The organism is Paenibacillus sp. CF384, from assembly GCF_900106745.1.
Taxonomy (GTDB): Bacteria; Bacillota; Bacilli; order Paenibacillales; family Paenibacillaceae; genus Paenibacillus_Z.
The window spans coordinates 57,672-115,342 of sequence record NZ_FNNV01000008.1 but is presented as its reverse complement, the minus strand read 5'-3'; the positions used below and the strand labels follow the sequence as shown (position 1 = coordinate 115,342).

Below are 57,671 nucleotides of genomic sequence, written 5' to 3'. Positions count from 1 at the left end.
TGAAAACAATAAAATAATAAATTGCCCCGTTCTTCCCACTGACCATTCGTTATTTCTTGTTCCCCTATGAATTGATAGGCGCTTTGCTTATCAACGATTTCATATTGTTGGCGGAAATGTTCACTCGGTTTCGTCGCCCATTCCCCTAGAATATCATGTCCAAAACAAGAAACTATCGCTTTTGGTTTAATGTCCATAGTGCCTATTAACAAGCTTAGATATCCACCAGAGGCTTTACCGTTCCCTACTTGTCATTTTACCTATATAGAATTCATCCGTCATAAATGGTTTTATCTCATCACCTTTTGCTAGATAACTTTCAGGGAATTCTATTTTCGTGTAATCATCCACTTTATATTCAATTTCTTTGTATTTATTTGCAACTCGTATTGCTTTTTGTTCATCAGTTGTTTCATTGTTGCATCCCACTAGCTAGAACGGTTAACAGCAGAACAAACATAACTGTGATACATAAATACTTTTTTTTCATGGTTCGCCTCCGATAAACAGCAGATATTCCAGATAATGAAAATACGAAAGAAATAAAACAAAGTTGCGTTAACCTGCCCGTTGAATGCTAACTTTCCTTGCATTCGGCTTAAGTTAAGATAGCCTCCTTGTCTGGGCCATGGTAAATTAATCTTATGGCTGAGCCCCTGAGGGTCGGCGGAAGAAGCGAAAGAACGGAGTGAGCCCATGAAATCTGTAATTGGTTGGGGATTTATTGGAGCAGGTGGAATTACGAAGCGAGTTATGAACGACTTCAAGGAATTGAGCGATGCTAAATTGGTCGCTGTGTTTTCCCGTACGGAAGCTAATGCGGTGCAGTTAGCGCAGCCTTACGGTGCAAAGGCTTACACCGACTGCGAAGCCATGATCCGGAACCCGGAGGTGGATGCCATCTACATCGCCACGCCGCACCATCTCCATATGGAACATGCTTGTTTGGCACTTGAATTAGGCAAACCGGTGTTATGTGAGAAGCCATTTGCTCCGAATGCCGCGCAGGTTCGGAAGATGGTTGAGAAAGCGAGAGAAACCGGAACGTACCTTATGGAAGCGATGTGGACCCGATTCTTCCCGGTAACGCGCAAAGTCATGCAGTGGGTTTCGGACGGCACCATCGGAGACGTGCATTACTTAACGGCGGACTTCGGATTCTCTGCTGCGGAGAACCCTCAATCGCGCTTGTTCAATCCCGATATGGCCGGGGGCAGTCTGCTCGATGTCGGCGTTTACGCAGTCTCCTACGCCTCTATGGTTTTTGGCTCCAAGCCCGTCGAGGTTCTCAGTCGTTCCCGCTCTACTTCTACTGGAGTGGATGCCCGAATGGCATGCTTGCTAGAATATGAGAACGGACAGATGGCTTCGCTCTTCTCTTCCATCTCGACTTCGACGCCGCAAGAGGTTCGCATCATCGGAACCAAGGGCCATATTGAAGTTCCGCGGTTCTGGTCCCCTAGAGAAGCCAGATTGTTCATAGGGGATCGGCTTGAGGACACAATCAAGGATGAACGGACCGGAGAAGGATTCGGCTACGAATTTACAGCTGTACATGAAGATTTACGGTCTGGCCGGAAGGAGAACGCCTTGATCACGCTCGACGAATCGATCGCGGTCGCCGAGACGTTGGATACCTTAAGAGCCCAGTGGGGGCTTGTCTATCCGTTCGAGGGGTAAGCTGTCGTATTTGGGGACCCGTTGTATCGGTTATACTTAAATATGCTGCTTTCGTAAGTAGAGCAGGCTACCGAATAATAATTCGGCAGCCTGTTGTTGGACTATCGTTTTCTGCTATTTGAAAGAAGTATCGATTGATCTAAAATCCTTTCCCCCCGAGCGGCCGAACCTTTATAGCACTGACTCCTGCGATTAAATGCCGGCAACGCCCAATCAACTCCAGCACCTTTTCGTTCTTCAACGATGCGGCATGTGCCTCAGGGCTCTCCCACAACTCCGAGATCCAAAGATCGTTAGGATCGTCTTCAGCCGCATGCAGGATATAATAGATGCAGCCTTCCATATCGTTCAATGTCTCGCTGGATGCCAACATCATCTCCGCGAGTTCTTCCCGTTTTCCCTCATAGGCCGTTAATTTTCCGAACATGGCGTACTTGCTCATCCTTCATCTTCCTTTCTGCTTATGAGATTTGATCACGTTGTTTCGACATGCGCAAGCATTCACTTCGAAAGGCGCATCAATAATTTCGAGGTGCATCTAACCATCCATTTGCTAATGACAGATATTGCACATGATGAGTAATTCTATTGATTTTGATTGTATAATCTTCATTGCCGTAATGAAAATCTCTATATTCATACAATGAAGAGTAAACCAAACAAGATAGAATAATAATAACTACTATCGCTGCCAATCCAATAATTATGAGTGGTAAAACAAATCCCATGTCTCAGAATCAGAATCAGTTTTTTCTGTTAGGAAACAGAAGTAAGTCTGGGGCTATTCGAGTACCCGCATGTAGAACACGCATTTTAGTTACTGTTTTTTCAGGTAGAATAACTCCTCCGTTTAACACATCATCTTCTGTAAGCGAATCGACATAGAGCATGCCAGAAACCTCTTCTCCAATCAACGCCATATCAAATGGATATATTGAATACACTGTTTTTGAAATCTCAAAAAACACCGTTTCTAGCTCTCGCAGAAATGAATTATTCTCGGGGATGAGGGGGTACGAAACGGCATACTTCTTTTCTAGCATTCCTAAGGGGATGCAAAAGTCCAGCCAATCAGAACCCTCTTCCTCACGTACTGTTAATGATAAGCACCCGAGGAGAGTTGAGTCAGCCAATGCTAAAATACCATAAAGATGATTAGAGAACACTTCACCTGAAACTAAGCCGAAATCGTTAGATCCTTTACTCACATTCTCTTTCTCAATGTAAGGACCAAACAGGTGATTATTTGACCACAAGCCGTGAATACAGTCTGTAAGCACATCATCATTTAATTTATTTTTATATTGAATGGCTAATTCAAAGTAGCTGCCATACCAATCCTCGTCTATGAACTGTTCCAGATGTTTAACCCCCTTACAGATTATCGCCGATTGTTACTCTTTCCCGTAAACTTTCTTCAAGCCATCAAGCTCAACTTCAATGCCGATATCGTTCGACCAACCAGAGAAACCTGTTCCGTCTACCAACATGCCGTTAAATTCCGTACCGATATTAACCTTAGTATGAGGTGGACCTTGGATGTACGTCGTATTAGAAAAAGACGAATCGTTACATCCTTTTCCTTCCCGTAATTGAGCAACGTAACGGAGCAATTCGCTATTACTTTCGCTTCTTCCGATCTATAGTTGCAATGGCTGTTATTTCGGGAGAATGCGACGGAGGAAACGGATACTGAATTGTATTTCAGAAGAATCATCGCTTTTTCAGTCAAGAATGGAAACAGAAACACGAATGCTATACAGCTCAGTATGATTCGGCTTCGTACCTTAGGAAACCGTACTTGATAAAACTTCACCGCACCAAGGTAGCCAACAAGAATCACAATCAGCCCGACAATAACCGGGAAATGCACTCCCGATTCGTACTCGGCATTAGTCCAAGGTGCTAGTCCAATCGCTCTGAATATACTGTCACCGAAAGAATAACCGAGGTGGGATTTGGAAATGAGCAGCAGACCTATCAGTATGAGAACGAAAAACGGAAACTCTTTTCTACGCATTTCATCCCTAAATTTGCTTATGAGCCGTTCAAAATAGTCAATAATCGCATTTTCAGCTCCTCAATCAGCAGGAACATAACTTTCCTGTCCTTGCTTTCATCATACAGCATATTAAAATGCCCGCTAACCAAAAGGAAGGTAACGTACCTGTTGGCGGATTAAACTAACCAATACGTCTTCTTTTCCTTCTCCATATGATAATCAATGTTAAACATACACCCAAGAAACTGACAGCTGACAGTGTTATAACCTTACTGGTTGAAATGGTATCTTCGGTAACAGGAAGTGGTCCATTTGGGGACGCCTTGTAATATTTATCATCCACTTTCACTGCGATTTCATCATGAGTATCTACCCCTTTAATTTCAAACAAAAGGCTTCCGACAGGCGTGTCATTGGATTCTCCGTTCTTCTTTGGCATAGGTGTCCTTAGACGCTCGATCCTCCCAATCTGATTGCCAATGTCTTTAACATCGATCTCCTCAATGGAAAGTCCGTATACGAAATTATTCCAAGAAACAGCACTTGGGTAGCTAGTAGCCATTGCTCCTTGTGTAAACGAGAAAATACCTGTTATAACACTAACAAAGAGGATGAGGATTTTAATAGGCTTCATTAACCATGCCTCCTATTTGTTACATGCACTCATTTTACCACATGGATTATTATGGAAGCCAAGCGTAACGAAAAAATAGAACAGCTGCCGTATGCAAACTGTTCCAAGGTTTCTTAAACTAACGTCAATTTAAGCTTGTTTCAGGGCTTCAATGATTTTGATATATTGCAAATCTCCTAGTCCATAGTGAGGAAATAGATGAAATAACTGTTGCAATAGTTCATGCTGTGGTTTGCTTATATGCTTCTTAATAAACGCAGTGATTTCATTATCTTCCTTTAAATATTCTAAATATAATAGAATGCCTTGGTACATAACAGGCATTAACTTCGCATCGGGTAGACGATGCTGCATCAACACCTGTTGATAAATCTCACCGTAACCTCCTAACTGGATCTCCGTTTCTTCCACTTCATAAGTCGCTTCCTTAACCATATGGAAATACACTTTTCCTTCGTACCCCACTTGTTCTAGATATGCCACCACGGTCAGTAAATTGATTTGACAGAACATATCATCACCGAACCATAGAACGATGCATTTGTAATTGTTCTCAAATAGGGGTTTCAAAGGAGTCAAGGTAATCTTCTCATACTCCTGTAAAGACACCTGATGTCCGGATGCTCTTATTTGTATAAATTCATCGCTAAATAGGGTAGCGCTAGTATCGTTTGAACACATCGCTTCATTAAATGGGACATAGTCGCTTTTTTCCATTAATTGATGATGATAAAATTCTTCGTACATCATTTGTCCATTTAAGATATTCAGTATGTCTTGATCAAATTGATCCTGCATTTTATGTTGCAAAGCTCCAATTTTCAATTTTTGTGAGATGTCCATCATAAAGTCACCTTCTCTACGATTGATATTAAGTTTCACATAGGTTTGCAATGGTTGCGGTTTTTTTCTAAATGCATTCGGGCTTATACCAAATGTTCCTTTAAACGCTCTCGTAAAAGCTTCCTGAGATAAAAATCCATATTTGAATGCAAGCTCGATCGTCTTTTCATTGGTTTCTTTCAACTCGATAGAAGCCAGATAAATTTTTCTAAGAGACATATATCTTTTTATGCTGATTCCAGTCATTTGATGGAATTTGAACGAACAGTAATAGGGAGAATACCCCATATGCTGTCCTAAGCTTTCTAATGAAAAATCTTCAAAAAGATGATCCTCAATCCAGTCAATCATTTCCTGCATCATGTATTTCATTAGCACCTCCTTCTATATTGATTATAGAAGAAAAGTACATCTCTTTCTTGATCTAAGTTGTGTTTGCTTCTGCCTTGTGTAGGAGACAATTCAGCAATTTTATATAGCGATTTCCATATTAATGGACGGGTGATACTCATAATTCATCAATCTAAAATCATTAATAGTAAAATCATCTATATTCTTTATTTCCGGATTGATCCAAAGCTCAGGAGCTAGAAATGGAGTACGCTGAATTTGTTCTTTAAGAGAATCTATATGTCTTTCATAGATATGGACGTCATTTAGATTCAAAGTTAATGTTCCTAATTTGTATCCAGTTACTTGAGCTACCATTCTTTGCAATACATAATATTGAAAAACATTAAACGGATTTCCAAGACCAATATCATTGGACCTGGCATTTACCACTAGATGAAGAGTCCCCTGCTTTACAAGCCATTGATTGTTCCAAACGCAAGGGTAAAGTTCCATCTGATCTAGATCATCAATATTCCAAAGAGACACCACATGTCTTCTTGACGCAGGATTATTGATTAACTCTGCAACTAAATTATGAACTTGATTTGTAATTTGACCTTTCAACATAATTGGCTTGCCTAACTGATATCCGTAGGCTTTTCCTATATTATTTTGTCCATTTGTCCACTCTTTCCATATCTTCACATTGTTTTCATCAAGGTAGGAACAGTCACTTGTTCTTTTAACATAGAACCATAATAATTCGTGAATTGCAGACTTCCATGGGACTCTTTTTGTTGTAAGTATCGGAACTTCAGAGTTATCGAACTGCATTTGCTTTGATATTAAGCTTTTTGTGTAAGCTGGAGAACAGTCTGACCAAGTCGTTCGGACATTTTGATCTTTGTCCCAGATTCCTTCATCTAGAATTTCAGTCACTAGTTTACCGTATATCTCATCAGCCATTCCCATCCTTATAGCCTCCATAAAATCCTGGATATGTTTGTTCTTCCACGTTAACTCCCGTTAACTGAATAAAGGCCGCTGAACAATAAACTGTTCGACGGCCTTCATCTCCGTAAGTCAACAGACTGCCTATCCTATTCCTCATTGGCCTTCTAATATGTTGGCTATAGCTTCTAATCCATTCTTTGTTGCAATTTCTAAAGGGGTTCTTCCCCCTTTATCTTTAATATTACGATCTGCCCCATGTTTAATTAACAAATTTGTTATGTCTACATAGACTGAACTTCTGTTTGGGGAAAATGTAACTTCATACAGGGCCGTATACCCTAAGTTATTTATATGATTAACATCTACATCTGTTTCTTCTAATAATAGTTTTGCAACCTCATAATGCCCTTGCTCGCAAGCAGGAATCAATGGTGTTCCGCCATATACATTAAGAAGTTTCATATTGGGTTTATATTCAAGTAGAATTTTAACAATATCTACAAGCCCATAAGCAGAAGCATAATTTATAGGGTTACGATCTTCCTTATGGATTCCGAATGCATCTACATCAGCTTTGCACTCAAGCAACAGTTTCACGACTTCCGGATTATTGCTCATCACGGCAACCATTAATGCCGTTTGTTCATTTTCATCTTTTTCATTTACATCTATTCCGTTTTCGATAAAAGCTTTTATTTTGTCCAAATCTCCATTTGCCACTTCATTAAAGAAATCTTTCATTTTGTTCATATTAGACCAACTTTCTCATTGAGTATAGAATGTTAAACATTCGCCAATTGAATTCTACAAAAACAATGCAACTTCCTGCCTCGTAGGAATTCGCGCGTACAACACAAAAAGAAGTCCCTGCGTCTAAACTAGACACAGGGACTTTCCTTCCGAACTAATTGCATCCGCACATCAACTTCTAAGGTGCGATATAAGCGAAAGCTGCATTGTCAAAATTGCCAAGGTACTTGTAAGTCGCGGTTGTCGTACCCGTCAGCACAAGATAAATATCTTGAACGCCTGCTATCGGCTGCGACAAATTAGTCGTTACATTTGCATAGTTACCCCATCCATTTGCTGTAGGTGGTGTATTAAGCGTTCCTACAAGCGTGCCTGTCGGACTGCCCAAGCGAACCTCGACCGCTGCATTGGAAGGGCAGCTCGCGGTATTACCCGAATACTCAACGCTGAATTGATTTACGCCTTGGCTGCCGAAATCCATACGTTTGTATGCCAGCCATGCGCCATTGAATGTATTCGCTACTTGCTGAACGCTCTTGCCGTTCTCCGTCTTGAGCGGCGTGTTCCCGTTGAATGGATTCGTTGCCGTCGTCCATGCATCGTACTTCTCTAATTCAAGTTTGGCATAATCGGTACGAATGTTCTCATACAACGTGAATTTATCGAAGTTGCCCACGTAAGGCAGAGCACTGGTCGAAGTACCCAACAGCACGATATACACATCCTGCATGCCGGTTATCGTCGACGTCAATTTGGCCATAGGGGAGCTCTTATAATGCCCCCATCCTGTTCCCGTATTAGGCAGGCTGACCGTGCCTACAAGCGTGCCTGTGACACTCCCTAACCTGACTTCCGCTTTCACATCGTTAGGGGCTTTGTCGGTAGGGGCATCATAGACAATCGCGATGTTGTTTTTGCCCTTCGTACCGAAATTCACATCTTTGAAGGACAGCCACGCACCGCCGAACGTATTGCCGATGGTCCGTCCTCCATTGTTGTTCTCAATTTTCAACGTTCCGCCTTTGACGGGATTGGTTGTCGACGTCCACTCCGTCTTGTTCTCGAACTCCACTTCCAATTGCTCCGACTCAGGTACCTGCACCTTCATGGAAAAGCTCGCATTGTCGAAGTTACCGATGTACTTAAGCGTCCCGTTCGTCGTACCTTTCAACACAAGATAGACATCCTGCATACCTGTTACCGTCTGCGTCAATTTGGCCGTTGTCGTTGCATACGTGCCCCATGATCCGGCTGTCGGAGGCGTCGAAACCGTACCGATCAACGTACCGTTCACGCCTCCAAGCCGCACTTCGACGGCTGCGTCAGCAGGACAGCTTGTTGAGTTTCCTGAGTACTCAATCGCAATCTGATTTACGCCCAGAGTACCGAAATCCATCCGTTTGTAAGCAAGCCATGCGCCATTGAACGTATTCGCCACTTGCTGGCCACTCTTGCCGCCTTCTGTTTTGAGCGGCAATGTGTTCACTGGATTCAGATCCGTTGACCACTCATCGTAAGTTTCCAACTCCAGCTTGGCATAATCGCTTCGAATCGGCTCGTAACCGAATTTAAACCAATCGAAGTTCCCGATATACGGCTTGTCATTCGGCGTTCCTGCTATCATCACGACATACAGCTTCCTAGCGCCAGTCAGCGTCTTGTTCAATTGGGCTGTCGTTGCGATATACGAGCCCCACCCGCTAAGTTTGTCCTCGAGATTGACCGTTCCTACAAGTTCACCTGTAACGCTGTCCAATCTGAACTCCAGTTTGCTTCCAGCCGGTACCTTATCCGTAGGCGAATCATACTCAACGGTTACATTGTTCATACCCGTTGTGCCGAAATCGATGTTATAGGCCAGCCAAGCACCGTTAAACGTGTGCGAAACGACAGTTCCGCCGTTGTTCGCTTCCGTGCCCAAAGGCCCGCCGTTCGGATGCAGGTCCGTTGTCATCTCCGCGCGGTCTTCGAACTGAACCGTCAGGCCGATCTCCGGTACATCCGGTTCATCCGGCGTTTTCTCCGGAAGCGGCAGCGGATCCGGAATTGGATCTTCAACAACCGGCGGATCCGACGGATCCGGTAATGAACCGTCTTCCGCTTGCTCGATGAAAGGTTCAGCCAGCCATAGTGGTGATTCGAACACATCTCCGTTAAATTCACTGACCAAATAGACGTTAATCTTATATTTGCTCGCATTCACGTTATATAATTGCGTGAAATCGAAACTGCCCGTCTGAACCGGCACGGCGCTGGAAACAACTGCGTCCTTGCTGCCGTCCATCAACCGAACGACTACAACAGCGGAATCCCCGTATTCGCCGTTCAATGTTCCGGTAACATGAACAGCCTTGTTGCCAAGGGTAGCCTTACTACCGTCTTGGAATGTATCAACCTTCAGATTGTATACATCCCATTTCACGTCTGAGGTATAGACCGTATTTGAACGCAGCACTTGGCCCGCAGCAAGGTTCTTGGCTGCATTAGCCTTCACTCTTACTTGAATCACGCCTGCCGCATAATTAAGCGGACCCACCGTCTGCGGGTTGGAAGTAACCGGTCTCCACGACTTACCGTCATCCGTACTGAACTGATAGTCGGCCGCTTGATTAATCCCGCTTACAGGCGTCCAGCCGAATGTGTTCATTTTGTCATCCATAACCGGATTCGTCGGTGCATTCGGAATCGTCAGCTTTCTTACCGCTTCGAGACTGAATTCAAAAGCGATATCCGAGCTTGTCCCATTGGCTTGATGAATCTCGGCCGAAATGACGTTCTCGCCTTCAAGTAAATTCGACGGATCGATGATGAAGCCATTACGATCCCGTTCATCCGCCACGGTCACGTTCGCGAACGTACCGTAATTTACCGTACCCGATGGCATGTTCGTGCGAATCACTTCTTTGCCATTCAAGTACACCACAGCGCCGTCATCGCGAATCAAGCTGGCATCCAGCTCAAGAATGTCTTTGACGTTCTTCGCGGTAAAGGTTTTACGGAAATAAGTCGTCGTATATTTGTTGTTGGCATCGGGTCCGAAGCTGACTTTCGTCTTCACCTTGCCGAGGCTGTCATAGCCCAGCATCGCTTGGCCGGAAGCCCAGCTGCTGTCGTCGAAATTCAAGCTCATCCAACCATTGCCGGTAGCTTGACCTTTGTCCAGATACTTCCACTGGGATTGCTCTGCAATCATCGGTTCATGATTCAAGGTGTTGTTGACATCCGCCGTGTAATCGATTGAAGGCGGCGTTGCACTTTGTTTCGCACCCCAATTGGTATTTGGCGTATTGCCCATCTTGAATTCAAGTGTACCGCCAGCCATTAAATCTTCGTACTTGATCCAAGCCTGATTGAAATCTTTACCGTTCAGCATTGCCGATTGAATGAAGCGATTCTCGCTGGAAACGCCGTCCGCCTTGATCGTCAACGTTTTGCCGCTGCCCATTTGAAGCTCCATCTCAGAGAAAATCGGGGAGCCGATCAAGAAATCCGCTTCGCCGGGATTCCCCGGGAACAAGCCCATAGCACTGTAAACGAACCAGGAGGACATACCGCCCGCGTCATCGTCCATCGATGACAGATAGCCTTCCGGATCATCGCGGTACACGCGCGATTTCATCGGATATGCATAAGCGCCGTGATTGTGGTATTTCTGCGTAACGACTTCCGTCGTATACTCTCTTGCATAATATTGAGTCAGATACGGATAACCCAAGTAGTTGAACAAATACGGTGCGTTCAAATCTTCTTCATTGATCGCCATATATTCGCCGATATCGAAGAAATGCGACAACTGCTTCGCCATCTCTGTTTTGCCGCCCATAAGACCTGCCAATCCGTTAATGTCTTGAGGTGCCGACCAGCGGTACTGCCACAAGTTGCCTTGGTATGCATATCTATCGACGGCCAGAATATCGCCGCTTCCGACCGTTTGTCCATTCGGCGTAAAGAAGCCGCGCTTCTCGCCCTTCTCATCCACTTGATTCGCATTCCATAGGTTCTTGTAAGCTAACGCCATGGTTTTATACTTATCGAACGTCGCTTTATCACCGACCAATTGAGCCAGCTTCATCGGGAACGATGCACTGTTGGCTTTCTCCAGCTTGCCGGAAATTTCTCCGTCACTGACCGAGAAATTGTCGGCATCGACCGCCATACCTTTCAGAGCCTTGTACACGTCGAAGTCCTTGAAGCCCTTCGCATACGCGTCGAGGATAACCGCGCCGTTAAACTCGTTTCTTACGGTCGGGCTTGGCCAATAGCCATCTCCCCACTGCGTGTACGAGCCTCTCGTGCTGTACAAGTCGACCAACGACTTGACCATGTTGTCGTAACGCTTAGGCTCGAAGAGGGAAAACAGCGCATATTTGCGGAAATCATCCCACGTCGTCCAGCCGTTATAATATTGGAAGTCTTCGCCGAGTCCCGGTTCGGAGACATTGCGAATGGTGGTCTCGTCTCTGCCTGCTTTGAACGTACCCACCGAGCTAGTGACGTTCTTCGGATGCAGGTACGTGTGATACATCTGAGTATAGAATACTCGTTTGTTCTCTTCGTTCGAATCCGTGACCTTGACTTTTCCAAGCGCATCGCTCCATGCTTTTTTTGCCTTCGCATGCTGTGCGTCGAAATCCCAATTCGCCACGTCGTGGCTGCGCTCGTACTGCGCTTGTGCCACACTGATTGTCGAAAGACCTACTTTAGCTTTAACGACTTTGTTGCTTGTCGTATTGAAGTTTACCCATACGCCGCTATTGGAGCCGGTACGCTGAGCAACCGCGCCTACTGAATCCCCCAGCCAAGAGCTGTAGGAATCGAAATCATGATCGAATTGGATGGAGTAGTATATCGTGTAGTAACCATGCCCGCACACGTTCTGCGACTTGATCATACCCGTAATTTCATTGTTGCTCTCTACTTTCAGGCTGGCGTCGAGCATGCCTGCATAAGAGTTGGAGAGATCGACCAGTACGGAGCCCGCATTCGCCGCAGACGGGAACGTGTACCGGTGGAAACCAACGTTATTCGACGTCGTCAGCTCTACGCCGATTCCAGATGCCAGCGTTACGCCGTAATAGCCGGCAGAAGCTTGCTCGCTGCTCTTGTCATACTTCTGCTTGTACTCGTCTCTGTTCTTCGTAAATGCGCTCGTTTCCGGCATCATGAGAATATTGCCGCCAGCGCCGCTGCAGCCTACGCCGCTGAAACGAAGATGCGAGAAGCCGCGAATATATTTATTCTCATAGAGATAGCCGCTGAAGCCCCCGCCATCGCTGTCGGGACCAAGCGATACCAAACCAAACGGCGTCGACGGACCTGGATTTGTCTGGCCGTTGTCGCCCAGCGTATTGATGAATGGATCTACATAATCCACCGGCTCAAGGTTCGTATCCGGTTCAGCCGGTATTTGATCGGCATCTACGCCGTACAAACCAAGCTCATACAAGCGAACGGTGTTGCTGTCGTGAGCAGCCTTATCGATATAAAGACGCACATATCGCGTAGAGAATGCGGTCACATGGCGATCGACGATCGTCTGCACATTACTCTTCACTACATCTACATCCGTCCAAGTCGAGCCGTCTACGCTCTTCTGCAGACGGAAATCCTTGGTGTTCCAGAACGGGCTGTTCGACGACTCGTTAATAGCCGCATTTTGAACAATCCACTCGTTAATGTTATAAACTTTGCCCAAATCCAGCATGAGCCACTTCTTCGAGACCGCTGTATTGTCGCACCATTTCGTATCGGTCTTGCCGTCTACGGCATTGGCTGCGCCTTCGTTCGCATTACATTGACCCGAAGCAGTCACCGTCGCATTCAAAGCGACATTCTTTGTGAGCGTAACAGGCAACGCCGTACCAAGGTCATCCGCAGCAGCGACCGTACTGGAGGATAGCGGCAATATAAGGTGAGAAATGAACATGAGTGTCATCACAACCGCAAGAAGCTTTTTCAACATTGAAATGAGGTCCTCCTTTGTTCGATTTATAAAGAACCGTTAGGCAGTAGTCGATTGATCATCACGGCAACTTCAGCTCTTGTTAAAGGTTTCTTAGGGTTAAACTGTTTGCCGTCGCCTTCGATCAGGCCCAGCTTCCAAGCATCGTTCACGGCCGAAGCCGCCCATGCGGAAATTGATTTTGCATCCGAGAACGCAGGAGCTCCCTTACCCGTAGAAGCAAATTTGAAGTATTTGGTTGCATGTACAAGCGCGATGATCGCTTCTTCACGCGTGATCTTGTCGTTCGGTCTGAACATGCCATCATAACCGGATACTATACCGAGCGAAGCCGCTTGGGTTACCGCCTCGGTATAGTACTGGCCCACTGCCACGTCCTTGAACGAATTGGCTCCTGCCGCGGCCGAAGTGCTTCCCGTCCAATCAATTGCCCGCATGATCATCGTTGCATACTCTGCGCGCGTAATATTGCGGGTCGGCGCATAATGATGTTCGTCCACGCCGTTTACAATATGCTTTGCAGTTAGCGACTTCACGGATTTCTCAGCCCAATGTCCGGCCAAATCCGCAAACTGCTTGTTGAATTCCAAAATAGTATACAAGGAGAAATGATTCGCTTTGAACGTGAACATGCCATTACTTACTTTACCGCCGACATACTCAACCTTCGTGCCATTCACGTAATACACGCCGGCAAGATTCGAAGCGAGCAGCTTCTCCTGCTCCTTCGTCAATTCCATCGTGACCGATGCAGGCGAGTCCAAGTTATGCACATCGACGATGCTGCCAAAGGAGACCAATTGAATGGTAACGGAGAGAACGACTCCCGTGGAAACATAGTCCGGATTCGAAGCAAGTGTTCCTTTAATGATTGTTTGGGCTTCATCCGTCAGCAGCGTATTAACCACGATGCGAATATGCTCATCCTCCCCGTTCGACGCCGCGATGGACCCCGCCGGGAAACGAATCTTGCTGTTATCGGAGACAATGATAATATCCAAACCTTTATCCTTCAAAGCCTTCAGCGATTGCGCAGGGAACTCGAGCGACGTTCCGGGAGTGCCTGTGGATTTAGGCAATTCGATCGTAATGGCATCTTTGGCCTGATCAATGACCGAAGCCAGCGTATCGCTACCGACAATATAACTGCCGTTCTTCGTTACTTCCGGATGAATCACCGTACCCGATGAACTGCCGGCACCCGGAGGGATGGCGATGGGATCGGTCGGCTTGGTTACTGTTCCGCCGTCGCCGCCCCCGTTCTGTGGCGTATCGTCTCCGGCACCTAGTTTCTCCACGACCCTAAATATCGCGTTCAAGGTGTTGGATCCACTGCTCGCAACGACTTTATATGTCCCCCATGGAGCAGAATCCTCCGATTCCGGGATCGTAATGGTCATTGAATAATTCCCGCTGACGGGTTCGATAACATCCATATAAAATACCGATTCATTCGGGCGAACGATCTTAACGACGACATCCTTCGATGACGTACCCGAAAGCGTAATTTCATCGCCTCGCAGCACTTCCTTCGCACTCACATTGAGTACAAAGGAGGCAGCTGCGTAAACAGAAACCGGTGATAGTATGAAAAACAACGCCAAGATGGCAGCCAAATAAGTTTTCAACGTTTGCAGTCCTCTCTTTCTAGCCTTTATTTGAACAGAATCGGTCTAGCCAATTGGACAGGTGTTATAAGTTTGCTATTGAATTGATTCACGATGAATACTTTCACTTTGTACTCCTCGCCTATTTCGTTAAAGTACTGCGTCATCGTCAACTTCGTTTGTTTCAACGGTACGGCGCTGATGAGGACCGGCTCAGGGTTATTCCCTTTCAACAGCTGGAAGACGACAAATGCATCATCGCTATAGGCGATCAGCGGTTCGACGTTCACGTTGACTTTCAACTGGTCGCCTCTGCTGATTGATCCCGAAAGTAAGAATGTATCCCGTGTGTCGTTCTTGGTGAACGCCTTCGTTGAAACAAGTGCTTTACCCGCGGCGATTCCCAGGTCCTCATGTGCTTTAATGCGTACCTGTACGGTACCTGCATCATAATCTCCGTCCTCGATCGGCTGCGGATTTGCCGTTACCGGCAGCCACGTCTCGCCGTTATTCAGACTGTATTCGTAATCGCTCAGCACTGCGTAACCAGGCACGTTCGCCCAACCGAACGTATTATGCGCATCGTCCTCAACCGGCGCAGTAGGCGCAGCAGGTTGACTGCCTGCACTTGTTACCGTGCTCGCTGCCGAATTATCGCGTTTATTCACGGCTTTCACGATGAATGTATACGCTTGGTCAGGGTTGGTAGCCGGAGTCACATATTCATAGTTTTCCTGTCCTGCCGTCACTGGCATATAGACGCTCCAGTTCGAGCCAAGCTTACCGTTAGCCTCATAGATACGGAACCCGCGAATGGCATTCGTTGCATCGTCTTGTGGTTTCTTCCACGTCAATGTCCGTTTGCCATCTTCCGTCTTATCCGTCTTCAACTGCTCAACCGGGTTCGGCTTCACGTCATTCCGTACAATGGAATACGTATCGAACGGAGTCTCCTCACCCGACTTATACGAATCGATCGTGAAGCTGTTCTCCGTCATCTTGACGCCGGAGTAGATCGCAACCTTCGGCTGCTGATAGACTGCCGCATAGTAACGGTCAACGTTGTCTTTGACATCATAAAACTTCGTGGCTGCGGAGTTGTTGATCATATACAAGGTACCGTCCGGATTGAGGACGCGTCCGTCTCCGTCCTTCTCAACATCCTTGATCGCCTGGTTGTTATACATTTGGTACGATCGCATGAACGTATGGTCATGTCCTTGCAGCACGACGTCGATGCCGAGTTCGTCAAAGATCGGATACATCCTTTGGCGTAAAGCCAAGATGTCGCTGTCCAGTGCATGGTTACCTACGGAATAAATCGCTTTGTGGAAAGCGACGACCTTCCATTTCTTATCCGTTTCCGCGACTTCTCTCTTCAGCCAGTCCACTTCTTGATCAAAGGCTTTCTTCTGAGCGTCATCCCATCCGATATCCATCGTGTTAAGCACCATGATGTGCGCATCGCCGTAATCATACGCATACACGCTGCCGGGAGGCAAAGGATTCGCAATGGAATTGTTCGGATAGTTGAAATGGTAATAATAGTTGTCATTGTATGGACCTTCATGGTTGCCTACGGCGGCCATGATCGGCAAATTCATCAGCATATCCTGCGGTTTGCCAAAATAATCCAGCCATTGGGATTCCAAGGCGCCTGCATCGACCTGGTCACCGGTCATAAGCAGGAACTTCGGATCGGTCACATGCTGCGTCGCTTGACGCATCGTATTAGCCCAAACCTCATAATCCTGCGAGTTACCGCCCTGCGAGTCGGTCATGTACAAGAAGTTAAAATTCTTGACGTCTTCCGCTTCCGTTGTGAAGGAGCCGGTCTGACTCCAATTGCCATCGCTTCCCACGCGGTATTGATAAGCCGTGGCTGGCGTAAGGCCATCCACCAATACTTTATGGCTGATGAACGATCCGTTGACGTTGCTTGTAACCTTCAAGTTCAGAATCCGCGTTTCTTCCGGCTTGCCGACGAAACGTATCGTCGCATCCGATCCGAAAGCTTTACCGGCCGGCACAACCTCGACGATGCTGTCCGTGATATTAACAGGCGCACTTTGCGGTTTGTCATACTTGGTGTACCAAGCGAAAGAACGATTCGTCTTCGCGCTGCCATACAAAGACATCGCGATTGCGATCGGGCTATAGTCCGTGATCTCGGATAGATTGGCAGGCGTGAACATAAATCCCGTTACCGCCGTGCCGTCCTCATATTGCAGCGCCCCTAGTCCATCGTAGGCGATGCTTACGCGCTGTCCAGGCAGAATCGCTTTGGACAGATTCAATATGAAGTTTGCAGCGTTCGCCCCTGCTGTCACGCTTTGAACGGAAACAGGCTGATCATCGACCTTCAGAATCAAGTGCGCGTTCACATCGGCTGACACGGGTTTCAAACCCGACGTCATCGTCATCGAAACACTCTTGCCGTCCGCAGGTACGATACCCGCTGCTACTCCCGTATAATCCGCAGGGAGGGAAAACGCATTGCTTGGTACGATATCCTTCGTCAATGTCGGTGTCGACCAACGAAGGAATAGATTAGAGCCGCCGTTATGTTCGAAATACTCCACTTTAAAATCGTATTTATGATTGCCTTGCAGCGTAATCGGGCTGCTTGTTTGCTCCTTGTCCCAATCATCTACCCAGTGATCGATGGCAAGCTTATTGTCGATCCATAAACGGAATCCGTTGTCTCCCATCATATAGAATGTGTAATCGCCATCTGCCGGCGGCATGATTTGACCGGTCCAGCGTGCATTGACGAAATCCTCTGCGCCTGTCATGTTTTTAAGAATAGGCGTCAAATCCGTAAAATTAAGCTGCGGATCGATCGAGGTTCCTTTATAATCGCCGAAGCTGAAATCGCTGTTCCCCAAGTAATACTGGCCGAGCAGGCCCGGCGTGCTGTTTCCAGCTGTCGCTGCCACGTTCTCAGTCTCAGGCTGCTCTTCCGGCTCTTCGACAGTTCCGAAGGCTTGGAATTCATAGATATGCGCCGCAAACAATCCAGTCGAAGGATCTGCATCCCCAGGATTCGTAATGTTGAGCTTGAAATATCTTGCCGTTACCGGCTTGTCCAAATCATGCGTCGTCGTGCCAGCCGTATTGCCCGTCACCGTAACGACATTTTGCCAATTGGTATTGTCGCTGCTGGCCTCGATCGTAAAATCCTTCGTATTGTATTGTTCCTGTTCCCCGGCAGCGCCGGCATGGGCAAGAACGAATTGTTGTACATTAACTTCCGTGCCCGCATCGATTTTGAGCCAATACGGATTCTCCGGGGTCGGTAAATTGCTGCCACCTTCGTAAACCCATTTGCCTGCATTCAAATTTCCGTCAATCGTATGGGATGGTGCAAACTCTTCGGACACATACCCATTTGCGGTTGCAGTCACTCCAGTTGCTGCAAAAACGTTCGCAATGGAAGTTTTAGCACTCGCATGCTGCACGGCAAAATAACCTGCGGCGAATACTGAGGTCCAGATCATGACTACTACGAGCATACGGTTTGTCAGCTTGACACTTCGTTTCACTACTAAATTCCCTCCTACTTATACTCATTTCACTGCATAAATATAGACAACAAATAGATTTCATACAATTCATCTCGTGTTAAAATTAAATAAAAAATTTGTAAATAATCTCGTGGATTCACTTCGAATTTCATTACTTTTAGAATACTAGACTGTAATAAATGGTTATTTTCTTGTATTTGTAAAAATACCATTTAGGTAAAGGCCTTTAGTACCTAATTATCGAGAGAACGCTTCACTTCCCGCTAAACAAGTAATGGAAGCGGTTTACCAAATCCAAAAAATCGCCTTCTCGAACAAAAAAGCCTGCCAAAGTCACATTGGACTTCAGTAGGCTATTTTTGTTGCGCCTTTGTAAATTTTCGCTCTGCTTTACCACATGGATTAGCACCTGTTTGGCGCCTTTAAATTATTGAGAACGACCAAGGTACTACAAAAACTTAGTACTATAAACTGAACCGGGTATCCACGATAATGGATTTATAACACAAAATTATCCAGAAGGAGACTTCCTATATGAATTCCGTATATATCACTAGTATCGGAAAGTTCCTGCCCGGTTCACCCATTAATAACGAGGAGATGGAGGAATATCTCGGAAAAATAGGTGGTAAAAGCTCGAAATCGATGCGTCGTATTCTGGAGCAAAACCAAATTAAATATCGTCATTACGCTATAGATAAAAATCAAAAAAGCTTGTATTCAAATGAGGAAATGGCAACCTACGCGATTCGCGATGCACTTGAGAGAAATAACGAAGATTTGTATAACCACATCGACTTTTTGTCCGTCGGCACGACCCAAGGCGATCTATTGGTGCCTGGTTTTGCTAGCATGGTTCATGCCAGAACCGAATTGCCCGTTATGGAAATCGCTACACATCACGGCGTGTGCGGTAGCGGCATGCAGGCGATCAAGAATGCCTATCTGCAAGTATTGTCCGATGAGAAGAAGGCCGCCATCTCTTGTGCCAGCGAATTTCCAAGCCGCATATTCAAACATACTCGCTTTGAGGCGCAGGCCAAATTCATGGATCATTCGATTCCTTTCGATACCGATTTCCTTCGATTCATGTTGTCCGATGGCGCAGGCGCCGCCGTGCTTCAAAATAAGCCAAGCGATCATGGTTTGTCTCTCAAAATTGAATGGATCGATAATAAATCCTATGCCAATCTGTACGATACTTGTATGTATGCAGGCGTTAACAAAGAGAGCGCGCATCATAATTACACCGGTTGGCTTGATTACCCTTCCATCCACGAAGCGGCAGATGATGGAGCAATCAATTTGAAACAGGATATCCGCCTTGTCAACGAAATGCCGAAAGTCGGCGTGAAACGTTTCTTTGAACTCGTGGACGAAGGAAAAGTGAATCCGGACGGGATCGATTGGATGGTGTGCCACTACTCCTCCCATTATTTTCGCGATGAAATATTCCGTCTCATGCAGCTTGGTGGGGTAACAATCCCTGAGCACAGGTGGTTCACAAACTTATATACGAAAGGCAATACGGGAGCCGCCTCTATTTATATTATGCTGGAGGAACTATTAAACGAAGGACATCTGAAACCGGGAGAAAAAGTACTTTGCATGGTTCCGGAGAGCGGAAGATTTCAGACCTCTTATATGTTGTTGACCGTAGTTGGCACAGGCAGCAAGACCGTCCTCGATAACATGGAACGACAGCCGGAGGCGCCGCAACTGGACTTCGATCATTCCAATGCGGTTCAGTCTTATTTAGTACGGCAGTTGGTCAACGTATGGATTGATTTCGAACAAAAGCTAGCTCATGTCCCGATTATAAACAAACTATACAGAGGCAAATTCACGCTTGAGGATTATAAGCTGCTCATGGAGAACATTCGGCAGCAGGTCATTGACGGATCGCAGTGGATTGCTCGCGCAGCCTCTTATATTGCCATTGAGCATATCGATCTGCGCTCTTTGTTTATCGCCCATGCTCGAGATGAGCACCGTGATTTTCAACTATTAGAACGGAACTACGTGGCCGTCGGAGGAGATCTTACGGATATTCAATCCGGCGATAAAAACATCGGCAGCGAAGCGCTGTCCGCATACCTGTTTCAGCGGGCAAGCCGGGAAAATCCCTTTGATTTAATGGGAGCAATGTGGATTATCGAAGGCCTCGGATGTCGTATGGCGAGGCATTGGGGAGAAGCGATTCGTGATCAACTCGGCTTAACGGATGACCAAGTCTCATTCCTGCTCTATCATAGCGAATCGGACGAAAAGCACTTTGAACGATTAGAAGTTGGCATTCAACATCCGATGCTATCGATGGAACTCGCCGAGCAAATAGTGAAAACCGCTAAAACTACGGCACGACTGTATTTATTGCAATTAGAGGAGCTTGGGAACCTATGAGTCATGCGGATTATTTCAAGAACATGCAGCATGATAATAAAGACCCTAATCCGTTTCTAGCCTTCTATCTTGATCAAAGCATTCCGTTTAATGAAGATGCGAAAGCCTCTTATTTAAAGGACTGCTCCAGTAAATCCAGACAATTTTTGCTTCCAATTTTGAGACCGATTTCTCGGTTGATGATCATCCTTTTCCAGCTCTATAAAATCATTTTCCCGAAAGCATTTACCTCATCTAAGATACTGCATCGTTTCTTGTACTCGGGCATGCGAACGTTTGTGAGTCCGGACGCCAATCATATGATTCTTCGTCATTTCTATCTAGGTTCCGAAATCCTTCAGTTCATCCGTGACAACATTCCAGGCGTCCATATCGAGCTGAACCCTCTGAAACCGACAAATCTTGAACCGGTTAAGGACGATCTGTTTCTCATTCACGACCTCAATTTATACAATTTTATTATTAATTTAAATACGCAACTCCGTGAGAAAAACATTGAAGTGACCAAACAGGAACGGCTTAATTTTAATGCCATCACTACAAGCCCCCTCCCTATTGCAAAAATGCCTGACCGCTGGTCCAATTTTCTTGATCTCATGACGGCGATCGAGTGTTTCACTCCAGTTTATCAGTTCTTTCTTACAGACAACGATTTCTGGAGGGCTACGAATTCTTTGCAACTCGACGAAACGATCGGGATCCTAGCCTCCAAAGTGATCGGAAGCAATGACAGGCTGGCATTAATTAACAATAAGCACCCGATGGTGCCGCTCTCTACGCTACGCGCGGGATTCCGGTTAGTGCTTCACGGGCTCGCCACAGAACAGCTCCATGCGCTGTTAGTGGATTTAAAACACAAACAGGCTGCTTGACGGCAGCCTGTTTGTGTTTTAAAAGCGGTCTTTTCGTTGTATTCCTTTCAGTTCCCCATAATGATTTACGATTTGTTTTAGTCCATCGAGAGTCTCCACAAAATAAGGATTTCATTTAGCTTAACGTCTCTGCATTCGTGTTTAAAGCAAGAATTTCAATCACTTCGACTTGTCCCTGCCTTCTTGGGCCCGCCATGAAATAACCGATGACTCCTATTTTAATTCGATTTATATGTACTTGGCGTCTCATCTGGGGCAATAGTATCCACATTTTTGCAGTGCCTTGTATAGGAACAGGAAGATTTCTGTCAAGAATAATGTTTCCGTATTCATCTTCAAATTCAGGATGAATTGCAAATATGCCCGTCTCTTTGATGTCGTCTCCGTCATATGAAAAATCACAACGCAATCCCTGGAACACAGGATGCTTTCTTCCGCCTTCTTCTTCGGAATAAATCCGATACTTATTTCTAAAATCCGGAGGATGATTTCTAACTTTCTCATACGGAACCCACACTTCCATGATACAACACCCTCCTTATTAACCAAAAACTAACATATACAAAATTGTGACATTGTATCTTCAATTCATAATAATTTGCCGCATATAAGGTGTAATACAAATATAGTCTTCAAACTCTTCTTCCAATAACGACCAATATAAAATTGTATTCTTGTGCAAAACCATATCGCGAATCAAATGCTTTTTTATACTATCCCAGGTTCCATGCTGTTCTCTAGCTTCTCTAATGGCGTCATCAAAAGATGAGATGATCAAACTCATCAGAGCGAATTTTTCATCTTGGTCCAGTACAGCAGATTCATAGAATGAGATTAATTCGTTCACTCTACGTGAATCGGCAACTTCAAATTCCCAATCCTGATAATTTGGGTCTAATTTTGGAAGTCGTAACTTTTCACTAAGACTTTCAATAGCTTGTTTTGTAATGAAATTCAACTAAACTCCTCCAATAAATGAAACGCTGTAAGCTGGCTGGGCGATTGCCGCGGGAAACAATCGTGCTCTGTTAGTCCAAAGCCTTCTTTAAATCTGCCGAAGTTGAAGTATAGCCAATATCGGTTTCATACATTCTTAAGAAAACAAACCTCATCCAACCTCCTTCAGCAATACTACTATCTCTCGTGTCTGGGAATTCACTCGAATTCGTACAATCTCTCAACATTACAACACGATAATTATTATGACGCGCACCTATGCAGGTATGAAATAGACATGATTTTATGCTGAATCCTACAGCAATTATCGTATCTACATTCCATGTTTTCAGATAGTAATCGAGTAAAGTACCGTTAAATCCATCTTTATGTGATTTTGGAATAACTGCCTCATTATCGAGCGGTTGTATGAGCGGATTGAATGTAGGAATCAAAGGTTTCCAACTATTTTCAAGAAAGTCTATTCCATGAATTCTAGTTGTTACATCATTAGATCCCCCAACTCCATGAATAGCGTTGAACAAATAAACAACCTTCATACCCGACTCCCTGGCAATGCTAAGTGCCGTGTATATCTCGTTCTCAACTACATGTTGATCAGCCGATGATTCATCACAATCAACTAACAGAAATGCTGTTCTTTCTGGAACGATATTAATATGCAAATCTGATTCAGCATTATATTTTCTTACGGATAATCTTAATTCTGTTGCACTATTCCCCATAACTAGACACCACCAATCCTTTATATTAGGCAAAATGATTGTACAGGCTGACGTAGTAGAACAGACCGCCAATAGTCATCGGCAGCCTGTTCTTAGTCGTGCTATCGTACCCGTTTGTTAAAATCCCGAGTTTATTACGAAATAAGTTCTTTATTTACAACGCCTCCGCCAACGGTAATTTGATAGCCGTTAGGATCTCGGAATGTAAACTCGCTCCAATGATTGGTGTAATTCGGATCTCTAGTGATGGTTATATTTCTATCCATAACTTCTTGAGCTATCAAATCTACGGCATTCGTATAACAATATACATCAAAATATTGTTCCTCGTATCTGGAACTGATAGGGTTCACCTCATCTTCTTGTTTAGCTTCAACAAGGATGAGAGTCAGTTTTCCTCTCGAAACATGGTGGTGAAGCACCTTATCGCCGATCACTTCATAGTTGAAGCCTAGCTCGGAATAAAACTGAACCGTTTGCTCTAAACTCTTAATTAACAAGACAAATGAAGAACCATCGATAATAATATCCGTCATCATGAACACTCCCATATATTAGGCTTCATCTTTCCCTCTCATGCCTCCAAGAAAAATGCTGTATCCATCCAAGTCCACAATTTGCGCGTTTATAGAGTCCCATTCATCTCCGTGAAATTCAATCGGTTCCGACCCGATTATACCGCCTCTGGCTCTAACCTCTTCAACGATAAGCTTCACATCATCCCACGGCACATGAACAAAAGTATCCCAAGGTTCATCGGGACCTTCCCACAAACCTTCAACGCCTCTAACTTTAGCGGACAACGCATTCGGATGCACATCTTGCGGAGATACTGCCTGCTGCAAAATCACTTCCATTACAGGATACGGCACGTCTGGATCTCCCCGTCTGGCGTACCCGTAGTCATTCACCTCGTCGCATCCCAGTACGTTCTTGTACCAGTCCAATGACTTCTTCAAATCGGAAACGAGGCGAACTTGAATCGTCTTCATAAACTTATCTTCTGGCTGGTGCGAAGTCGATTCGTCCGTCTGCGACCGATTGGCGCTCAAAACGATGTTATATCCGTCATAATCGGCAATATGCGCTTTCTTATGAAACCATCCTTCGTGAGTGTATTCATAAGGCTCTACCGTTATTTTTCCGCCTCTGCTGCGTACTTCCTCGACTATGTATTCCAGGTTATCCCACGCGACCTCAATCAAGGAATCACAGCCATACTCCGAGCTTGCCGCTTCCGCCGGCTCATCCTTGTGCTTCTGTGCAACTGCGTTCGGGCGAATATGATCTGGCGAAGCGGCAGTGACGACAATAAGCCCCATGCCTCCCCCGTCTCCCCGAGTTGCATGTCCATAGCCGCTGATGTCGTGACATTGCAGCACATTGCGATACCATTCCTGAGACTTTCTAACATCGGATACTAGACGTACAGGGAATGTTAATCCAAATTCGCCTCTTCTATTCGATTCGTTTGAAGTCAAAATGACAGCTCCTTTTATAATCTGTTTGTGAGTTCACTCTAATAGATGCCGAGATGCCTATTGGTCCTGACGACCTTATTTGGGTATGGTTCCCTTTTAGTATAGAGAACACTTGTTCTGTTGTAAAGTTTTTCCTTATCTTAATCTACCCGTAAAATAATGTCCTTTAGTTCAATCAAAGCCTTGATGCGATAGCTGGCCCGTGAGAAGTCATGTGTTTTTGTAAATTCGTTATGGACGATAGCACAGTCAATACCAGCCGCCACGGCTGCGTTCAACCCTCTGTTTGAATCCTCTACAATCAGGGTTTCTTCTTTGGCAGCTCCGAAGCGCTTTAGGGCGGTCAAGTATGGTTCCGGGTGCGGCTTGGTGTGCTCGTAGTCTTCGCGAACAAGGACGAAATCCATGAATGGTCTGATCTGGCGCTTTTCATGAATAAGTTGAAAATCCGCACGTTTGGCAGTCGTCACGATGGCCATGCGGACATACTTTGACAGTTCTGCTAGCGTTTCAACTACGCCTTCAATCTCTATGGCTTCTGTTCTGAGATATTCCTGATAATAGACATTCCGGGCCTCACGCTGCTTGCTAATGGTCTGTTCATCAATACCTGCCGCTCGAGCTTGGGACCAAGTGCCCCATGTCTGGGTCATGTCATGTAGGTATTGTGCTTTATCCAAGGTAAATCCAATGTCAGCCAGCGCGCGTTCTCCCGCTTTGTAATACCAGAATTCCGTATCCACCAGAACACCATCATGATCGAAGAGTATGTACTTTTTCATGGTTTCGCTCCCCTTTGTCAGCTGTATGCTACTATTCTGGTTTTTTCTGGGATTTCCTTCTTGAAGCTTTTTCTAAAATAAAAAATGCTGAAATACCATTCGAGCGAATGGCATTTCAGCATTCCAGCATTTTCACGTCTTACCGTATCTAGCTGATCACGTTCTAAGAGAAATCAAACGGTTTCATATTAATACGGTCATCAAACATCCGATCATCCCGGACTAAAGCATTCGTCTCGACAACCTTCCAGTCCTGTTGGTGCAGTTCTTTCAAATAGAGAACAATATCATAGAACGAGTATTTGCGATTCGAATTCAGCAGGTACGTGTTGCTTTCATCATTCAGGGCGATGTCCACGACCGCTGCTGCGGTTTCCTCCAGAAAGCTGCAGGAAGGATACCATTGCGAGCTGGCCTCGATGCATCCCTTCTCCTGTTGGCCCCGGCATAGGAAATCAAACATATTGTTGGATCCGGTTTCGGAACCGATTTGCCAGCCTAGCCGAAGAATATAAGCTTCTGGATATAACTCCTTCAGCAGTTTCTCGCATTGAATCTTATAAACGCCGTAGCTATTTTCCGCGTCAGGAATGCTCTCAGGCGTATAAGGCCCCGTTTTGTCCTCCGAATACACCGAAACCGTGCTAGTGAACACAAGTTTTACACCCAGTTTCTTCGTGGCTTTAGCGATATACGTCAACCATTCAATAGGACCGGTTGCAATGTGGAAGAAAATATCCGGTTTCGTCTCTTCTATGAACCGATATACCTCTTCTTCGTTATCGATGCCTACTAATTCACGATTCCAGACCGTGACATCAATACCTTTAGACTTGAGCTCTCTGTTCACATACGGCGCCACTGCTCCGTTATTTCCTGTAATCATAGCTTTCATTGCATACATCTTCCTTTGCTAAGTTATTATTTACCCTTTATTAGCTCCTGCCTTCAAACCCTCCACCATGTACTTCTGAAGCATTAAGAAAATGATGGTGATGGGAACGGCAACGAGCACGGCTCCGGCCGCAAATGTAGAGAACTCCGTATTCGAGCGATCGCTAATCAATTCAAACAGACCAATTGCGAGAGTCTTGTTCTCGGGCGAGCGTATGACAAGTCTTGCAAATATAAAATCCATCCATGGACCAATGAAATTACTGACCGCTACGAATACGAGAATCGGTACCGACATCGGCAGCATGATCTTCGTAAACACTTTCGTGTTGGATGCCCCGTCGATCTTGGCTGCTTCCTCCAAACTGCGGGGCAAGCCGTCAAAATATCCTTTTACCAGCCAGGCGTTGAACGGAATAGAGCCCCCGGCATATACGAGAATCAGTCCCCATAGATTGTCCAATAAATTGATCTGCAGCAGCAGAATGTAGATGGCGATCATGCCCATAAAGCTAGGAAAGATTTGAAGCACAAGCATCGTCATTAATCCGTAACGGCGGCCGGGAAACCGAAACCTCGAAAACGCGTAGGCGGCGGTCACAATCAGCACCGTAGAAAGAATCATATTGAAGAAGGCAATCATCAATGTGTTCTTGAACCAGAGCCAATACGGCGTTTCCGTAAACAGATGTCTAAAGTGCTCCAATGTAATCCCCTTAGGAATGAACGTGCTAGCATATAAGCTGTCACCGGGATTCAAGGAACCGGATATAATCCAAGCGACAGGGTAAACAACCAGTATGACGGTAATGGCTAAAACAATGTAAATGGCCGACAGTGTTACGACTTCCATAAGCGACGTTTTTCTCGTCATCATGACAGCATATCCTCTTCCTTAAAGACTTTCGTTCTTCGGAAATTCCAAATCGACAGTACCGCAATTATGATGAAAACAATAATAGATACAGCTGAAGCTACATTAAACTTGCTATTGTCTAAGGTCAATTTGTAGATCCAACTGATCAAGATGTCAGTTGAGCCTGCGTAGCTGTACTTACTGTCTACCGGACCACCCGTATTAAGCAGGTAAATGATATTGAAATTATTAATATTTCCGGCGAAAGACATGATCAGCAGAGGCAGCGTTGAGAACATGACAAGCGGTAACGTAATGGATTTGAACTTGTTTAGCGTAGATGCTCCGTCTATTTCCGCAGCTTCATAGAGTTCCTTGTCAATCCCCGTCAACACGCCCGACATGAGAATGAGCCAGAACGGAAAACCAACCCAAATATTCGTAATGACGATGGCCGTTTTCGTCCATATCGGATCGGAAAGCCAAGGAATTGGACTGATAGACAACATCTTCAGATATTGGTTCAATGGACCGAATGCTCCGTTGAAGATATTACGGAAAATGAGCAACGAGATGAACGTTGGAATTGCCCACGGCAGAATCAGAATGCCCCGCCAAAATTTCTTGAATCTTATTTTCCGATAGTTAATCATCAGAGCATATAGCAATCCAACACCGAACGTTGTCACAGTTGAGATTACTGCCCATACAATCGTCCATGCAAATACGCCATAGAAGGTTTGGCTCCATGATTTCAGCGTAATCAAATCTCTGAAGGTATCCAGACCCGTCCAGCTCACAAGGTTTTTGGGAGGAAGATGATCGGGACCGGAGTAATTCGTAAACGCAATCAGAACGCCGAATAGTAAGGGCAATATGGTTAAGAAAGCCGTAAATAATATGGAAGGAATCAGCAACATGTATGGGAATCCTTTTTCCCTGATGTTCAGAACCATCTCTTTGAAAGAATTGACGTGCAAGCCAGCCTCTCGCCGTTTGCCAACTGCATGCGCGTCCCGGATATTCAGATAGTACACGAATAAGAACAGAGCAAGTGTAATGATACAAATGATCCCGGTAATGAGAAGAAAGATAGAATGATCCCCGATTGTAACAATACGCCCTCGGCTTCTAACCTGCGGCTGATCTCCAAGCGTGATTACGCCTATAATGCCTCTTATGATGGGGTGACTCATGATTAGGATGAAATAAATCTCAAGGAGAAAAAAAACGATTCCCTTTACAAATTGACGATTATACATTTGACCTAAACCCATGAATAGGGTTGAAAGAATGGTGCCCCAAACTGCTTGTACACGATGCTTTCCTGTTCCTGTTTCTATAGCCTCCATTGGTTGCAAGTTCGTAAATCACCTTCCCGTGTAGATTACGAACTACTGCAGAAATACCTACAGTAGTTCGCGCACGCTTCCTTTATTTTGCGGCTGCAAGGGAGTCCTTAAGATTGGCAACCGCCTGATCCAACGCCGTCTTGGGATCTGCATTCTTATTCCAAATGAGATTATACGCTTGCTGCATCGGCACCCACATCGAATTGTTCGCCGGAATGTTCGGCATCGGAATGGAATATTTGACCTGCTCCATGAATGGGGCTACGTTAGGATCGTTTTTGATTGCATCGCTATCCCATAGTTTTTTTATAGCGGGAATCTGACCAACCATTTCGAAACGCTTCAGCAGCATCTCCTCCGAAGTGGCAAACTGCGCCAGAAGAGAAGCAGCATCCGGATATTTGCTATAGGCACTCTGATAGATGGATTTTACATTGGAGAAGCTCTTCGGATGCTCACCCGTCTCAAGCAGAGGGAACGGTACGATGCCGAAATTCACACCTGCTTCTCGAATGCTCTTCAAGTCCGGCGGAGCACCAATCCGAAACATCAGCTTGCCTTCATTGAACATGGAACTGATAATATCAAACGTCATGTCCTCTACGCTTAATGGCAATATTTCTTTGTGTATGCGTTGCAGCAAGTTGCCGGCCTTTATCGCGCCATCGCTATTCAATCCCGATAGGTCGGTTGGGTCTGTATTGTTGCTGCCAAACACATAACCACCGTAACCCGCAAGGAAGGCATGGACATAATAGAAGTCATCCGCTTGCAGCATAAAACCGAATTTATTCTGCTTCACATCCGTGAATGACTTTGATTGTTCAATCAATTCATCCATCGTCTTAGGAACTTCCTTGACCAAGTCTTTATTGTATAACAGCGCATAAGTCTCAATACTTAACGGATAGCCATATAGAACATCTTTATAGGAAGTGCCGTCTATCGCTTCCTTAACAAACATTTCTTTATACTCATCCGTAAAATAATTTTCCATAAGTACACCCGATGCCGCTAGCGTTCCAGTGTTGTTATGGGCGGAGGTAAATAAATCCGGTCCCAACCCGGCTGGCCCATCGGTCTGAAGTTTTTGAAACGCATCCACCGTAGATTGATCTGTATATTCAATTGCCACGCCATATTGCTTGGTAAATGCATCGCCTACGAATTTCATCCATTCCAGATCTTCTTTATTTCCCCACCAGCGAATCGTTGCGCCTTCTTCTGGTTTCAAGCTTTTTTCATTCTCCGCCGACTCACCGGCGGCCGGTGCCGGCTCGCTGACAGCTGTGTCGCTGTTGTTTTTGGAAGCACTTTCATTATTGCCATTGCCACAAGCCGCCAAAGTAAGCATAACAACCATCGCAAGAATGAGACCTGATTTCTTCTTCATGTTAACCTCCACATATCGATTTTTTTCATTCAACCCACCTGATCATTTATCACGAAAACGACGGATACCGGCTAACTCCGCTCACCTCCTTGAACGTCAAATCGATCATCGCAGTGATCGATTTGAATCTTGGTCCATCATAACAACCGCCTATAATATTGTCAATTATTTATCGATAAATTATCGATAAATAATTGCGATCTATGTTCGCACCCATGCAAAAAAAAGCACAATGAAAGGATGAGACGCCTAGACCTTCAGGTGTCTCATCCTTCATTGTGCTGCTATAAATGCCATCGTCATTCACATGGGAAAAAGTCCGCCGAACCCGTTCGGCAGAAAAGTTGGAGCGATATCATATCCGTTGCTGTCATCATAAGGTGATAACTAGCCGCTCCGGCTATCCAGCCATTCAGCTCTGCTATTAACGGTTGACGTAGATTCCCTAACTTCCAGGTACGAAGGCTGTAGCGACATATCCAGTCGGTTGTCTTTCATCATCAGCTCCAGAACAATAAAGAGCTTCTCTCCCATTTGACTGAGATCCGTATGAACCGTGGTCAACTTCGGCGTGATGTAGCTTGATAATTTGATATCATCAAATCCGACTACGCTGATGTCTCCCGGAACGTTAAGCCCCATCCCCATTAATTCCTTAATCGCACCAATAGCGAGCATGTCGTTGCAGCACATAATCGCCGTCACGCCCATGCTGACTAAATGACGTGCTAAGGGAGCCGCCGATTCCTCCGTAAAGTTGCCATTGCATACAAGTTCAGGGTCGAATGCAATTCCGCGCAACGCAATACTGCTGATATACCCGCCCAACCTTTCCTTGCATACATAGGCGTCATTCTGACCGTTAATAAAACCGATACGAGTGTGGCCCAAATCAACCAGATGATCAATCGCAAGCTTCATCCCTTTCATGTTGTCGCAGCATACGCTGGCAACCATGGGGTTGTCCAGGAAGTTATCCAGAATGACCACAGGATGGCTTGTCGTTTTCAACTGTTCGAAATAGGGATTGAAATTGCTCAAACCTAATATGACGGCACCGTCGAATTGATATTCATCCATCAATTCATCGAAGGATTTCGAATGATTCAACGTATAATCCAGTGACATGATAGATACTTCATGCCCACTATGAATGGCATTACGCTTGAAAGCCATCATGACCTCATAATCGAAATACTGCACATGATTATCCTCCGGCTGGTCGATAAAGACGCAGATCCGTTTGTGATTATCTCCTTTGCGCTTGGCAACATAGCCCATGTTAATCGCCGTTTTCAATATTTTCTTTTTCGTTTCCGGGTTTACGTCTTCTGCATCGCTTAAAGCTTTATATACCGTGCTTACTGATATGTTCATTTTCTCTGCAATTTCTTTAATCTTAGCCACAATAGCAGCACTTCTCTTTCTCCTAGAAGTCATGATTTCACAACAGTGAAACAGCCCTAATATTCTTTCTTATTATATCATATGGAGTAATACACCAAAACTTCATGAATATGTCCATGTAGCGATTTCTCCCCTGCCGTCATTATAACAAGAGTCTATAATACTGTCACTAATTATCGAAAATTTATCGATAAATTTTACCCGCTTTTATTTAAATCGTTATAATATCATTTCTCACGAAAAAGGGCTGTGGATACTTTCCACGGCCCTTGCTTGCTTTACTCTTTGTACTAACGTACCCATTTTTCTAATTTGCCATTCTATCCCTCGACCCTATACCATGTCGCCTGACATTACATGCAGGATAATATCAGGTGAGCGTTATTTTCCAAAATGCGATCCTATCCCGTTTCCATGTATAGGTAAGGTACAGTTGATTATCTTGGGAAACGATTGCCGGATAGGAGTATTCACCCGGTTCGTTCTCCAACACTATCTCGTCGCCCCAAGTAAGACCGTTATCGCTCGAAAATCGAACCACTAGCGGTGTACGAGGGCTATCCGTTGCATATCCCGCAACCGGATTAAAAATAAGCGCTAACTTGCCATTGTCCATTAAGGTCACATCTATTCCGCTGTTGTTATTCGGCAGCGAAGTGGGATAGGCTTGGCACCAAGTCTGTCCATTATCACGCGAGTCGCTGCGGTAAATCACGCCTTCCGTGCTGCGAAGAAGCATATGTACGCGTTCTCCTCCTGAAGACCACAAGGTTGGCTGAATGAGTCCTTTGGCGAACCAATGATCCGTGCCTACATATTCACCTATATTCATAGGCACAAGCTCGCTCATCGTCCACGTTAGCCCATTGTCACGCGAGATATCAACAAATGCTTCCCAGATCTGTTTTCCTGCAGCAGAAGGATCGTGCCGCTCTATCGATGACGGGGCCAATATCGTGCCATCCTTCAATGCAATCGGTTTATTCCTCACAGGACCACGTCCCCCAACATCCCCTGGAACTAATTCGCGCGGCTCTGTCCAAGTTCGCCCGTCATCTTCAGAATAGGTGACTCGCGTATACCAATCCGTGATTTCATGGCCGACTTTATAGAACAATACTAAGGTGTCTCCCTGAACAAATAATACAGGGTTCCAATGGGCAATCCCCTCCTCGTCAGCCGCCTTATACGGAACTGACCAGGTCCCTCCGGTACGCGTGGACATCCAAATGGCCACATCGCTGGATTTCTCGTGCATGCCGGCAAACCATGCCACAACCACATTACCATTGGGCAGTACTGCAACCGTCGAGGCATGGCTGCTTTGAAAAGGCTGCCCTTCTTCAAAAATATATTCTTTCTCGGTACTTATCAGCTTCAGTTTCTCCACGTTCTAGTCACACTCCATCGTAGTTATATTGCGCTTCTTTAATCTCGGGAAATAAGCAGGCGGGGGAGCTTGTGCCGCACCATTATTGGAATCCAACAGAATCTCGGTTCCTTCGAAATCCTTCAGCGTTGAGTTGTTAAGTACCTAGCTTCTACTTTGTTCCAACAAATTCCTGCAAAATTAGATAGTAGAGCTTCTCGAAACACAAAGACTAATTAAGCTATAATAAGAACAATGAACCAAGAATTTGATAAACGAGGAGAACTTATGAATACACCCAATTTTCTACCCATCATACTTGGCAGCGATGAGAACGCCTACGGTAATGTCAGACTGATCCACGAAACCTACAAGGTTAAACCGCTCCTACTCTGTACGCGGCTGTTGATTCCAACCATGCACAGCCATTTGTTCGAACTTGTCCAAATAGATCGCTTCGACCAAGAGGACGTATTCCCTAACGCTTTGTTGTCCATCTTGGAGAAGCATGCTGAACCAAATAAGAAATTGATCGTTATTCCTTGTTCGGATTATTATGCGGGGATGTTATCGCGACATTATGACAAGTTCAAAGGTCTGATAGCGAATCACTTCTTATCGGACAAGCTGCTGGAAACGCTCGATACCAAAGACAAGTTCTACGCCTTGTGCGAACGATTCGGTTTAGACTACCCTAAGACGGTCGTTTGCGAACCGAATGAGCGTGAAATCGCGTTAGAGCGCATGGATTTCCAATTTCCGATCGTAGTAAAGCCCGAGAATAGCAATGCTTATGAATACCTTCATTGTCACTTTGAAGGTAAGAAGAAGGTCTTCTTTTTTGACAAGCCAGAAGACTATTTGACCATGGTACGCAATATGAACAGCTCCGATTATAACGGGAAATTGATTATCCAAGAATTTATCCCGGGCGGCGACAGTGCCATGCGTGTAATCAACAGCTACTCCGACGATCATGGAAACGTTAAAATGATGTGTCTCGGCCAGCCCGTACTCGAAGAGTATGCACCCAAGACACTCGGTAACTACGCCGCTATCATTAGCCGCTTCGATCAGGATATTTATGCAAAGGTCAAGGAGTTCTTGGAAAACATCGGTTATGTCGGTTATTCCAATATCGACATGAAGTTCGACAGCAGGACGGGCAAATACATGATGTTCGAAATCAACCCGAGATTGGGTAGAAGCAGTTTGTTTGTCCGGGCAGCAGGTCTGAACATGATTGCAGCGCTCGTGGACCAAGTCGTTTACGGCAAAGAAACCGATTGCGTGTACGGACAAACTTCTGCGCTATGGACGAATGTGCCGAAGATGGTATTAAAGCGTTACATCACCGATCCGGCGTTATCGGCTGAGATCGAGCAGCATTATAAACAAAAGAATGTAATCCGTTCGATTTGGTACAACAAGGATATGAATATGAAGCGATTTATCAGCGTCTCGCGCTATTTCTTCGGACACGTTCGCAACTATCGACGCTATTATTTCGATAAAGAACACGCCTCGTTCGCAAATTTGCAAGGCGAATGAATTAAATAAAGGCGAACAGGCTGCCGGTCGGCAGCCTGTTGTCTGTTTTGTCTATTGTCCCGTTACCTTTATGAACTTACCGAAATGACTATTGATGGTACTGGGTAGTGTGTATATTAAGTTTGCGGCAGCCAAATGATAAAGGTTGTCCCTTTTCCATGCTCACTTTCTACTTTTATTCTTCCTCCATGCCACTCGATAATACTATAGCTCATCGATAAGCCTAGACCTAATCCGTATTTTTTCGTTGAATGAAAAGGAGTAGATAGCTTCTCCAGCGTATCTTTATCCATTCCATATCCATCGTCTCTGATTACAATTTCAATCCCATTATCCAATTGGCTCTGTTGGATCACAACGGATATGTTCCCATCAAAGTCGACGGCATCGTAGGAATTTTGCAACATATTTAGAATGACCTGTTTGATTTTGTCCTTATCGATGTGAATCTCATCTTTATAAAATGGTCGATACTGAATCTTTATGTTTTTACTATAGAAGTCACTTTCCATTAAAGCCAAAGTATCTTCAATAAGTGCATGTAGGCTTACACTAGTTTTTAAAATTTCTTTTTGATCAGGTTTCGCCATCATTACGAATTGCTGAACAAGATTTTTGATTCTTTCTAATTCACTAAAGATAATTCTAAAATAGTCTTTTTGCTTGTGGTCAGCTGTTTTGAAATTTTGTTTAAGGAGCGCTAATAAACCTATGATTGACGTAAGCGGATTTCTGATCTCATGCGCAAGTCCTGCGCCGATTTTGCCGATAGCTGACAATTTCTCGCTTAGCATGAGTTGTCTTTCTAAGACTAGTCTGTCTGTAATATCTCTAAACTGGCCAAAGGCACCGATTATTTGATTGGATTCATCGTAGATGGGGAAGGAGTCAAATAGAAAATTTTTATTCGATATCGATATTTCGATATCTTCATACTTTTCACTGCCTCTCAACACATTTTCCATGAATTCTCCTATAATGGCTACCTCTGCAATTTGACGATTGCATAGTTCATCATTTTGACTAGCCAATACTTTTTGGGCATAAGGATTGATTTCAACTATTTTGCCGTCCTCATTGGTCATAATGACGCCGTTTCGACTGTTTTCCATTAGCACTTGATTCAAGACTAGCAATTTCTTATTCTGCTTCTTGGTTATGACCTCTCGTTCAATAGAATCTACTGCAGACTGGAGCAATCCTAGATGGTATGGACTTACATGACTGGCAGCCATCATCATCGTAATGGTCCCGCTTATCTTGCCTGAATCAAGGAATGGCACGGAGAAACAAGCACTTTCATGCAAACAACGGAAGAAATGGTCTGACCCGATAAGTTGGGCTGATTGTCCCAATCTTAAGGCCATTTCAATACTATTCGTGCCTACTTTCTCTTCCTCTAATCTGATTCCGGTGGATAAACCTAATGATTCAATTTGCCACTTCATCATTTCATCCCCGTACAATTCCAAAATATACCCTTCATGATCCGTGATACAGATCAAAACGGCTGTCCCATCCAAATCAGATATTAACCTCGTCATAAACTTTCTTGCTACGGAAATGGTATAATCAAGACTTCTCTTCTTTTGCTCCAACACACTTTCCGGCAATTTGTCTTTAGGGGACGGCAAATCATTTGGATTTAAATTTTTTTCGAAACATATTTGATGCGAATTATGAATATAGGTGTTTCTTAGTTCCGTTATCATTAGAGTCACCAACCGAAAAATAATGTGTAAGCCATTTAATCCAATTCCCTATACTATGACGCTTCTATTGACGTAAGATGCTAGCCTCAATTATAGCCCATTAAAATGATGTTAACCATTAGTTAGGTGATTGACTGTTTCAAAATCTAAATTACATTAATTTCACCTCGCTCATGTGCTCCTTCGACGACAGAAGGCAACCGATCGATAGTCGATTGGTTGCCTTCAAGCCATCATGATGCAGTTGAGTTAGCTACCAGAATAATGTAAATTGAATAAAACATCTTTGGAGGATTTATGCCTAAACTTCGACCAATTATTACTCATGCGGATTTCGAAAGAATGAGGATTTTCACACGACCTATTGACGTATGGCAGCAAGGAGAGTTGTTGGATAAAGACATTATTATTAAGTCACATGATGATGATAAAGTCACATCAACAAATCATGAGAATTATTCAAAATCAACCTGCCTGTTTTTTTATGGTTCAAGTCACCCTAAATAAGTTACCTATAGCTCACAGGCCGTCAACAATAGGTGGCCTGTTCTTTATTGTGCTATCGTTACCGTTTGTGTAAAGCTCAATATCATCTAATTAGTTCAATAAACTTATTCTTTCAATCATTACCTGTTCTCAGGGTTGCCAAATCTCCCACATGTTCCCGTCCGGATCATAGAATTGTAGGTTCGGCCCGCAAGTTTGCCGAATTTCACCTTCTAATCGTACACCGTTCGCTTTGAAGCGCTCGAACATCTCTTGAATTCGAGGCGTAACGAAGCAGCCAACCGCATTGCGAGGGTTACCTTCCCAAGTGCCTGTGAAACCCAGCCTGCCTCCTTCCTCTCCCGATTGGATGAGAAACAGCGCGGGAATCGAGCCTGTTGCGGCGTCTTGAGGTTTGCCGTCCTCGTCGAGAAAACGTAGGATCGACATCGTCATTCCCGGCTCTACCTTATGATTTTTTGCAGGCTGGCAGCCCAAATTTTTCTCATACCAGTGAACGGATGCATAGACGTCGTTTACAGGCACATAGATGCAGGTCATCCCGGTAATGTCTTGCTGTTTTTTCTCGCCGTTGATTTCTTCCAATTGGTTTTGGCTCAACCCATTTCCTCCTCATAATATTTTCCATACAATTTAACGATAGAATAAAGTAAATTACTGTTTTTGTAAACACTTTCATTTCCAGATAACTACCAGTTAGTTTAACAAAGGTAGCCTATATAAGCTAAACTGCCTATTCCGCTAACGTGCTATGGAGTTGAGTTCCTTTAGCTTTAATTGAAATACCTCTCAGACGACCGAAAACTGAATATGACGTCTTAATCACAATCAATATGAAGCCTATGCTTCTTACAAGTAATACATTGAAAGAGATATCCTTGAAGACTCCCATCTTTCTTTAAATAATCTTTTATTTCTTCTTCACTGTATCCATATCTATTAAAATCCTCAGTTAACTCATGGGCAATTCCTTTAATTTCCTTCCAGCCCACATAGTCGACGAACGTACAATAATCATCACAATGATATAACCAATATTCCTGTTGCCAGCCTGAATAACCTGGAGTCCTGTGAACTAATTCGTCCAATTTCTCTTTATTTGAAATCTCTTCACATGATGCAGAATCTTGAAACTCTCCATTAAACTTACTCGCAGCTTGTCCATTCTCAATACACCAGGGGCAAATGTCTTCAACCTCATCTATAGAGAAAAATGGTCCTACATACACATGGTCAGTTTGTTCTTCACAAACAGGACAAATTGCATTACTCTCAATAATCATTCCCGTTACAATAGGATTCGGATGATATTTAAAAATTGGTAGTAATTTCATTTAATCAGTCCCTTTGTAATTTGTTAGCTCTTCCTGAATTTCACCTAACTTCTTTTTCGACGAAGTGATTGCGCTATCCTGCACCGACACATTAGCTGTTACGCTATACTGCCCGTTCAATCGTGCAAGAAATTCATGTTGCCAGGGCCATTCAATTATCCTTTTTCTATTGCAAAAGTCGCCCTTCTTCGAACGTATTCATTTTCATCTTGCAAAAATTTAGTTAAGAGTTCTTGCACTTCATCGCACTTGTTCTCAATTTCCCCAAGTCCAAACGCTACTTGCCATCGCGCTTCGTAATCCTCATATGAGAAGGCTCTGTATGCCAAGCGCTTTAACGCCTCTGGGTATTCAATAAGTAACTGTAGTACATTTTCGACTTCATTGTCTCTTGCCAATGCATAAAGTAACAATTCATCATCTACTATCTCCCACTCATTAAGGGGGACATACCGTAATACTTTATTTACAGCGAGATAAATTCTATCCCAATGAAGATATTCCGTTTCCCATTCTTTACTCTTGTCAGTTAATTTATCTTCCCAATTCTTAAACGAGTTGATTTCTGAAGTAAGATTTTTGAAATAATTATTCACCAGTTCACTCCCTTTACTTAACTCCATCTGCCTGGTAGTTTAATAAAACAAAAGAGCAGCTGCCGCGGCAATCTGCTCCTTCAGTCGTTGTGCTATTGTATCCGTTAGCTTAATCATTTCGTGCGATATTACGAATTATTAATTCAGGTGAGTTTGAAGTCGAGTACCAGTCAAAATGATTATGCCCAGCAAACGACGATGCTAGGTGTGCGCAAGAATGGGTTAGCAATTCAAGTCCTAATCTCGAGCTATTCAGGAGGACCACATCTTTACTAGTAACTATCCTTAACTGTTTCTCATACTTCCAACTTCCCCATTTATCCCAAAAAGCTTCATTTTCGCTACTTACTATAGTTAGGTCAATTCTCTCTTTTAAGGTGGAGCATTTTAGAGTCGATTTTATTTCCTTAACATACTTTCGATTTAGGGGAGTGACCGCACCATTGAAAATAAAAAGATCAGCATTCTCAGTACTTTCCCGTTGAAGATAAATCACATCATCGGTGTCATGACAATATTTGAAAAGAGTTGAAAGTAAAAACATCTCGGGTGAATCTTTTGCGTCAATTAGAACAAGGGACCCCATCTCTTCTTTCACAAACACCCCAATATCTTGTTGATGTAGATGTATGATCTTTATATCGACTGAATTAACTCTAAGTTCATTTCGACTCAAGATCAAAGTGTCTACACCTTCGTTGATTGGTAATAGTTACTTTACAATAACAGTTTTCCCCAGAAGGTGTAAAGATTGATCTCTACTGCCTCGTTGACACAGCAAGGACTGCCGGTTCAATTTGAGGAGGTTGAAATCATGGACACTAACAAGATAATTGAACGATACTATTACCAAGACGGAAGCTTTTCTTCGGCAGCCTGCTGTCATGTGCTATCGTTACCGTTTGTGTAGAACTCAATATTACCTAATTAACTATTATTTCATTCCAATCGTATTCCATTCCGCTTGCCGTTACTAGTGCCCTTTCCCTACCAAAGATCTTCTCAACTATATATAAAGACATGTCAATTCCTGCACTTACTCCAGCGGACATTATAATTTTCCCATTATCAATATATCGCTTGTTTCTTTCCACTATTGTTGATGATGGTACAAAATCCTCTAACAAGTCAAATACGTTATGATGTGTCGTTACCTTAAGCCCCTCAAGGAGATCGGCTTTAGCTAATAATAATGCGCCAGAACATACCGATAAAAGCTGTTCAACTTCATTATGCATACCCTTGATCCACTCTAATAAACGATAATTGTCCATCTCTCTCCTTGTTCCTATCCCACCGGGTATTAGCAATATGTCGAGCTTTGGACAGTTAGAGAAACAGTAGTGAGGATTAATGCTTAGGTTGCCATTACTAGTTATAGGTTTTAATACTTCTGCCACAGTAAATATATTGATATCATTCATTCGGTTAGCTTCACTAAAAACTTCAAAAGGACCTGCAAAATCAAGTAAAGTGATGTCGTCAAATAGTAATATAGCTATGTTTTTCATAAGTAATCACCTCTATGGTTTTTCTTTAGAGTCTATCAGTTGTAGAAGATCCTAGCCATGGACTTCTAGTGTTTTCTAATGCACTTTAAAGCTATACTATTTAGCCCGTTCTTCTTAATAAATCAAAGGAGCAGCTGCCGTAAACGACAAACTGCTCCTTGATGCGCTGAACTATCGTTCCTCGTTAGTGCAATTAAGCAATAGGATATTAACGAATGACCACAGTGTGAATACGCGGTGTTTGTTATGTAAATTGCTACTGAGTTACTTACAAAAATATTATTTCACCTGTCGGAAGTGCTCTTATGTATACTTCATTCATCTCCATTTCTGGTGTTAGAATAACTTCTTTGTTAGTGAACTTAGCAATCTCTTTCATAAACTGAATTACTGTATTTACTTCTTCAAGACTTATAATTTCTTTAGGAGTTATGTCAAATTCAATATTGTCATCCTCATAGAAATAGCCGGAAATAGAAATACCTTTATATACGATATTAATGGAGATTGAAAATTCTTTTTTAAGAATTAATAACTCTTTAATACTATGTCTCTCGAGTATTTCTTCTCCATCTCTAAAAATAAATACTTCTACATAAAGGTGGGATTTGAAATAGTCCAATATCAAATCCCAATCAGAATAATGGGTTTGTAGTATGTAAATATCTCGAAGGCTTCCATCTTGATAGAAATATTTGTTTAATATATCATCTCTCATTTTTGATCCCTTCATCTCATCAAAGTGTCTTAAGTACCGTTTGGAAATATCATTTCGTAGCCGTTTAATCTCTTCTTCGGGAACTCAAATATACTGAACCAACACATTAATCCAATGTGCCGCTGGCACCAAAATTAGTTGTGCCACAATTGTTCCTAACAACCGTGAAATCATCAACAGCCCAAAGACTTTGTTCAAAGCAGTAATTTCTTTCTCACCTTTTAGTACTTTATCTGTAAGCAGTCCAACTTGAGGGTCGATTAGTATCGTTAGAAGAATGGTTGCCATACCATTAATTAGTCCTGAAGATTGTGATGCTGCAATAGAAGAACCACTATTATAAGTTGAGGCGAGTAATGCTGCTAATACACCTACTGTGTAAATGGCTGTAACGAGTATATTCAAGAAAAATAGTCTCTTAGGAATGCCACCTATTCGTAGACGAGATAGCATTTCCATCCTTGGAACCCGTAGGTGAAAACGGGCATTCTTCATTTTCCGGAAGGAAACGGAGGTAATAAACAGCTGGGGGAGTGAGCCAGTGACTTCTAATTGAGCAATGATTCTCTTAGAAAGAAATACCGCTGATGGAAACAATAATATCGCTACAAAAGTTCCCAAAGAGGCAGATGAAATAACCATCCGAAATTGTAGTACTAAGTCATCGGAAGAGAACTTAGAAATATCAACAATTTTCCCCATAAGAGGTGCTTGAAGCATATTGGCAGTTCTTGAAAGTAACAAGATAATTCCGGTCAAAGAAATCGCAACAGCTAATCTGCCTAAGCGTACACCTGCCAGACGTAATGAATAAGTTAATGTTTCTGAAAAATGAATGATGAACGTACATAGCGATACGATAAGAATCTGCTGGAACATGGGGGTTTCCTCTCATAACAGAATAAAGAAAATCATACCACATCGAGGAAATTTATCCCAGATACTTCTATTCGACTATCCTGCCCCGTTACCTAAATGAAAAACAGCAGCCGATTAACTTAAAGGCTGCTGTCGAGATGCATTGATCCCGTTATTGTACTGGATTAACTAGCTTCTATCGCATTAGGCAACGTGTCTTCAAACGAGTTCCAATCACGCTTCATTTCGGAGTCGGTTAGAAGGCAATCATCTAGAGTAGTAGTTAGCTTCACTCGGTCCATCTCGATTCCAATGAACACGACTTTGTTGATGCGATCACCGAACTCCTCTGACCAGCTGCTTCTTAATGATGGGTCTTCTTGCATGTAATAGTCTTGTTCTTCAGGCGGTAATGCGGCAACCCAGTAACCCGACGGACCGAATTGAATGGAAGGGCCAGCTTGACTAATGCTTTGGCCTATCTCGTTACGAGTGGCAATCCACATGATCCCTTTAGCACGGACGATTTCTTCAGGCCAATTCTGCAGCCATTTCATTAAGCGCCCTGGGTGAAAAGGTTTGCTCCTTTCGTAGACAACCGAAGAAATCCCGTATTCTTCTGTTTCAGGCTTATGAACGGACTTCTCCATTTCCTTCAACCAACCGGCGGATTGACTCGCTTCGTCAAAGTTAAACAATCCGGTATTTAAGATTTCCGCCGGAGCGACTTGTCCGTTCACGATCTTGATTAACTTCGCACGAGGCTGCAATTTCCTAAGGACCGCTTCTAACTGCGCAAGTTCACTTTGATCAATCATGTCGCATTTGTTAAGCAAGAGCACATCACAAAATTCAATCTGATCGATAAGCAAATTAACGACATCGCGTGTATCGTCCTCGCCTACAGCTTCGTTACGTTCAAGCAAAGATTCTCCAGAGGAAAAGTCATACCAGAATCGATATGCATCAACAACCGTCACCATGCAATCGAGGCGGCAATTCTGCGTTAAATCAATTCCGTGTTCTTCATCGATATACGTGAAGGTTTGTGCTACAGGAATCGGTTCACCGACACCAGTCGACTCAATTAGGATGTAATCAAATCGTCCGTCCTGAGCGAGTCGCTCGACCTCGCGAAGTAAATCTTCCCGAAGGGTACAACAGATGCAGCCATTAGACATTTCAACTAGCTTTTCTTCGGTTCTGGATAATCCTCCCCCATCCTTTACAAGCGCTGCATCAATATTGACCTCGCTTAGATCGTTCACGATAACAGCTACCTTCAAGCCTTCACGATTATTCAGTACATGGTTAAGTACTGTTGTCTTCCCTGCGCCTAAGTAACCACTAAGTACGGTTACAGGTATTTTTTCGGATTTCATCCCATCACCTCATGTGTAAATTTTACGATTAGCAGAGAAATTAATAACCGGTCTTGTTCCGGCTTTGTACTACTACTTACATTTGATTAATTGAGTGCTCTCTTCAACGCTTCAAGGTTTATCTGCATGACGCTGATGTAGTCTCGATTATGATTAAGATCATCGTCCGTCAATCCTTCAAGCGGATTGAGTACATCCGTTTTCGCACCGATTTCGTTCGCGACAACTTCGGCGACTTTCGGTTGAACCAGCGTTTCGAAAAAAATCGTATTTACTTGATGCTTCTTGGCGAACTCGACAACTTCAGCCATCTCCTCTGGCGAAGGCTCCTGTTCTGGGGATAAACCTGCTATCGGAATTTGCCTCAATCCGTACTCCTGAGCTAAATAACCGAAAGCAGCATGCTGAGTTATAAAATCTTTGCTCTTCGTATTCTTCAATCCATCTTTATATGCCTGGTCAAGATCCTTTAGTTTATCGATATATGCTTGTGCGTTTTGCTTGTAATCATCCTCATGAGCGGGATCTGCTTTCACTAATGCCGCTTCAATCGCGGAAACCTCATGCTGGGCTAACACTGGGCTGAGCCATACGTGAGGATCTAATCCGTGTTCCTCTTCTTCGTGACCGTGCTCGTCCTCCTCATTTCCCTCGACTAACGCTATTCCATCGGTAGCTTCCACGACAATGCGTTTCTCGTTAGAGGCGCTGGCAATCGCATCCTCCGCCCAACCTTCTACAATGCCGTTATAGACGAATACATCTGCCTCCTTCAGTACAGCCATATCTTTTGCGCTCGGTTCCCAATCGTGAGGCTCTACGCCGGAAGGTATTAACGCGATAACATCTGCGTGATCTCCGGCTACTTGCTTGCTGAATTCATACATCGGATAAAACGTCGTAACGACCTTTAATTTTCCCTCAGCAGCCTCTTCCTTGTTCGCTGAGCAACCGGAGAGGACTAATGCAAGTCCTGTACCTACAACTAGTGATGCTTTTAACCAACGTTTCATGTTAAATACGACCTCCATAATTGGGATGGATGATGAAATCTCTTCTTGCTGTAAAACACAGTTTCAGATCACTCCTCAGCACCAGCACTCATACTGCGACTTATCGGGAGTTTCGTTGGTCGATCATGCAATTGCATTCTCGCACGCAAGAGAGTAATCATTTTTTTAAACGATAAGCCACTAATAAGAAACAGAAGCAGAATGAAAGCAATTGTACCTCCTGGAGGTGTGCTCAGTTCATAAGAAGCCGATAGTCCCATAAACACGCCAGTCAATCCAATGCCCACGGAAATGAGAAGCGCTGCGGTAAAGTTGGATGATAGTCTGATGGCCAATGAGGCGGGTAAAACAATCAATGAAGACACAAGCAGTACGCCTACAATCGGCATTGCGGCAGCCACAATCATCCCTGTCAAGATACTAAAACCTAGTGAAATCCACGAAACCGGCATGCCGCTTGTTTTCGCTGTATCTTCGTCAAATGCCAATACATAAAGCGGTTTTCGTAGAAAATAAAAAAAGAAGATCCCAATCACAGCTACAGCTAGCATGAGAATCAAATCGGTACGAGAGACCGCCACAACTGAGCCGAACAAATACGAGGAGAAGCTTTTATGAATCGATTGATTCATACTCATTAAGATCACGGAAGCCGATAACCCCCCCACCATGATAATGGCGATGGATATTTCACTATACGTTTTGTAGGCTCTTCGGACATATTCAACGACAATCGCGCCTATGACCGCTATGACAAATCCAGCAGCAGTCGGATTGATATGTAAATACGCACCACCAGCTACACCGGAAAGTGACACATGCGACAGCATATCCGCCATCAATGCTTGTCGTCTGAGCAATAAATAGACGCCTAGAGCTGAAGCCACCAATGCGATTAACCCGCCGGCACAAAATGCCCGCTGCATGAAGTCGTAGTGCAGCATTTCCAAGCGCCCTCCTCCTTTCTCTCCAAGGTAATGATCCGATCTAGTTCATGTTCAATCTCGAACAAGTGATGTGTAACCAGGAGTACCGTTCTGCCTTTTTCCCTGACTTGCTCTCTCAATATTCGATAGAATTGGCTTCTGCTCTCTTTATCCATTCCAGTTGTCGGTTCATCCAGCACGAATAAATCCGGCGACATGGCCAAAGCTCTGGCTATACATATTCGCTGCTTTTGTCCACCGGACAACTCACCGATCTTCCGATGGCGATATTCCCACATGTCCATTTGTTTAAGCCATTGATCGGCAACTTCAATATCTTCAGCCTTCATCCTGCTCCACCATTTCCCGCGGCTAAATCGTCCGGATCGGACAAACTCTTGAACACTGCTGGGAAAACCGCCATTAAAAGCGGATATCTGCTGCGGAACATATGCGATGACTCGTTTGTTACCTTCACCATTAAACGGGGCAAGCGTAACCTCTCCCTTCCAGGGTTGGAGCAAACCCAAAGCCAGCTTGAGGAGTGTCGATTTCGCCGCGCCATTCGGACCGGTGACTGCTACGAATTCGCCAGCACGGATTTCCATAGAAGCTTCTTCCAAACAAGGCACTTCGTTGTATCCAAACATGACATCTTGAAGCAAAATCAGCTGCATATCGTTCCCGCCCTTTCTTGTAGAATCGCGTTGTGTGTAATAATTACGATTAAACATTAAAAAATATTCAACCACATCACATCGTAGTTGAACGTAATTATTACAATTAAGAACGATATCAGATTATGGACTGGGCGTCAACCCCAAATCGTATAGCCTCTTCAAGTATAGGAATGTTTATATCTTTTAACGTTTTGAACTTTATACAATATCCGCTAACACTCGCCTTGCCGAGATTTCCCCCATACGTAAGCTTTAAATAATTCTTATCTTCAATCCCAAGGATATAGACAGAGATTCCGGTTTTGTTGGCACTGATACCAATTTGATAAAATTCTCTGGTTTTTCCATCCGCATATTTTATGGTGTGCATTCCATATCCAATATTGGGATTTGAGACCGTCTTGTTTTCATTGTTTTTGCCATCCAAGAACCACAATTTACATGCTGGCATTACTTGCAGAATGATGCGGTGTAACGCTTGCATATCGCTACGTTTGGGCTCAGGTTGGCTAGAAATATACTCTTCTATTAGTTCTTGAGTGTTCATATAAAGTACACCTCTCTTTAAAATAATTACTTCATGTATTATATTTGTTACTTCGTTCCACTATCCTGCACGATGGATAATGGGATGATCAGTTCCGCCTCAGGTGATTCGGACGTGACTGTTAACTGTCGGCCTTCCGGCCAGTGATAGTGAACGGACTTGGATAAGGGATCGATCTCGACCGTGTACAGCGTACCGAAAGAATCTGAATACTGCCTGTTATACAAAGGTTCTTGCAAGAAGTCCGCAGCAGAAATGTTTCCCGCCATTTGAAAAAGATGGTCAAACCTTTCCAACGTACAGTTCTCTCCTTGCCCGGATTCCGGTCTCTCTTGTTGATGGTTCGTGCAGCAGATAAGGCCGTGTTCCACGGTCACTCCTTCCGGTGAGGCATATACGACGGCGTAATCTCCCTCGAGGTCAAGAAGGGAGATATTCTGAGCAAGGCGATGCGGTATGGAGCGGAGCCGCTTGACGGCTTCCGAGACTGTGGCCGCAGTTGCCAGGACATATCGGACGATTAGAGGAATGCTGAAACCGTCGCCCACCGTAAAACTTCCGCCGAAGGTGATAGCTGCAGCAAGACCATGATGGTTTAATCCGTCTAGGTAACCCCAGCCGTATTCGGCGGAACCGATGATCCATCCTCCTTCAGGGAGCGGTTCATGACGGATGACACCACTGAACTCATTGATTCCAAAATCGTAATTGCGAATCAACGTCGGATGATCCAGTCGAAGCGATATGGAGTTGCTGCAACCCGAGAAGAAGGGCGGTAGATTGTACAAGGCGAGCATTTGAGCCTGACCCGGACGGTTCGGAAAGACGGATAGCAGAGCTTTATAGTCAGGCAGCAACTCAGGCATATACTGTGCGAGCATCTGCCCCGCCTCATGGGTCTGAATCGGATGATGAGGACAGAATAGATCGAGATTCCAATGATGCGTGATGTGAGAATTCCAAATTTCCGCATGCTGTCTTAAAGCTGGCAAGCGTCTGAACCAATAGCTCTTCATTAAGCTGCTCATCTCCGACACTCCTTCTCGTCAATTCCCTTTTGCATTCACCTTACCTCAAAATAATGGATTATTCTTGATCATCTTTGCTATAAAACAAAAATGGAACAGATGCCGCCGGCATACTGCTCCAAGATGCGTTAAAAATTATTCGAACCATCTAGTAATATGCTTTTCTTTGGTCAAACCTAAATATGTATAACGTATCGTTACTTCTTCCAAGGGTTGTTGGTCGAATCGAATGGCAATACCATAATAGATAGGCGTCTTCTGATTGGAGTTAGCTTTGTTCTCAATAATGGTCCGAATCTTTTGCGAGGATAATTGAGGGCGAATGGATTGATTGTGAACATCCATAAACGTAGTCGCAGGGTCTGTCTTTTCCCCCATGAATTGGACCTGGTGACCGGTATTATAACTAATACCAAGTTGTACAAGGTCCGGCTTCATTTTCCCATTGACTGTCACGCTTTGAATATTGATATCCGTTCTGCTTTTATTGATAAGCATAATTGTATAAACATGATAATTCCCGTCTATGTCTGTATAGGTGGTTACACCATCGTCAACTAACGGGTCAGCACGATAATACCAGATGCTTACGCTAATTACACCTATGATAATCAATGCGCTGACTAATGTAACAAGCAGTGATTTATACTTAAGACGTTTCAACACTGAAAATCGCCCTCTCTTGAACTAAACATAACCATGAAAATGGTATGGAACTGATACTTTATGTTCTCCAATTCTTACTAGTTAAAGGACCATCCATTGCTGGATGGCCCTTATTGAACAATTTAAAGCTCTTGGATAGAGATCACATAGTAACTAGATTCTGCAGTTATTTCAAACCCTACGGAATGATAGAGGTTCAGTGCAGGTCTATTTTCAGTCACTACTCCCAGTCGAATTGTAGAAAACTTCTGTTCTAGTAAAAGTTTAACTACCCCAGCAAGAATTTCACGACCGTATCCTCTACCCTGGTGTGATGGGAGTACACATAAGTCGTGAATAACGGCAGTGTCCTGGTTCAAGCAATTGACCCTGACCATCCCAACTGGCGACAGGCTGTCCAAAGCGATGTAAGTCACTCGTTCAGGTTCCATAGTGCGGGCAAAATAGTTCCTAGTCCATGTCTCTGAATCGCCAAAAGCTAGTGATGAACATGTAACCATAAATTCAAAATCTTGAACGTCTGCTAATTGTAAGGTCAAGCCCGAAGGACATGATATATTTGCATGTATTTGATTTAGATTCATGGAGAACTCTGACGTACGATAGCTTGCGCCAATATGCTTAATGTAGTCTATACCTGGCTTCGAATTCGACGGTATACGAAAGCGACAGGTTTCGAAGCCCTGTGTTACCATTTCGGACACCGCACGTTTCAGCAAAGCGTTAAACACGCCTTGTCGACGAAAGTCCGGGTGAACCATCCCGTTAATATTCGCTTCGGTCCCATCGGAAGTATACCAACTAATAATTTTTCGGGTTTTTCGGGTTCTTGGAGACTGAAGGGTCATGGTGGTATGACCGCTAGCCAAGCAGCCGAAAGCGATACGTTTTCCAGCGCGTTTTATGAATTCAAGAACATTCCCGTTTTCTTCGGCAGAGTAATGGATGCGGGCATCACCCAAATCCAGGTTTCTACCGCAAAAGGGCAAGACAGTGAAGTGGCAGCTATTTACCATGGAGGAGACTATAATAGGTATTGGTTCGCGGCCTTCCCGTCCAAGGAGGATGGGTACATCGTTACTGCCTTGGACGCGAAAGGACAGATCATATCTCAAGTAACCTACAAGTAGAAGAAGAAAGGTCGAATCCAAGGGCAAATGGAATATAGTTCCTTTGCATATGGAATTAGGTGGTATGGATTCAGTAAATCTGCCTAATTAGTGTAATGAAAATGGAGCAGCTGCGGATCGCAAACTGCTCCTATTTCTTGATTAATCTTTATCGAAAATCGATTAGATATTTCATCGACCACATTTAGACTCTCCTTGAATTATGTATTATATGGGTGTACTCACAAGCCTATTTCAAGCTTCCTCTATCATAGGTGGTGGCCGCAAATCAGAGTCGTAATACGGTTACTGGCTCGTTGTGGCTGATTTCACCGCTCTCACGGAAGCCGAAGCTCTCATAAAGCTTTTTGGCGACTACGTTATCGGCTTCATAACAAGTCCAACAGTAACGTGCTGGCCCAGCCGGAAAGGTGCGGGTAAATTCTAAGATTTTTATCATGGCTTCCCGACCATAACCTCTGTTCTGATATTGCTTGTCAATCATTAATCGCAATATGCAATAGCTATCTTCTGCGATTGACGGAAGCTCGTCGTATCCGGTAATTCTATATGTCAACATAATAAAACCGACCGGCTGTTCTTCCGCGTAAATGGCAAACGGAAATGGATGTCCCCCATTGGTTGCAAGGACATAACACGAAGCCACGCTCGAGAGATTAGATGCAACGAAGCGGCGTTGGTCTTCCGAAACTTCCAGGTTAAATATGGCACGCCGGTTTTCTAATGTGATTGGTCTGAGAGTAATCATACATGCCTTCTCCCTTCATGATCTATATATGTTTAGGTGTCCGATACTTAAGGAATCGGTGTTCCCTGATGAAAAATCATCTGCCAACTTGCCTTCTCGTATTTCCAAATCGAACTTCGTAATGAGTGCTGCATCTTCTCTTCATTGAAGATTTGGTAAGTGGTTAAAACTATTTCCTCATTTAAAGGATGAATTTGAAAATGACTTAGACTCATTCTCACAGTGCCAATTCCATTTGGACCCAAGCCACTTTGTTTACTCCAGACCTTTCCTGAGCTCCCAAATTCAAAAAAGTTATCTGCAAGTAACTTAGAAAGTTCAATTTCTGAAGTTCGAACCTCAGGTGTTAATAGTTTTTCTTCTAATCTCAATAAATCATTTTTAATGGAATCGTGGTTAATACTTCATCCCTCCCATCCTCTTCAAGGCACTAACTACCTCTACTATTTCTGTATGTCCATCTCTGGTATGCGGTTATGAATCCAATCAACATAGCCACTAGGAAGATAAACGGAATATGATAATATATACTCCAGATATCATCCCAACTCTTGCCTATAATGATCTGTAAGATGATAAAGAGAACATTACTAATTAAGCCAAGCAACAGACCACGGCAAATGATAAAATTCAGTTTCCCCTTTTCAATATCCCGCATTTATTCCTTCGCCATCCCCTTACTCATCAAGCCCACCTTCTAATCAGACTTACCTACCGTTGTAGCGGCGCGCCTGCATATGAAGATCAGAGCCAGTTCTGATATAATACCCATTCCTAGGATCAAGATAGACCACATCATGACTGTCGTTTGCGACCAGTTGATACTAAATGGGAAACTAATCAATGATACGACATTAACGAAGATAACAAACATACGGCATCGGTTAACAGATACAGCGAAGTTGTGATTTGCGGTATCGATCGCGTGTTGGCATAGTGCTAGAAGAAACCAGTTTACCAAGAGCAATTGAAGAAACAACATCATGCTGCCATATGCCAACCACGGAGGAGAGACGTCAAACGAGTGAACGGGTTCGCCAAAGAAAGGCAGAACTTCCGCAACAGAGAACAACGTGAGAAGAGCAGCAGGCCACTGAGCTTTCAGATAATTGCTGCGATATTGACCCAAGCCGATGACAGCGTTCCACATCAGCGCATACCCGACAATGTCAGGAAGAATGTCGAGCCAACCGATTCGAAAATCTATAAGTAAGATTACCACACCCCAAGAGAAACGGAGAAAAGCGTTCTTCAAAGCAATGCTTCCTCCTTTCTCAAACGGACGTATTTAGATAGATCTTTCTCATATAAATCCGGCTGCTTGTTGATGAACATAACACCTGCAGGATTGCCATTCCTTTCTTCAGCAACAACCATAAGTTGAAAAACATCGAATTGGCGTATATCTCCCTTTGACAACAGAAAGCGATAGCTCATCGAGAAGGAGTCACCTTTGCGAAGTTGAATAGGAAAAGCGCTGAAATCGCTCGCCTTTACGCTGCCGTTATTTAGCATCAATTCAAACCCGCTTCCGAGCAAATCGGCATAGCTATTCGTAACGGCTGTGATTTCGATGTCTCTGCGCGCTATGTATCCGTCTCCTCCGGTACCATCGGAGGAACCCCTCGTGAAATTGGATTCCAGCGGGAGGGCTTGTTTATCAGGATGAATAATCAATTTACCGATCTCTACCGTATCTTCAAATCCGTCGTTGTAATAGACACGAAATTGATCGACAGTAAGCTGTTCTTTAAGCTGTCCGATCGCAATTGACGAAGGCGACAAAACAGCTTCACGCAGCTGCAATCTTCCCTTCTCATCTCTTGTTTCGATATGCTCAACATGAAGCATAATGCCATCAGCCAACTCGACCTGATAAGGTTCACGTGAAGAATCCTTATTCGTAAGATAATAGAGCCGCATATGTTGGAGCAGTGATTCAGGCATCTCATAATAATGTTTCAAGAAAATCGGCTTATCTACTTTTTGGCTCTCGTAGAACCATACGTTGCCTACCCATGAAGCAGCGACCGCCAAGGCAAGCAGCCAAATCCAATGTTTTCTCATCATCATACCTCGCTAAACAAAATAACTTAAAATAATAATTCCATTTTCCTCGAATTCTCCAGTTTCAACGAAACCTAACTTCTAATCTTTCCCCTGTATGCCAAATCTCCCTTTCTTATAAATGATAAATCCACCACTTCTATCCAATTTTACGCATGTTATAGACTAAAGTTGCTCTACATTACCCATTAACGAAACGAAGCCACCGATCGTGCCGGCAGCTTCTTCATAGGTGTGTATTGAGCAATAGTATCCAATCTTGATATTCGTTACTACTAACAGCGCAAAAAGAGACCCGCAGCAACGGGCCGCGGGTCTAAAGTATATTTTTAAAAGGGGGTTGAGACTTATTATAGACGGACTTCATTAAAGCAAGATGAAGTTAGCATGTCAATCGTATTACATTTTATTGAGCTCCGTTTACCGTCCGTTCAGTCTCCTCTTACTTGCGTTTCCCGAAGAAAAGCTGGCTCACTCGTTTAGAGAAGTCTTCTATTCCGAAACTTGCTGTATCAATCCGGTTATACCAGTTCGTAATGGTCTCCAGAATCCATAGCGGCACTTGTACCTCACTTATCAGGGGATAGAAATGTTTATAGGTCCACACCAAGTGCTCCCACCGACTATCGTTGCCTTCCTTGATATATTCCGATACATCAAGCACTTTGCCCCGACCTTCATGCAGAAGAACATTTTTCAGATGAATATCCCTCGGGTTCAGCCCCAGACTACGGACATACTCTCTGGCATGTTCAACGTCTTCGATTACTTGCTCCGGAACACTTACACCTTGCAGAAGACAATCATATAAGGTAAGGCCTTGTTCAAAACTTAATACCAAATAGTTAGGTCCTGCACCGTAACATTGGGCGAAGTACGGTGATCCTTCTAAACGTTTGTAAATCTCGGCTTCCGCTTCTTTCTTCTCTAAGGACTGAGCGGAATATACTTTATAGGCGTAATTGGGAGTGTTTAGGTGATAAAAGACCGCAGCATCCGTTCCGATGCCAATGCAGCGCAAGTCTTCGGCAAAACCGATGACGGAAACAGGCTTGTTATTATCATGTCCCACGACCTCAATATCCCTCAATACTTCCTCAACTTGACTCCAGTCTGCAGCCATCACGATCTACTCCTTCTACTTCATATTTAAATATCCCCCACTCATTCCAAATGGAGTAGCCTCTTGCGATCGGTGCAAATATCGAAATGTAATCTTGTCTCCTGATTAAAGATTTACGGGTCTACTACTAGTAGTATTCCCCTCAATTTTAAAAGGATTCCCTTTATAGCCGTTCATCGTGATAATTGGATAATACATATAAAAGTGTAGATCGCTAATCTCCAACTTACCTGTGTTCTTCACTTCAATTGAATAACCTCTGTATTCTTCACCAATCTCCTGACTAATCAAACTAATCTTTATATCTCTATCATTAAAGCGATAATCTTCAGTTGATGCACAACTAGTTACTGCGAGAACGATTAAAGAGATTAGTATGAGATGCTTCACATTCCCTTTCATTACCGATCCCCTCCCCTTTTTGCGAAGTATACAATATAACAACTATCCAAACAACCATTATGTGGTATTTTTATAAATATGAGGGATACCTTCGAATTCTTTAACGGTTGCCAGCGTGGCTATTTTATGAAATGACCCCCACTTAAAATTCTAACGGTTGCGAGCATCGTTATTCATGGGAAAAGCGTTGATTTCTATCGGAAAATCCTCAAATAAGCCCGCTGGCAACCGTTAGAAGCCACTTATGTAGGAAGAGCAGCCCCTACTGCACTATTACTTAAAAAGAAAAGCTCACCTCTCCGCAGCAATTACGGAAAGATGAGCTTCCACTCCTACATTAATAGAAATAATCGTATCCACCGTATCCGCCATATCCGTCATAATAACCGCCGTAACCGCCAAACCCTGTGAACAGGCCAATTGCGAGTAAATCGAACAGTAACAATGGAAGAAGAAATTTCACTTTAACTGTTTTGCCTTTTTCCTGTGTAAGAATCACACGGTTTCCTTGAACTGACGACAGTGTTCCTGTAACTACTGTTCCGTCCTTCTTGACCACATAGATTTTCTTGCCGTAATACTTTGAAATCTGTTGTTTGCTGACAGCCATTCGTCATTCCTCCCTCTCAACAGCTTGACTACTCTATTACTCTATTCAAGTGCACCGGAGGATGTTTGGGATTTTCATAGAATTGCAGAGACCAAATTAATTTGGCACCTAGTAACGAGAACAGCACCTCGCATATATGCGAGGTGCTGTTCTTCTCAGCTTTCACCTTTAAAGTTTTCGCAAGCAAGTTATACCTGTTCGTACTCCAGAAAAGGGTCACCGATCTCGATCCGATAAGCTTCAGCATCACTCGCCCCCACGTATAGATCAGCAAGACCATTCGTTTTCCTTACGATACCACCGCTAAAGATAACATCCGTCAGATCAGGCCGTTTGGCTGCCCCCTTCGGAAAGCTGGACCGTCTTGCAATAATTTTCATCGGTGTTTTCTCGAACGTATCCGGATGAATGGCGAACGTCATCGCTTGATAATGTCTGTCCTCGCCTTCGAAGGAAGCAATATGTCCCAGCACGCCTACCAGCCCATTGGAAAGCAGATGCGGTTCATTCGCTCCGCCCCACTCCAGTTCTAAGAATTGATCTTGAAATACAGGTGCATCCTCAATTCGTTTCGCTGAAATCTCCTCTAGACTCGCGCACTTAAAGAAACCAATCTTGCCCCGGCCGCCCTTCTCCCCCTGCGGTCTGGTTAGTACGCCGATTTCACCGCTCGCCAATTCGATAAGGCGCACATCCTTCATATGACTCGGTCCCGTCAAGAACAGCGCCAAGCTTGCGATATCCTGTCCTCGGTAGAATTCCGTTACCCACGAGATGATTTTATCCGGGTCGGCCGGATCCATGACCAGCTTCACGCCGCCGAAAATCAGCTCCCCTTTAATACGGGTGAAGAACGGATCCTGCAGTTCGTATGGCGCATACGAAGGATGCGGAACCCACGAATCGCCACACTGATGGAAGAAGACGACTTGGGACAGCTCGGTTTCACGGCTCTCTACACGTCCCGCGATTACGGGTTCCCCTTTATCCAAGAAAGGCGCTGAAATATTGTAGACGTCCCGAGGTCCGACGCCTACAAATTGAATCCGCACCCCCGGTTGAACACCTGCGCTGGACTGCCGTTCGAACTGCTCCAGCAATTCCGCGCAGCTCTGCGGCGCTGTATGTTTGTGTAACCTTAACATGCGTACGTACCTCCTCTATCTGTAAAGCAAATTGCTACTCCTCGTAAGGAGGCGTCTTGTAACCCCCGGCATACGTTGAATCCGGTTTGGCGAAATCACCTAGGAGGCCGCGACGCAGAGGCGTTGTTCGCTCCATAAGTGCGGTGCCATTCTCGAATCGGTCGGAATACCGCATCCAAGGCGGACTGTAAATATAATGCATCGTGTACCGGTCATAGTCGTGATTATGCTCATGCGAACGATGCCAAACCGCGTTATGAAACACCAATGCCGAACCTGCAGGTGCACAGACCACATGCCGAAGAGGACATTCCTCTGTTCCCTTCCGGACACTATCCGGCATTGGCACACGGCTGCGATGACTGCCCGGAATCATTTCCATGTTTCCTTTGCCTGGCTCACTTTGGTCCGTTAGCAAATACGAGACTCTTAACTGAAGAAGCGGAATCGGATGCCCCATCAGCTTAAAGTCGAATGCGCTCGATCCATCCTGATGCCAGCCGCCATGCTTACCTCCGGCAGGCTGAACGGTGCACCATGCGGATTGCAGAATGATGTTATCGGAGCCGTATAGACCGCGCACCTTGGGCATCGCTGCCGGATGATCGATCAGCCGCTCCAATGCAGGTTCGCTTGCATAACCTTCGCCGACCTGATGGGAGACCTTCTTCGGCTGATCGGCATGCAGACGCTGCGACGCTTCCAGACATGCCGCGATCTCGTCCGGACTTAGGACGTTCGGAATGACAAAATACCCCCATGACTCAAACATAAATCGGTCAAGCTCCGTAAATTCACCTGGTTTGACGATCGGATTCAGCATATCAATCTCCTCCTTCGGGAAGCTCCCAGCTTCCCTTCCATAATCACAAACAGGCTCCCAATAATCTGAGAGCCTATTCGCCTTTTCATGCGATTTGCGTATGTTATTGACCTTCGTATGGATTTGTTTTCAAGAACTCATTAAATTGTTTCTCCACTTCAGCGACTACCTTCTGGTACCCAGCTTTATCCAGAGCCTTCTGGATCTTAGTTAGATTACCTGCGGCATTATCCACTACGCCGTGACCAATGGTATACATCTGCGTGCGAACCTCGCTTACCTTCGCAACTTCTGTCTTCACGCTGTCGGGCACGAAGCTGAAGCCGGCATTCGGGCTCTTATGGAAGAAGTTAGTATCGCCCAAGTTGTTTAGCATCGTTACGATATTGTCCGGCGTCTTGCTGTCATAGCGAACCATCGTTGGGTTCCAAGTCAACGTGAAGCCTGGGAAGTTATAGTTCGTTGCTGCGTCAACTGTTGCCGGGTAGGAATACTTCGTATCCCCTTCCGCCTGCCAGTGCTTGCCTGCAATACCGAATTCGAACAGGTCATGATTCTCTGGTTTAGCAAACAACCAGTCAAAGAATGCGAGTGTGCGGTCTACATTTTTGGAGTTAGCAGGGATAGCAGCGAAGTTCCACGCTTTGAAGTCGCTTCCTACTGCTTTGGCCGTTCCATCCATAAGACCTGGCGTGATTACGTATGCACCGAGCTTCGCACCCGGAATCGAAGTCTCCAGCTGTTGGCTTTCCGAAGAGTAAATATCAAGCGTACGAAGGATCGATGCTGCCTTGCCGGACATGAATTGACCATCCGGATCCTTCTGTGCCAAGATATCCTTCTCCAGATAACCTTTCTTATACCAATCGCGAGCCATGTTGAAACCCTTCATTGGATCCATGGTATTCAGTGGTGCAGGAAGCAGCTTCAAGAATTCCGGATCGCTGTAGCCATCAACTGTCTTCGCTGCATAGGCCGTCCCGTCCGGTTTAATCGCGATGCTTACGCCCGTTCCTCCCATATTCACCATCGCATTATGCGTTGCTGTAAGCGGGTTCGTCATTTGGAGCAGCAAATCAGAGACTAGATCCGTATTGCCATTCATCGAGAACGGCACAATCCCTTTGTCATTGGCAAGCACGGCATCGTAGAACTTTTCCAAATCCGTGATGGATTTGATTTCGCCGATCCCATACTTATCAGCCAGATCCTGGCGATAGTAGATTGTACCGCCGCCGCTGAACGCATGCGTAAACGGAATGCCATATACATGCGAGCTGCCTGTTTTGTCTGCGAAGCTGTTGTTCTTGAGATATTCCGGTGTGAATGCTTTCTTCAGACCCGGGTATTTATCATTATTGAAGTAAGAGTCCAGATTAACCAGTTGATCCTTCGAAATCATCGCGCTGATGTTCGGATTCGTCCACTGCGCCGTAAATACGCTGTCCACTTGCTCGCCGGCTGCCAGCTTCAAGGAAACCTTTTGGCCGATGTCATCGAATGTCGTGAAGTTGAAATGGATCTTCGTATTGAGCGTATCTTTCGTTTCTTCGTAGAACTTGTCGAGCACAGCTTCCAGATCGTTGACGTTCGCAGTTGGAGAAGGCATATAGAACTCAAGCGTCACTTCTTCAGGAGCCGTGCTCTCTGTTGTTTCAGCTGCGTTTGAAGTGTTGTTGGTTGCCGCAGTATTGGTCTCTGCAGCCTTGTTTGTGGTGTTCGCCTTATTGGCGTTCTCCTCTGAATTCCCTGAACAACCTGCTAATGCTGAAAGAGACAATGTCGCTGCAACAAGTAGCGCCGCGTTTTTA

At 44.3% G+C, this 57,671-nt stretch carries 52 protein-coding genes and 1 pseudogene (2 of these 53 cut by a window edge); 5 read left to right on the top strand and 48 right to left on the bottom strand.

The features are described from left to right. Positions 1–227 (bottom strand): annotated as a pseudogene (locus BLW29_RS15065) (alpha/beta hydrolase family protein) (its annotated part extends 295 nt beyond the left edge of the window); the annotation flags it as partial. 469 nt (positions 228–696) lie between these two features. On the opposite strand from BLW29_RS15065, the gene BLW29_RS15060 reads away from it, so the two are divergent. Then, on the top strand, positions 697–1,680 hold the full coding sequence (locus BLW29_RS15060; protein WP_090980904.1) for a Gfo/Idh/MocA family protein: 984 nt from the start codon (positions 697–699) through the stop codon (positions 1,678–1,680). A gap of 139 nt (positions 1,681–1,819) precedes the next feature. Here the strand turns inward: BLW29_RS15060 and BLW29_RS15055 are convergent, their stop codons facing one another. The 9 genes from BLW29_RS15055 to BLW29_RS15010 form a co-directional block, all read right to left on the bottom strand. Then, positions 1,820–2,122, bottom strand: coding sequence for a putative quinol monooxygenase (locus tag BLW29_RS15055; RefSeq protein ID WP_090980902.1), 303 nt, complete (start codon positions 2,120–2,122; stop codon positions 1,820–1,822). A gap of 301 nt (positions 2,123–2,423) precedes the next feature. Further along, on the bottom strand, positions 2,424–2,888 hold the full coding sequence (locus BLW29_RS15050; protein ID WP_090980900.1) for a hypothetical protein: 465 nt from the start codon (positions 2,886–2,888) through the stop codon (positions 2,424–2,426). A gap of 975 nt (positions 2,889–3,863) precedes the next feature. Then, a complete protein-coding gene (locus tag BLW29_RS15040) occupies positions 3,864–4,316 on the bottom strand; it encodes a hypothetical protein (RefSeq protein WP_090980896.1) in 453 nt (150 codons plus the stop codon). A 129-nt stretch (positions 4,317–4,445) separates the two neighbouring features. After that, positions 4,446–5,531 carry a helix-turn-helix transcriptional regulator gene (locus tag BLW29_RS15035; protein ID WP_090980894.1) on the bottom strand — a complete coding sequence of 362 codons (1,086 nt, stop codon included), beginning with the start codon at positions 5,529–5,531 and terminating at the stop codon, positions 4,446–4,448. 99 nt (positions 5,532–5,630) lie between these two features. After that, the gene (thyA, locus tag BLW29_RS15030; protein ID WP_090980892.1) at positions 5,631–6,464 is read right to left on the bottom strand and encodes a thymidylate synthase; all 834 of its coding nucleotides are present in this window, start codon (positions 6,462–6,464) and stop codon (positions 5,631–5,633) included. A gap of 135 nt (positions 6,465–6,599) precedes the next feature. Continuing rightward, on the bottom strand, positions 6,600–7,196 hold the full coding sequence (locus BLW29_RS15025; RefSeq protein WP_090980890.1) for an ankyrin repeat domain-containing protein: 597 nt from the start codon (positions 7,194–7,196) through the stop codon (positions 6,600–6,602). Between the two features lie 178 nt (positions 7,197–7,374). Further along, positions 7,375–13,158: a glycoside hydrolase domain-containing protein gene (locus BLW29_RS15020; protein WP_090980888.1), complete on the bottom strand. Its 5,784-nt coding sequence runs from the start codon at positions 13,156–13,158 to the stop codon at positions 7,375–7,377. 26 nt (positions 13,159–13,184) lie between these two features. Beyond that, the gene (locus tag BLW29_RS15015; RefSeq protein ID WP_090980886.1) at positions 13,185–14,786 is read right to left on the bottom strand and encodes an S-layer homology domain-containing protein; all 1,602 of its coding nucleotides are present in this window, start codon (positions 14,784–14,786) and stop codon (positions 13,185–13,187) included. Between the two features lie 26 nt (positions 14,787–14,812). Beyond that, the gene (locus BLW29_RS15010; protein WP_090980884.1) at positions 14,813–18,310 is read right to left on the bottom strand and encodes a PA14 domain-containing protein; all 3,498 of its coding nucleotides are present in this window, start codon (positions 18,308–18,310) and stop codon (positions 14,813–14,815) included. A 516-nt stretch (positions 18,311–18,826) separates the two neighbouring features. Between BLW29_RS15010 and BLW29_RS15005 the strand changes: the two genes are divergently transcribed. Beyond that, the gene (locus tag BLW29_RS15005) at positions 18,827–20,695 is read left to right on the top strand and encodes a StlD/DarB family beta-ketosynthase (RefSeq protein ID WP_090980882.1); all 1,869 of its coding nucleotides are present in this window, start codon (positions 18,827–18,829) and stop codon (positions 20,693–20,695) included. Further along, on the top strand, positions 20,692–21,567 hold the full coding sequence (locus tag BLW29_RS15000) for a DUF6999 family protein (RefSeq protein ID WP_090980880.1): 876 nt from the start codon (positions 20,692–20,694) through the stop codon (positions 21,565–21,567). Before BLW29_RS15005 ends, BLW29_RS15000 begins: the two co-directional genes overlap by 4 nt. A gap of 115 nt (positions 21,568–21,682) precedes the next feature. On the opposite strand, the gene BLW29_RS14995 is transcribed toward BLW29_RS15000, so the two are convergent. The 12 genes from BLW29_RS14995 to BLW29_RS14940 form a co-directional block, all read right to left on the bottom strand. After that, positions 21,683–22,090, bottom strand: coding sequence for a hypothetical protein (locus tag BLW29_RS14995; RefSeq protein WP_256208634.1), 408 nt, complete (start codon positions 22,088–22,090; stop codon positions 21,683–21,685). Between the two features lie 60 nt (positions 22,091–22,150). Next, the gene (locus tag BLW29_RS14990; protein ID WP_256208632.1) at positions 22,151–22,525 is read right to left on the bottom strand and encodes a hypothetical protein; all 375 of its coding nucleotides are present in this window, start codon (positions 22,523–22,525) and stop codon (positions 22,151–22,153) included. Positions 22,526–22,595: 70 nt separating this feature from the next. Beyond that, positions 22,596–23,249 carry a cysteine hydrolase family protein gene (locus BLW29_RS14985; RefSeq protein ID WP_090980878.1) on the bottom strand — a complete coding sequence of 218 codons (654 nt, stop codon included), beginning with the start codon at positions 23,247–23,249 and terminating at the stop codon, positions 22,596–22,598. A gap of 134 nt (positions 23,250–23,383) precedes the next feature. Next, complete coding sequence (locus BLW29_RS14980; RefSeq protein WP_143044409.1) at positions 23,384–23,788, bottom strand: VOC family protein; 405 nt, start codon at positions 23,786–23,788, stop codon at positions 23,384–23,386. Between the two features lie 15 nt (positions 23,789–23,803). After that, positions 23,804–24,730 (bottom strand): VOC family protein, encoded by a 927-nt coding sequence (locus BLW29_RS14975; protein ID WP_143044408.1) that lies wholly within the window; start codon positions 24,728–24,730, stop codon positions 23,804–23,806. 140 nt (positions 24,731–24,870) lie between these two features. Then, a complete protein-coding gene (locus tag BLW29_RS14970) occupies positions 24,871–25,512 on the bottom strand; it encodes an HAD family hydrolase (protein ID WP_090980872.1) in 642 nt (213 codons plus the stop codon). A 163-nt stretch (positions 25,513–25,675) separates the two neighbouring features. Then, positions 25,676–26,407 (bottom strand): sugar nucleotide-binding protein, encoded by a 732-nt coding sequence (locus BLW29_RS14965; protein WP_090980871.1) that lies wholly within the window; start codon positions 26,405–26,407, stop codon positions 25,676–25,678. Between the two features lie 30 nt (positions 26,408–26,437). Next, positions 26,438–27,280 (bottom strand): sugar ABC transporter permease, encoded by an 843-nt coding sequence (locus tag BLW29_RS14960; RefSeq protein WP_090981177.1) that lies wholly within the window; start codon positions 27,278–27,280, stop codon positions 26,438–26,440. Next, entirely contained in the window at positions 27,280–28,524 is a 1,245-nt protein-coding gene (locus BLW29_RS14955) for a carbohydrate ABC transporter permease (RefSeq protein WP_256208628.1), read from the bottom strand. The genes BLW29_RS14960 and BLW29_RS14955 overlap by 1 nt, the downstream gene beginning before the upstream one ends. A gap of 172 nt (positions 28,525–28,696) precedes the next feature. Beyond that, the gene (locus BLW29_RS14950) at positions 28,697–30,007 is read right to left on the bottom strand and encodes a sugar ABC transporter substrate-binding protein (RefSeq protein ID WP_090980867.1); all 1,311 of its coding nucleotides are present in this window, start codon (positions 30,005–30,007) and stop codon (positions 28,697–28,699) included. 387 nt (positions 30,008–30,394) lie between these two features. Then, positions 30,395–31,414: a LacI family DNA-binding transcriptional regulator gene (locus tag BLW29_RS14945; protein ID WP_177186640.1), complete on the bottom strand. Its 1,020-nt coding sequence runs from the start codon at positions 31,412–31,414 to the stop codon at positions 30,395–30,397. Positions 31,415–31,784: 370 nt separating this feature from the next. After that, positions 31,785–32,804 carry a sialidase family protein gene (locus BLW29_RS14940; RefSeq protein ID WP_218147107.1) on the bottom strand — a complete coding sequence of 340 codons (1,020 nt, stop codon included), beginning with the start codon at positions 32,802–32,804 and terminating at the stop codon, positions 31,785–31,787. 267 nt (positions 32,805–33,071) lie between these two features. Between BLW29_RS14940 and BLW29_RS14935 the strand changes: the two genes are divergently transcribed. Continuing rightward, a complete protein-coding gene (locus BLW29_RS14935; RefSeq protein ID WP_090980864.1) occupies positions 33,072–34,334 on the top strand; it encodes a carboxylate--amine ligase in 1,263 nt (420 codons plus the stop codon). 116 nt (positions 34,335–34,450) lie between these two features. Here the strand turns inward: BLW29_RS14935 and BLW29_RS14930 are convergent, their stop codons facing one another. From BLW29_RS14930 to BLW29_RS32120, 16 genes are all read right to left on the bottom strand, one after another. Beyond that, positions 34,451–36,046 (bottom strand): ATP-binding protein, encoded by a 1,596-nt coding sequence (locus BLW29_RS14930; protein WP_090980862.1) that lies wholly within the window; start codon positions 36,044–36,046, stop codon positions 34,451–34,453. A gap of 636 nt (positions 36,047–36,682) precedes the next feature. Continuing rightward, positions 36,683–37,153: a VOC family protein gene (locus tag BLW29_RS14925; RefSeq protein ID WP_090980860.1), complete on the bottom strand. Its 471-nt coding sequence runs from the start codon at positions 37,151–37,153 to the stop codon at positions 36,683–36,685. A 218-nt stretch (positions 37,154–37,371) separates the two neighbouring features. Continuing rightward, positions 37,372–37,887 (bottom strand): CbrC family protein, encoded by a 516-nt coding sequence (locus BLW29_RS14920; protein WP_090980857.1) that lies wholly within the window; start codon positions 37,885–37,887, stop codon positions 37,372–37,374. 155 nt (positions 37,888–38,042) lie between these two features. Further along, entirely contained in the window at positions 38,043–38,483 is a 441-nt protein-coding gene (locus BLW29_RS14915) for a HEAT repeat domain-containing protein (RefSeq protein WP_090980855.1), read from the bottom strand. Positions 38,484–38,592: 109 nt separating this feature from the next. Beyond that, positions 38,593–39,159 (bottom strand): hypothetical protein, encoded by a 567-nt coding sequence (locus BLW29_RS14910; protein ID WP_143044405.1) that lies wholly within the window; start codon positions 39,157–39,159, stop codon positions 38,593–38,595. A 247-nt stretch (positions 39,160–39,406) separates the two neighbouring features. Further along, entirely contained in the window at positions 39,407–39,994 is a 588-nt protein-coding gene (locus tag BLW29_RS14905; protein WP_090980850.1) for a DJ-1/PfpI family protein, read from the bottom strand. Positions 39,995–40,262: 268 nt separating this feature from the next. Continuing rightward, complete coding sequence (locus BLW29_RS14900; RefSeq protein ID WP_090980848.1) at positions 40,263–40,712, bottom strand: hypothetical protein; 450 nt, start codon at positions 40,710–40,712, stop codon at positions 40,263–40,265. 84 nt (positions 40,713–40,796) lie between these two features. Next, positions 40,797–41,591 (bottom strand): lipid II flippase Amj family protein, encoded by a 795-nt coding sequence (locus BLW29_RS14895; RefSeq protein WP_090980846.1) that lies wholly within the window; start codon positions 41,589–41,591, stop codon positions 40,797–40,799. A 164-nt stretch (positions 41,592–41,755) separates the two neighbouring features. Beyond that, positions 41,756–42,952 (bottom strand): GTP-binding protein, encoded by a 1,197-nt coding sequence (locus BLW29_RS14890; protein WP_090980844.1) that lies wholly within the window; start codon positions 42,950–42,952, stop codon positions 41,756–41,758. An 86-nt stretch (positions 42,953–43,038) separates the two neighbouring features. Further along, a complete protein-coding gene (locus tag BLW29_RS14885; RefSeq protein WP_090980842.1) occupies positions 43,039–43,965 on the bottom strand; it encodes a metal ABC transporter substrate-binding protein in 927 nt (308 codons plus the stop codon). Positions 43,966–44,033: 68 nt separating this feature from the next. Beyond that, entirely contained in the window at positions 44,034–44,915 is an 882-nt protein-coding gene (locus BLW29_RS14880) for a metal ABC transporter permease (RefSeq protein WP_090980839.1), read from the bottom strand. Beyond that, positions 44,861–45,568, bottom strand: coding sequence for a metal ABC transporter ATP-binding protein (locus BLW29_RS14875; protein WP_090980837.1), 708 nt, complete (start codon positions 45,566–45,568; stop codon positions 44,861–44,863). Before BLW29_RS14875 ends, BLW29_RS14880 begins: the two co-directional genes overlap by 55 nt. Positions 45,569–45,686: 118 nt before the next feature. Beyond that, positions 45,687–46,118 (bottom strand): DUF1801 domain-containing protein, encoded by a 432-nt coding sequence (locus tag BLW29_RS14870; RefSeq protein WP_090980835.1) that lies wholly within the window; start codon positions 46,116–46,118, stop codon positions 45,687–45,689. A 47-nt stretch (positions 46,119–46,165) separates the two neighbouring features. Then, entirely contained in the window at positions 46,166–47,146 is a 981-nt protein-coding gene (locus tag BLW29_RS14865) for a C45 family autoproteolytic acyltransferase/hydrolase (RefSeq protein WP_090980833.1), read from the bottom strand. Positions 47,147–47,281: 135 nt separating this feature from the next. Continuing rightward, complete coding sequence (locus tag BLW29_RS14860) at positions 47,282–47,812, bottom strand: hypothetical protein (protein WP_090980830.1); 531 nt, start codon at positions 47,810–47,812, stop codon at positions 47,282–47,284. 122 nt (positions 47,813–47,934) lie between these two features. Beyond that, entirely contained in the window at positions 47,935–48,312 is a 378-nt protein-coding gene (locus BLW29_RS32120) for a GNAT family N-acetyltransferase (RefSeq protein ID WP_371264725.1), read from the bottom strand. A gap of 354 nt (positions 48,313–48,666) precedes the next feature. Here BLW29_RS32120 and BLW29_RS31440 point away from each other — a divergent pair, with 354 nt between their 5' ends. Continuing rightward, positions 48,667–48,942 carry a hypothetical protein gene (locus tag BLW29_RS31440; protein WP_177186633.1) on the top strand — a complete coding sequence of 92 codons (276 nt, stop codon included), beginning with the start codon at positions 48,667–48,669 and terminating at the stop codon, positions 48,940–48,942. A gap of 268 nt (positions 48,943–49,210) precedes the next feature. Here the strand turns inward: BLW29_RS31440 and BLW29_RS14850 are convergent, their stop codons facing one another. From BLW29_RS14850 to BLW29_RS14800, 10 genes are all read right to left on the bottom strand, one after another. Beyond that, on the bottom strand, positions 49,211–49,690 hold the full coding sequence (locus BLW29_RS14850) for a GNAT family N-acetyltransferase (protein WP_090980826.1): 480 nt from the start codon (positions 49,688–49,690) through the stop codon (positions 49,211–49,213). A 47-nt stretch (positions 49,691–49,737) separates the two neighbouring features. Further along, entirely contained in the window at positions 49,738–50,091 is a 354-nt protein-coding gene (locus tag BLW29_RS14845; RefSeq protein ID WP_090980823.1) for a nuclear transport factor 2 family protein, read from the bottom strand. Positions 50,092–50,387: 296 nt separating this feature from the next. Continuing rightward, a complete protein-coding gene (locus tag BLW29_RS14835) occupies positions 50,388–50,945 on the bottom strand; it encodes a hypothetical protein (protein WP_090980819.1) in 558 nt (185 codons plus the stop codon). After that, positions 50,942–51,757 carry a hypothetical protein gene (locus BLW29_RS14830; protein WP_090980817.1) on the bottom strand — a complete coding sequence of 272 codons (816 nt, stop codon included), beginning with the start codon at positions 51,755–51,757 and terminating at the stop codon, positions 50,942–50,944. Before BLW29_RS14830 ends, BLW29_RS14835 begins: the two co-directional genes overlap by 4 nt. 442 nt (positions 51,758–52,199) lie before the next feature. Beyond that, complete coding sequence (locus tag BLW29_RS14825) at positions 52,200–52,880, bottom strand: serine/threonine protein kinase (protein WP_090980815.1); 681 nt, start codon at positions 52,878–52,880, stop codon at positions 52,200–52,202. A 105-nt stretch (positions 52,881–52,985) separates the two neighbouring features. After that, complete coding sequence (locus tag BLW29_RS14820; RefSeq protein ID WP_090980813.1) at positions 52,986–53,282, bottom strand: hypothetical protein; 297 nt, start codon at positions 53,280–53,282, stop codon at positions 52,986–52,988. A gap of 337 nt (positions 53,283–53,619) precedes the next feature. Then, positions 53,620–53,892, bottom strand: coding sequence for a hypothetical protein (locus BLW29_RS14815; RefSeq protein ID WP_090980811.1), 273 nt, complete (start codon positions 53,890–53,892; stop codon positions 53,620–53,622). A gap of 188 nt (positions 53,893–54,080) precedes the next feature. Next, positions 54,081–55,037, bottom strand: a complete 957-nt coding sequence (locus tag BLW29_RS14810) for a DUF1861 family protein (protein WP_090980809.1) — start codon at positions 55,035–55,037, stop codon at positions 54,081–54,083. A 34-nt stretch (positions 55,038–55,071) separates the two neighbouring features. After that, the gene (locus BLW29_RS14805) at positions 55,072–55,860 is read right to left on the bottom strand and encodes a phytanoyl-CoA dioxygenase family protein (RefSeq protein WP_090980807.1); all 789 of its coding nucleotides are present in this window, start codon (positions 55,858–55,860) and stop codon (positions 55,072–55,074) included. A gap of 103 nt (positions 55,861–55,963) precedes the next feature. Then, positions 55,964–57,671 carry the 3' portion of an ABC transporter substrate-binding protein gene (locus BLW29_RS14800; RefSeq protein WP_090980805.1) on the bottom strand. Its footprint extends 17 nt past the window's final position, so only the last 1,708 of its 1,725 coding nucleotides appear in the window; the start codon falls outside the window, past its right edge; its stop codon occupies positions 55,964–55,966.

Bases quoted from the DNA above. Each gene is read 5' to 3' on its own strand.
- BLW29_RS14965 (WP_090980871.1), bottom strand. From the start codon at position 26,407: ATGAAAGCTATGATTACAGGAAATAACGGAGCAGTGGCGCCGTATGTG.
- BLW29_RS14815 (WP_090980811.1), bottom strand. From the start codon at position 53,892: ATGGCTGTCAGCAAACAACAGATTTCAAAGTATTACGGCAAGAAAATC.
- BLW29_RS15055 (WP_090980902.1), bottom strand. From the start codon at position 2,122: ATGAGCAAGTACGCCATGTTCGGAAAATTAACGGCCTATGAGGGAAAA.
- BLW29_RS14995 (WP_256208634.1), bottom strand. From the start codon at position 22,090: ATGGAAGTGTGGGTTCCGTATGAGAAAGTTAGAAATCATCCTCCGGAT.
- BLW29_RS14955 (WP_256208628.1), bottom strand. From the start codon at position 28,524: ATGTATAATCGTCAATTTGTAAAGGGAATCGTTTTTTTTCTCCTTGAG.
- BLW29_RS14865 (WP_090980833.1), bottom strand. From the start codon at position 47,146: ATGAGCAGCTTAATGAAGAGCTATTGGTTCAGACGCTTGCCAGCTTTA.
- BLW29_RS14950 (WP_090980867.1), bottom strand. From the start codon at position 30,007: ATGAAGAAGAAATCAGGTCTCATTCTTGCGATGGTTGTTATGCTTACT.
- BLW29_RS14830 (WP_090980817.1), bottom strand. From the start codon at position 51,757: ATGAGAAAACATTGGATTTGGCTGCTTGCCTTGGCGGTCGCTGCTTCA.
- BLW29_RS14960 (WP_090981177.1), bottom strand. From the start codon at position 27,280: ATGACGAGAAAAACGTCGCTTATGGAAGTCGTAACACTGTCGGCCATT.
- BLW29_RS31440 (WP_177186633.1), top strand. From the start codon at position 48,667: ATGACCGCTAGCCAAGCAGCCGAAAGCGATACGTTTTCCAGCGCGTTT.
- BLW29_RS14905 (WP_090980850.1), bottom strand. From the start codon at position 39,994: ATGAAAAACATAGCTATATTACTATTTGACGACATCACTTTACTTGAT.
- BLW29_RS15060 (WP_090980904.1), top strand. From the start codon at position 697: ATGAAATCTGTAATTGGTTGGGGATTTATTGGAGCAGGTGGAATTACG.
- BLW29_RS14805 (WP_090980807.1), bottom strand. From the start codon at position 55,860: ATGCTGAATCCGATCGTCAAACCAGGTGAATTTACGGAGCTTGACCGA.
- BLW29_RS15020 (WP_090980888.1), bottom strand. From the start codon at position 13,158: ATGTTGAAAAAGCTTCTTGCGGTTGTGATGACACTCATGTTCATTTCT.
- BLW29_RS14895 (WP_090980846.1), bottom strand. From the start codon at position 41,591: ATGTTCCAGCAGATTCTTATCGTATCGCTATGTACGTTCATCATTCAT.
- BLW29_RS15035 (WP_090980894.1), bottom strand. From the start codon at position 5,531: ATGAAATACATGATGCAGGAAATGATTGACTGGATTGAGGATCATCTT.
- BLW29_RS14810 (WP_090980809.1), bottom strand. From the start codon at position 55,037: ATGTTAAGGTTACACAAACATACAGCGCCGCAGAGCTGCGCGGAATTG.
- BLW29_RS15005 (WP_090980882.1), top strand. From the start codon at position 18,827: ATGAATTCCGTATATATCACTAGTATCGGAAAGTTCCTGCCCGGTTCA.
- BLW29_RS14820 (WP_090980813.1), bottom strand. From the start codon at position 53,282: ATGAAAGGGAATGTGAAGCATCTCATACTAATCTCTTTAATCGTTCTC.
- BLW29_RS15025 (WP_090980890.1), bottom strand. From the start codon at position 7,196: ATGAACAAAATGAAAGATTTCTTTAATGAAGTGGCAAATGGAGATTTG.
- BLW29_RS14985 (WP_090980878.1), bottom strand. From the start codon at position 23,249: ATGGGGAATAGTGCAACAGAATTAAGATTATCCGTAAGAAAATATAAT.
- BLW29_RS14850 (WP_090980826.1), bottom strand. From the start codon at position 49,690: ATGATTACTCTCAGACCAATCACATTAGAAAACCGGCGTGCCATATTT.
- BLW29_RS14875 (WP_090980837.1), bottom strand. From the start codon at position 45,568: ATGCAGCTGATTTTGCTTCAAGATGTCATGTTTGGATACAACGAAGTG.
- BLW29_RS14930 (WP_090980862.1), bottom strand. From the start codon at position 36,046: ATGATAACGGAACTAAGAAACACCTATATTCATAATTCGCATCAAATA.
- BLW29_RS14935 (WP_090980864.1), top strand. From the start codon at position 33,072: ATGAATACACCCAATTTTCTACCCATCATACTTGGCAGCGATGAGAAC.
- BLW29_RS14870 (WP_090980835.1), bottom strand. From the start codon at position 46,118: ATGAACACTCAAGAACTAATAGAAGAGTATATTTCTAGCCAACCTGAG.
- BLW29_RS32120 (WP_371264725.1), bottom strand. From the start codon at position 48,312: ATGGTTACATGTTCATCACTAGCTTTTGGCGATTCAGAGACATGGACT.
- BLW29_RS14980 (WP_143044409.1), bottom strand. From the start codon at position 23,788: ATGATGACGGATATTATTATCGATGGTTCTTCATTTGTCTTGTTAATT.
- BLW29_RS14920 (WP_090980857.1), bottom strand. From the start codon at position 37,887: ATGAAATTACTACCAATTTTTAAATATCATCCGAATCCTATTGTAACG.
- BLW29_RS14900 (WP_090980848.1), bottom strand. From the start codon at position 40,712: ATGAGAGATGATATATTAAACAAATATTTCTATCAAGATGGAAGCCTT.
- BLW29_RS15000 (WP_090980880.1), top strand. From the start codon at position 20,692: ATGAGTCATGCGGATTATTTCAAGAACATGCAGCATGATAATAAAGAC.
- BLW29_RS15040 (WP_090980896.1), bottom strand. From the start codon at position 4,316: ATGAAGCCTATTAAAATCCTCATCCTCTTTGTTAGTGTTATAACAGGT.
- BLW29_RS14970 (WP_090980872.1), bottom strand. From the start codon at position 25,512: ATGAAAAAGTACATACTCTTCGATCATGATGGTGTTCTGGTGGATACG.
- BLW29_RS14890 (WP_090980844.1), bottom strand. From the start codon at position 42,952: ATGAAATCCGAAAAAATACCTGTAACCGTACTTAGTGGTTACTTAGGC.
- thyA (WP_090980892.1), bottom strand. From the start codon at position 6,464: ATGGGAATGGCTGATGAGATATACGGTAAACTAGTGACTGAAATTCTA.
- BLW29_RS14885 (WP_090980842.1), bottom strand. From the start codon at position 43,965: ATGAAACGTTGGTTAAAAGCATCACTAGTTGTAGGTACAGGACTTGCA.
- BLW29_RS14825 (WP_090980815.1), bottom strand. From the start codon at position 52,880: ATGGCTGCAGACTGGAGTCAAGTTGAGGAAGTATTGAGGGATATTGAG.